The following is a 54,822-nucleotide window of genomic DNA, read 5'->3' as shown; positions in this document are numbered from 1 at the left end:
TTGTGCTCGCAAGCATCGTCGTCGCGTTCATGCTGGTTCGCGGCGCCACGTGGCGGGGGCGGACGCGGTCAGGAAGGCTCCTGGTGATCCTGTGGTGTCTGCCGCCGCTCGCGATGCTCGCCGCGCATGGTGTGTTCGAGGTGCGGAAGCACCGCGTTCTCCAGACTGAGCCGGTCCTCGCGCGGTCGCTGGGGCAGCATTTTATCGTCGGCTATCGGTCGTTCGACGAGGTCGCACCGCTTGTGGAGAAGGGGTTCGTTGCGGGCATCTATGTCACCCGGCGCAACATCGCCGGCAGGACGGCTGACGCCTTGAAGGCGGAGATCGCCACACTGCAGGCGAGGCGGCGGGCCGCGGGGCTGCCGCCGCTGATGGTCGCGACGGATCAGGAGGGCGGCATCGTTTCGCATCTGGCACCGCCGCTCACGAGACTGCCCGCACTGGCCTCCCTGGCCGAGCTGGCGCCGGATGAGCAAAAGGCGAAAGCCGAGGAGTTCGGGCGCACCCATGGGCGCGAGCTGGCATCGCTTGGCATCAACCTGAATTTTGCCCCGGTGCTCGACCTGCGGCCGGCGGCGAAGCACAACCGGCTCGATTTCAATACGCTGATCAATCAGCGCGCGATCTCCGATGATCCGGCCAAGGTGAGCGCGATCGCGGGCGCCTACATCCTTGGCCTCGAGTCCGCGGGCGTCAATGCCACCGTGAAGCACTTTCCGGGATTGGGCCGCGTGCGCGCCGACACGCATCATTTCAACGCCGATCTCGATACGCCGGTCGACGAACTGCAGGCGACGGACTGGCGCCCATTCCGCGATGTGCTGTCGTCGACCGATGCGCGCCTGATGGTTGGGCATGTCGCGGTGAATGCGCTCGACCGAGGGCGGCCGGCGTCGCATTCAAAGGCCGTGGTCGGCGGCCTGATCCGGAAGAGCTGGAACTACCAGGGCATCGTCATGACAGACGATCTGGTGATGGGCGCGATCTATCAGCACGATGTCTGCACCGCAGTCGTTGAGGCGTTGAACGCGGGCGTCGATCTGTTGCTGGTCGCCTATGACGGGTTGCAGTTCTACCGCCTGTTCGCTTGCGCGACGGATGCAGCTGCGCGAGGGGGCGTCGACACCGCCATGCTGCACGACAGTGAGACGCGGCTAAGGCGCGCGCTGCTGGTCGACTAGATCGATGGATTCAGGAATGAGCGCCGACCGCAGATTTGTTATCCTGCTGCTTCGACCACGAGACGTAGTAGGCGACAGCCGTCATCGCCGCGAGACCGGCGAGGCTGACCGCGACCTGCCTTGTCAGTGAGTAAGGGCCGGTGATCAAAATCAGGTGCGCGGCGAAGGAGAGGAACACGCCTGCACAGAACACGGCCAGCCATTCCTCGCCGCACTTGATGATCGGCTGCAGGGCGTAAGATCGCAGATATCCCCAGTCGCGCGGCACCAACCAGGTGAACAGGAATGTCAGGGTCAGGAAATGCAGGATGCGGTGAGGTGCGACATCCTCCCGGTCGTTCTGCAGCAGCATGTCGCTCAGTCCGCTCGGCATCATTTGGGCGAGTGCGGGGATATCGCTACTGGAGACGATCGTCAGCGCGAACAGCAGGTACAGCAACGCCGTGGCGCGCAGCGCGGCAACGGCCTGCATCGCGCGGATCGCGGGTGCATAGCGCGTGCCGATGAGCGCGAGCCAGCCACCCATTACGAACAGCAATTGCCAGCAGAACGGATTAAGGTACCAATCTCCGTACGGATATGAAGTCAGGTTCCAGTCGAACACGCGGGCGGTAGCGTAAAGCGCCACTGACGCGAGAAGTGTTGCATTCGGCACGTAGAGCAATCCGAGTACGACGAACGGCTGGAAGGCCATCAGGGCGATAGTGAGTTGCAGCACGTCGAGATTGAGGGGTTTGGCCTGCAGGAACAAGCCGTAGATCAGCGTCCGGATCGGGTGGTCGATGAATCCGGTGATGTTGAACTCGCTGATGATCTCGGGCGCCGCGGTCCGCGTGGCGACATAGCTGATCAACTCGACATAGATCACGAACAGGACGATATAGGCAGCATAGAGCTGCCATACGCGCTTGAAGATCCGGGTCGCAGCCACCACGAATCCGCGCTCCAGCGCCATCCGGGCGTAAATGAGCGTCACCGCATAGCCGCCGATGAACACAAAAAGGTCGGTCGCGCCGCTAAAGCCGAAATTGCGCATGGTCAGTGCACTGACGACGTTGTGCGGCACGTGATCCAGGAACAGAAACCAGTTTGCGATGCCAAGCAGCAGCGCGATCCTGAGATCGCCATCGGCTCTCGCGATCTCGGCGTTTGTTGTCGAAGTCATCTGAAGGTGAAATCTGCCGGCCCGAGAAAACGAGTTCGCGAATCTAGTGGGAACCCACGCCCGGTCCGAATAGACTCTGCGTGAACCCTATCTAGTCTGTTTCGGGTTCCGGCCAAGTGGCCGGTTCAAGAAAGATCACGTTTTCGCAATCACCGCGTGAGCGCGGTCAGACCGGCTCGTGTTTGCGCAGGTCGCGGGCGTGATCCAGTGTACTGGCTTGCAGGTTCGCGCCGGTCGGGGCGACCTCCGGCAGGGCAGCCTCCGCGAGGATATCGTCCGTGATATCCTCGACCGAGCACTCGGCAACCTCGTGGATGAAGCTGATGTTGGTGTATTCCCCCGACGCGACCCGTGAGATGACCTCGCGCCGCGTCATTTCGGGATCGACGATCGCCTCGCGGCCACGGCGGCCATAGTCGATCATCACAACAAAATACTGCATTGCCTGGCGGTTCGATGCGTTGACTTTCGTTGTCCATTATTTCCGATAATCGGAATTGTGTCAAGGGAAATTGACGATAATCGGAACTCGGGCGCGGTCGCACCAACCGATTCGGGCCGAAGGCACCCGAATCGGTCAGGCCAGCCCCTGAAGCCGGGCGGCTATTTCTCGGACGACCGTCCGCCCTGCGCCCGGGCTGATTTGCGGCCCTTCGCCGCCGTCTTGCCGCGCAGCCTTTCGATCTGGCCGCGGGGCAGGGTGACGCAGATCTCGCCGATCCATTCGAGCTTGACGCCGTTGATCGGCTTGGCATTGAAGCTCTTGAGGTTGACCGTGCCGGACGAACTGCCCCGCTCGATCGTCTTCAGATAGCGCTCGCCGCTCTTCAGCCGGACCGCAGCCTCCTCTCCGTAGAAGCTCGACAGCGGATAGCGCTGCTCGCGATACACCACGATGACATCGCCGTTCTCGTATTTCGGCAGCATCGAATCGCCCGAAACCTCGAAAGCGACGGTTTCCTCCGTCATCGGGAAGGGAAGCTCGATCTCGCCGAGACCCTCCGGCGGGACCTGCTCAAGTTCCGGCTGGATCGAGGCGCCGGCGCCGACCCGGCCCACGATCGGCACCGCGTTCAGCTCCAGATATTCCATGATCGGGGCGATCTCCGATGCCTTGATCAAGCGGATTCCCGACAGGATTTCGGACACCGCCCCGGCCCGAACCCCCATTGCGCGGGCAAGCCCGCCCTTGCTCTTTCCCGTCTTTTCCAGAGCTCGTTCGATAAGTGCCGCGTCCAGCATGTTTCATCCTCTCCAAAGCTGGACATACTCTTACCGTTACGATTATCAGAATTCAAGCTTGACTTTTTCTTCGGAATATCGGAAGGTGTGCGAGGCGCCGGCGGAATGACAAAAATGGGAATTTGGAATGGATATGGTGAACTGGCTGCCGGAGCATTCGGCTGCCTTGCAGGACCTGCGGGCCCGCGGCTTGTCCTATTCGGAAATCGCTGACACGATCAACGCAACCTTCAGCACGGCCTATACACGCAACGCGGCCCTCAGCCGGGCGCAGCGCATGGGGCTGGCGGGCCTCGATCGGCCAGAGCCGTCCCTGCCAGGGCATCTCGATCCACCCAAGCCGGCCTTGCCGGAGCCACCGAGGATCGGGCGCCTGCGTGAAGGGCGGGCCGAGCTCAAGCCCGATCTGCTTCGCTGGCCGAAAAGCTTCACCGAAACGGTGGAGCTGCCCCAACTTCGTTGCGCGGCGGTCGCGCCACGGCACCTTTCACTGTTCGACCTCAAGCGCGGAGACTGCCGCTATCCCTATGGCGGGGATGCCGACGGCGAAACCATGACCTTCTGCGGTCACCCGTGCCGGCCGGGCGCGAGCTATTGCACGCCGCATTTTCACCTGAGCCGCGATCCCGAGGCATCGACGAGGCCGGTACTGAACGACGCCTGGCTTCAAGCCATCGGGGCCATCTGAGGCCGCTCACCTCCCGACCGATCGATGTCGGTCCACACAACCACGGTCGCGCGGACGCCGCCGCGCGCTTTCATCACACATTTCGGAGGTCACCAATGCCGCGCGCAAAACGCCGGAAACCGTACGATCCCGCTGGAACACATGATCGGCGCTCCCAGGATCTGCCCTTCAACGCCGAGGTGGCGACCGTCGAGATCGACGATCCCCTCGCGCTCTAGCCGGGCGAGAAGATCGTTGCCTTTCGCTCGATACGCAACGACCCGCTCGGCCGGTTGCATGCACACCGGCAGATCGACGACACACAGTACCGGAGCGGCCGGGCCTTCCAGAACGATTGGGAGAAGGCCGAGCGCGGCCCTCGCGCGGTGGATACGACGCGTGAATATGTTGACGGCGGTCAGCAACGAGAGCCGATCACGGAGGGACAGCGCCAGGCGACCTTGCGCCTGAATCGTGCCGAGCATGAGCTTGGTGCCGACGGTTCGGCGCTGGTGCACGACGTCCTGATCCTCGGCATGACCATGGAGCAGGTGGGGCAGCGGCGCGGCTTGCGTACGCAGCGCTGGCAGGACTATTTTGCGCGGCGCCTCAAGGAATGCCTGGATCGGCTGGCGCTGATGTACGGGCTTGCCACGCCGAACAAGGTTCCGGTGAAGCACCGTCAATGCTGATCTGAAGTGATGTGCTCGCGTGCCGGGTGCCGCTCAGGCATCTGGCGCGGCAGTGATTCATCATGTTGCGGCACTGTGCTTTGCCTCACACTGAGCTCATCCCTATCTGCGTCGAAGACGGTCGACAGCAGCGCGGACTCTCATGTAACTTCGCTCGCGTCGACGACCTGTCTGCATTGGAGCGCAGCGTGATTGCCTCCCGTGCGAGGAATGGTCTGTACGTCCACAATGGAGTTCGCAGCGGCTATGCCCGCCTTGATCTTATCCTGCATCGTGAACATCACGAGTAACGTGGGTCGATGCCGGCGCGGAGTCTGATCAATTCACCCTCCGATCAATTCACCCAAGGGAGAACCGAGCGATGAATCACACTGGAACCTGCTTTTGCGGCGCCGTCGAACTCAAGGTCACCGGGGAGCCTGAGGCGATGGGCTACTGCCACTGCCGTTCATGCCGTTCCTGGTCCGGCGGCCCAGTGAATGCGTTCAGCCTCTGGAAGCCCGAGGCGGTCGAAGTCACCAAGGGCGCCGATCATGTCGGGACGTTCGAGAAGACCGCGATGAGCCAGCGCAAATACTGCACCAAGTGCGGCGGTCACCTGATGACGAACCACCCGACGCTTGGGCTCGTCGACGTGTTCACGGCAACGATCCCAACGCTGAAGTTCAGCCCCGGCGTTCACGTCAACTATTCCGAGGCAGTGCTGCCGATACGCGATGGCCTGCCGAAGCTGAAGGACTTTCCGGCCGAGTTCGGCGGCTCCGGCGAAATGATCGCCGAATAGTGCGACGGTTCTCGAGCGGGTGGCGACGAAGCGTCGCTACCCGCCGATGTCCATTCTTCCGCTCGCCGGACGCGCTGACGGATCCGGTATCCGGCGGGTTTCCTTGACATTCGAATCGTTTGACCGTGTCGGCACTGCGGGACCCCCTTGCCGGTGACAGCCATGTCAGGCGAAGGTCCCGCCCTGCAAAATCCGGGTTTGGTTCTGGTGACGGGCTTCCGCTAAAAGGCAGGCAGTGTCGGTCCTGGCAAGGGCCGTCGTATTTCGCCTGACAAAATAACAGAGGAAGCGTCAGATCATGACCAAACCAGAGTTGCCAGGGCGCGCGCCGCGCGGGGAGGGAGTTCCGACGGCGCTCGATGGCCTGCTGGTGGTCGACTTCACCCGCGTCGTCGCCGGCCCGGCCTGCACCCAAACGCTGGCCGATTTCGGGGCCGAGGTCATCAAGATCGAGAATCCGGACGGTGGGGACGACACGCGAGCTTACGAGCACGCTGAAATCGGCGGCGAAAGCGCAGCGTATCTGAGCCTCAACCGCAACAAGCGCGGCATTGCGCTCGATTTCAACAATCCGGTCGCGCTCGAAGTCGCGCGCGCGTTGGTTGCCAAGGCAGACGTCGTGGTGGAGAATTTCTCCGGCGGCGTGATGAAGAAATTCGGTCTCGACTATGCGTCGGTGTCGCCGTCCAATCCGCGGCTGATCTATTGCTCGATCTCCGCCTATGGCCGCAAGGGTGATTTCGCGCTGCGCCCGGGCTTCGACCCGATTACGCAGGCCGAAAGCGGCTTCATGTCGCTCAACGGCTTTCCGGATGGCGAACCGGTGCGCACCGGGCCACCGATCGTGGACATGGCAACCGGTATGTCGGCCTGCAACGCCATCCTGCTCGCCTTGATTGCGCGGGATCGGCTCGGTCGCGGGCAGCAGGTCGAGGTCGCGTTGATCGACACCGCAGTGTCGATGACCGGCTTCTACGGCATGGCCTATCTCATCAACGGCAACAACCCCGGCCGTTTCGGCAACTCACCGAACGGTTCGCCGACCGTCGGCGTCTACCGGGCGTCCGATGGTCCGCTCTATATGGCTTGCGCCAACGACCGGCTCTATCGCCGGCTCGTGACCGACGTACTCGATCGCCCGGATCTCATCACCGACCCCGAGTTTGCTCACCGCAAGGCGCGGACCGCCAACAAGGAGAAGCTGCGTGCCATCATCGCCAGCGTGTTTGCAAGCGACACGCTCGAGCACTGGATGGCAAAGATGAAGAAGGCCAATATTCCGGTTGGCTATCTGCGTACGGTCGAGGAAGGCTTCAACGCACCCGAGGTGCGCGATCGTCATCGCCTGAGCAGAATCGCGCATCCGACCGCCGGCTCGGTTCCGAACATCGAGTCGCCGGTCAATATGAGCCTGACACCTACGGTCGATCCCGTTGCGGCTCCGCTGCTCGGTCAGCACACCCGGGATGTGTTGAGCAAGACGCTCGGCTACGACGACCGGCGCATCGCCGCTTTGGCCGAGGCAGGCGCGTTCGGCAAGCCAGGTAACACCGGCTAGCCGTTTGGTCTGAACCAAAGATCAGATACGCGCTAACCACCTGACCTGAGGCGAGAGGGAAGCCTCTCGCCTCGCAAGATGTCGTTCAGACGTCGCGGGCCCCCACCGCGTGCGGGCGGCCTTCGACCCGGAACTGGCCCGTTCAGGACCTCAGTTCGGCTTGCTGCGCAAGTTGTTCCTTGGCATACTTTCAACTTCCTCGGGCTCCGCCCTATCAATCTCGAGACGGGCCATCCGGAGTATGAGGGTTGCCGTGGTCAGGCCAAGGCGTTCGGCCTCTTGCGCTGCGGTGTCGACCTTCTGGGCCAAGCCTTCACGTTTACCTGGGTATGCCATTCGTAATCCTCACTTAAGGTGCGAGATGAAAAATCCCACATACGTTGCAGAGCTGCAGAACAAGCTCGGAGCTCCATCGAGCGAAACACTGGAAAGCCTGCGACTGTTGAAGGCTTTCCTTCGACTTGCGCCCAACCAGCGTTCCGAGGTCATCGAGCTGGTCGAACGTTTGGCGGTTGAGCCGCCGCGCGATCCCTCACTGTCCTGAGGTGTTCGCGTTTTTCCTGGATATCAGTTGTTCATTGACCTAGCGGGCGGCTGTGTCGCGATCACGTAGATTGCACCACCCTCGAGCGCTTCGGATTGATGCCGGGTGCCGGCAGGCAGCAGGATGGTGTCGCCGGCACCGACGACCCGCTCACCGCCGTCCCAGATGAAGTTCAACCGGCCGCTGATGATCATCAGGATTTCATCGACCGGATGGGTATGGAAGTGATGCACCTTGCCGGCTGCATCATGCTGCAGCTCGACGGACCCCTGGGCCGGGAGCAGGTTGAGAATCTCCGGATCGATGGCAAATTCGGTCTTCGTGCCCGCAATGATTTGGGTCATGCTGCCTGTTCCTTGTTCGCGATAGCTGGCGTCTTGTTCTGCGCGAGCTTGGCAAAGGGGCAGCCTCCGCTCGCATTGTTGTCGTCGTGCAGGAAGTACTGCAGATATTCGCGGCCGTCGGTCGCGCCGTAGCGGCCAAGAAGCGGAGAGGGGCTCGCGCTGTCGTACGGGATCAGGCGCTTGCGCACCTCGGCGAACGCGGCAGTCGCGGCCTTTTCCGTCCCGAGGATCTTGTCGAACACCCAGCGCGGCTGGAACGTGAGCATGAAGGCGCTGGATCGGCGGCTCTGGCGCATCACATGAGCGGGCGTCGTGCACACGACGAAAATGGGCTCACCGGCAAACGAGAACTCCCACATCGGGTGGTCGATCTGTTCCGGAATCTCTGATGGCCACGGGTTCTTGTCCAGGCGTGCGAGCTGGTCGAGCGTCAGCCACATCTTGCGATAGTAGGCATCGAGCGTCTGCACGGGGCGGGGACGCGTGAACACGATCAACGAGGTATTGGGGCCGAACGAGCGCGCGTCTGAGACATATTGTGCGAGCTGCTCGCCGAGCACAGCAACGTCATAGGGGTCGAGGAAAAGATAGCGGAGCTGATCCTGGCGATGTCCGGTCACCCCGAACACGCAAGGGAACGGCCTTGCCTCGCTGCTCATCTGCGCTTCAAACTCGGAGAACATCACGCTCTGCCAGCTGCTGACCGGAAAGTTTGACGCGACTTCACCTTTTCTCAAGAACAAGCGCTCCATAACACCCCCTACACTCATAACGACACTAACGGGCTATCAACTTGCTTCTCATCAATAGCGGCCCGGCAATGCCCGGCAGCGACATGAGAAGGAGAATGACGATCAAGGCGCTGTAGCCGCCGTCACCGATCGCGGCCGTGTTGTGCACGGCGTCGGTTCCGGAGGCGTTGCTGGCTGCAAGCATCGCAAAGCCGATGATCGGCTGCGAGACGCCGGCGAATATCCCGGCAGCAGTGGTGTTCACAGAAGCGCCGACACCGATCAGTTCGGAGGTGTAGAGCTTCTTCACGCATTTCAGCACCAGCGGGACGGTGCCGCCGGCGACGAGCCCCAAGGCCGTGAACACGACGGTGACGTAGGCGAGACCAAATGTCCGGGCGACCTGCGGCAGCAGCATCGCGATCAGCAGCATGCGCAACACGCAAATGCCGATCAATGCGCGGTCGAGCGCCGCCGCGGCACGATCGGCGGCGTGACCCAGGAAGATCGAGCCGAGCGCATTGCCGATCATGAAGGCGAGCAGCGGCGTGCCGGCGGCCGTCGGGGAGATATGGAAGAAGTGGGCGACCATCGGAATGCCCCAGACGCCCGACAGCGTCGTCACGACCGCGAAGTGCGACGCAAACGTCATCGCACAGCCCCAGTTCGCGATATGGGCCAGCGATTGCCGCGCAGCGATCACGACGCCCTTCAGCGTCTTGTTGCTGTGCGATGCCGGATCAGGCTTGAGCGCGAGCTTGGCGAAGGCGAGGTTGGCGAGGCCAATGCAGGCGATGAACAGGAAGCAGGCCCGCCAGCCAAACCCCGAGACGGCGGCTGCGAGCGGCGTGGTCGCGATCACGCCTCCGACATAGCCGGAGACCTGCGAGATGCCCGACATCATGCCGAACCGCTCGTCAGCGAAGCTTTGTGCCACGAGCTTGAGGAGTGCCGTGAAGACCAGCGCATCGCCGCAGGCGACAATCAGGCGCGCAGCAAAAACGTCGAGCAGGTTCGGCGCCAGCGCGAACGCTGCGCTGCCGAGCGATGAGGCGATCATGCTGAGGAGGACGACGCGCTTGACGCCGTAGCGGTCGACCAGAAGGCCGGCCGGAATCTGCATCACGGTGTAGCCCCAGAAATAGCTCGAGGCGAGCATCGCAACACCGGCCGCATCGGTGTTGAAGTCGTGCATGAAACTGAGGCTTACCGATTGCGGTGACACGCGCTGCAGGAAGGCAATGGCGTAGGCGATGGCCACCGCCGTCCAGGCGAGATAGGCGCGGTCGGTGAAGCGGGTCGTCCGGGCGTAAACGGCTTGTTGTCCGAGCATCGACATCACACCCTCGCGTAACCCACAGAGAACAGGGCATCCGCTGAATTCGGAATCTTCCGCGACATCGCAGCATCGACCAGCGACGCGGTGCCACGATAGGCCTGCCGATGGTGTTTAATGTGGCCGTAAGCGCCACGCATGATCATGTCGGGCAGTTCGAGCGGCTTGCCCGGATAGAGTGAGGTGCACATCTCGACACAGGCCGCCTGCAACGCAGAGTCCTGCGCATCGTCGAGCAACGATGGAGAAACTTTCTCGCAAATTTTAGCGTTCGCTGCCCAGACGATCGGATTGCGGGTCCGCCAGCCGTAGAGCACGTTGCCGTCGGCCCTCTCGGCGGCGCCGGAGCATTTCAGAACTTCCGCCGTAAAGAAGCCGTAGAGGCCGCGGCCCTGATGCGCCGGGAGTACTTCTGTCCCGCTGCGATAAATTCCAAGTCCGGCCGACATCTGCAGGATGCGGTAGACCGAGAAGGCCACGAGGCCGGAGCCGTCATAGACGAGGATCAGGCTGTACTTCTGGTCGAAGGGTGAGGAGGTTGCCGTCCAATGCGGCTCGGTGGCCTGCCAGTTGACGGCAATGATGCCGTTCATGGCGTCCATCAGCGGCTGGCGGTCGCGGGCTTCGACCCGGGAGGCATTGGGTAGACTGTAGATCGCGTAATCCGCCCAAGGCGATTTGATCGCCTCGTATCCGCTGCCCAGATTTCGCGACATGGCAGAACTCCAGAATTCCATTGCAATCTATACAGGGCAGCCTCGAATGGCTTAAAGGACAATATGCCCTCGAAAACTGCCAAGCCGCCCCGGCCCGAGCCGCGCGACAAGAAAGCGACACGGCGGATCGCGATCGTTGCCTTTCCGGGCGTGACCTTGCTTGACATCTCGGGGCCGGCTCAGGTGTTCGCGGAGCTGGAGGCGATCGAACTGCCCGGGCCGGACTATTCGCTATCCTATCTGTCGACTTCAGGCGGCTTGGTGCCGACCGATGTCGGTATGATGATCGACACGGCGCCGATCGCCAGTGTTGCGCCCGCCCAGGTCGACACGCTGGTAATCCCCGGCGGGCCCGGTATCTGGAAGATCCGCAACGACGCCGAGTTGATGAACTGGATTACGGAGGCGCTGCCGAAGGCGCGCCGTATCGCATCAGTCTGCCTCGGCGCGTTTGCGCTGGCCTGGACCGGGATCCTGGACGGCAAGCGTGCTGCAACGCACTGGCGCTATTGTCCGCGTTTGCAGGACAGCTTTCCCGACATCCGCGTCGAGCCCAACGCGATTTTCGTCAAGGACGGACATGTCTGGTCGTCGGCGGGTGTCAGCGCCGGCATTGATCTGGCGCTCGCAATGATCGAGGAGGATTTCGGCCACACCATCGCGCTCGATGTTGCGCGCAGACTTGTGGTGTTTCTGAAGCGGCCGGGCGGTCAGAGTCAGTTCTCTACCGTCCTTGCGGCCCAGGCGTCGGACGTCGAGGGACGCTTCAGCGCGCTGCATGCCTGGATCATCGAGAACATCACGAGCGACCTCAAGGTCGAGACCCTCGCGGAAAAGGCCGGGATGACGCCACTCACCTTTGCCCGGACCTATGTCAGCCGCACCGGCATGACACCTGCTAGCGGTGTCGAGGCGCTGCGCGTTGAGACCGCGCGCTTGCTGCTCGAAAGCCGCCAGATCGGCGGCGTGGTCGAGGTTGCCAAGCGCGCGGGATTTGGCGACGACGAACGAATGCGGCGGGCCTTCCTGCGCCACCTCGGCGTGTCGCCGACCGAGTACCGAAACCGGTTTTCGGGCAGCTAGCGCGTGTCGGACGGCTCAGTTCGGAGCCGGCCGCTTCGTTTCGAAACTCGATCCATCTCACAAGCGAATAGCTGGCCTTCGCTGGCCGGATTCGTCGGTCAAGGTGGTAGCTTTTCCGGTTTGTCTGCGGCTAATGTGCCGGCCAAATCGGGAGAAGAAACGACCATGAATGACGGGACCCCCATTCAGCAGGCGCGCAATGTCGAACTCGGCGCCAGCGGCGAGGAATTCCAGAATCTGCACGAATTCGCGCAAAAGGCCCGCGCCAGGCTGAATCAGAACGCCTGGGACTATATCGTCGGCGCCTCGGAAACCGAGACCACGATGCGCCGCAACAGAATGGCGCTCGACGAGATCGCGTTCCGGCCGCGCGTGCTGCGCAACGTCATCAATGTGGATCCATCCACCGAGGTATTCGGCCGCAAGCTCCGGCTTCCCGTGATGATCGCGCCGGTCGGCGCGCTCGAGATCTTCGATCCGGATGCCGGCGCAGCCGTCGCGCGCGGAGCGGGAACGTTCGGCGCGGCGCATATGCTGAGCTCGGTGTCGGAGCCGGGGCTGGAGAATACCGCCAAGTCGGCGCCCGACGCCTTGCGCATATTCCAGCTCTATGTGCGCGGCGATGATGCGTTCGTCGAGGATGTGGTCAGCCGGTCCATCGACAACGGCTACGCCGCGTTCTGCCTCACCGTGGACACCGCGCATTACAGCCGGCGCGAGCGCGACATCGCCAAGCGCTATGTCCGCGAAAGCCGCATCCGCGCCACCGGCGGCGATTTCCAGAAGGGGCTGGAATGGCGGACGGTGAAGTTGATCAAGGACAAGTTCAAGATACCGCTCATCCTCAAAGGAATCGCCACCGCGGAAGACGCCAAGATCGCGCTCGATCACGGCGTCGACTGGATCTACGTCTCAAATCATGGCGGACGGCAGCTCGACCACGGCCGCGGGTCCATGCACGTTCTGCCCGAGATCGTTCAGGCCGTCGCAGGCCGCGCCAAGATCATGGTCGATGGCTCGATCTGCCGTGGCACTGATATCGTGAAGGCCATCGTCTCGGGGGCCGATCTCGTCGGGATCGGCCGTCTGCAATGCTGGGCGCTTGCCGCGGCGGGCGAGGCAGGCATCGTCCGGATGCTTGAATTGCTGGAGGACGAGGTGATCCGCTGCCTTGGGCTGCTCGGCGTCACCAGCTTCGCCGAACTGGACAAGTCCTATCTACATCCGGCGACGCCGACCAATCTGCCGAGCGTGTTCAGCGCATTCCCGCTGCTCGATATAGATCCCTACCGCTACTGAGCCGCGCCGCTGCGAAGACACATGGAGTGATGACGCGATCGGGGCGCCGGGTAGCTCGATCGCGCCGGCTCGCCGTCTATCTGTGGTGTCCATGAAGCCGCCGCGGCAAAGACAAAGTCTGATCCAAATGCCGCACTAGTCGAAGCGAATGGCAAACAATCCATTCGCTGAATTTTCACTTGAGCGCGCGATCGCCTTGCGCTGGACCCTCCGTGATATCCAGGCCGGCCGGCTCAAACTGTCACCGGTCAGTGACGAGGACCTGGGCGTCCTCATTGAACTCGGTCTGGTCGAACTGCATGACGACCAGCCCGAGCTGACGGAGGCGGGGGCCGCGGTGCTGAACGACTGAACGGGCCGATAGCCTAGCGCGCGTTCAGGAAGCTTTCGCCGGCATTGCACGGCGCGCACTGATAGGTCAGCACGTCGTAGACTTGGTCGCGCGGCTCGATCAAGGCGAGCCGCATTTGCGTGCCGCACTTCATGCACGGCATCTCTATGCTGGTCTTGAAGCGGGTGCAGGTCGGTGTTGGACGAACGGCGCGCAGCATCGGATCCCCTTATTCCCCCACAAGAGACGCGAACGCGACCAACGACGAGGCCGAATCACTATGCCACAGTGCTGACATGATTGGAATCGGCCTGCGGTGCAGTCCGGTCGCTGCTAGGTAAATTTTCCTCGGCTGCAAGGATGAGTGGGCCTCTCATGGTTTGGCGATACGACGCTGACGCCGTCACAATCTATGCTAACCTTGGCAGACGCTTTTTTCAGGGGGCGCGATCATGATTGAGCCGAAGCTTGAAGTTCCCGCCGAGTTGCGCGATTTGGCGGAAAAGACCATCGACCAGGCCGAACAGGCCTTCAGCCTGTTCTTTGATGCCGCGAGCAAGTCGATGACGGCGATGCCGGGCACCGGGACCGAGATTTCCAAACAGGCGCTGTCGTTCACCGAGCAGAATATGAAGGCGGCGTTCGAGCACGCGCGCAAGCTCGTGCACGCGACCGATCTGCAGGAGGCGATGCGGATCCAGTCGGAATTTCTGCGCAGCCAGTTCACCAATGCCGGCGAACATATGCGCCAGATCAGCGGAAGCGTGATGTCAGCCACCAAGGACGCCACGAAGGGCAAGTTCTAGGGCAGGCGGCCTTCGCGGCGCGTCGGCGTCTAGCGCCGGCGCGCGACCGCGACGCCGAGCAGAAACGCGACGAACAGGCTTGCGAGCGGCGCTTCGCGCGCGGCCGCGCTCACGGTGGCGAGGACGCCGCCCGGCCGGCGCGAGGTTGCGATCGCGTCGCTGAGGCGATCGGCCGCCGCTCGAAGTCCGTCCGACACCTCCGTGATGGTACGCGAGACGTCCGTCGCGGTGTCGATCGCCCGCTCACCGAGTGTGGGCTGAAGCGGAGACTCGGGTGTTTCAGAGCTCATGTGCCGTGCCGCGATTTCACTAAAGGTGGGGTGGCCGTTACCCTGGCTATCCGCGCGTGCGCGTGGTGACGGCCACATATCGGGGAAATTCAGCAGTTGGGGATTGGTTCCACCAACATGCCTCGCTTTCGCATCGGGGAACAGGAAACTTACGCGCCGGTTGCGGCTTGTTTCCGTGGAGGAGACGATGATGACAATGCAGGCGCATGGCATGGCGGATGGCCGTTCGGTCAAGCATCGAAATCGGCACGGCGGAACGCCGCTGCTGATCGCGGCCCTGGTTGCGATCCTCGGCGTGCTGGGCATGCTGATGGTCGACCACGGTCCGTGGAGCAAGCCGAAGGTGCAGCCGGCCGCTTCCGCCAACTACTCAACGACCGGCGAGGCGGCACGCGCGGCGGGCGCAAAGGTGATGCCGACCGAGCCCAAGACACCGATTGAGCCTGATCCGCCCGGCCCAAAGCCCGCTCAGCCGGCAAATCCGAGCACGCCGCAATAGATGCGGGGCGTTCCTGAGATTGCATCCGACGCAAAGTGCAGGAATTGACTCGTCGGGCAAATCAGCGGCACAAAGCTATAGTTGAAATACTGCGGGACGATCAGCGCACGCTGACGAGCATGCCCCACGCCGCGGCGAACCCGGCACCGACGAGAACCAGCACCGGACTGTCGCAGAAGATACCGCCATACTGGCACATGGTGGCACCGATCGAGCCGATCTCATGATGGCCCGCTGCATAGAACAGGCCGGACAGGACCGCGAGCACGGCAGCAACGAAATACATCGGCGCTTCCTCCTTGCAATCTAACTGCGGCGCGGGTCGACCGACGCGAGCCAAAACTGTCCTGATGTCGATCCAAATGTTGTGAGCCGCTTGCCCGCTTGACGCGTCGGGCAACTCAGCGGCACACTGACATCATCGCAACAAGCATACGGCCGATCGGCGCCGGCTCGTGTTGCGATTCCGGATCATGCGCCAACTTTCGGTCAAAGCGGTTTCCCTCCGTCGAAGCCGACGCATCACATTTTACCGATCGCATTCAGCTCGCAAAAACGTTTGACACGTCGGGCAACTCAGGGGCATAATCCGAAAATCAGAAATTGTTGAGCCCGCGCGGAGCAATCCACGGCGGGCTTTTTCTTTGCCATTTCACCAATCGGACGGCGGCCGCAACGTCACGACGCCACATCCTCCCAGCCCGTCGCCTGAGCGTCGCAAGCGAGCCGCCGTCCGAACCCATTGAAACGAGCACGAAATTGGCCGGTGCGCGCGAACGCGCCGGTCCTGCGGCGCGGCGAAAGCCGGCGCCGCCCGCGGCCCCACTCGTCAGGGATAAGGTTCGCGCCCCAAAGATCGCCGCCCGCTGCGCGATCTGCCGCACATTCATTCCATGGCCGCATCGCGCGGACGGCCGATCAACGAGGTTGCATGACCGCCTATCTCATATCGCTCGCGCTCGCGGGCCTGATCACGATTGCATTGTCGGAGTTTGCATGAGCGCAGAGATCATACAGTTCATCCCCCGTCCGCGTTACGAGCACGACCGAACGGATTTTCCCACGATCGCATTTCGCTCGGTAGTGCCCGATCCCGATATCTATGATGTCGATACGGCTCCGAGCGAATATCTCCCGTCCGATTGGGAGGAGAAATAGCTTGGCCAAGACGATCACGCAGATCCGCTCACTTGCGCGGAGCCATACAAGAAGCGCACTCAACGCACTGGTCGGCGTGATGCGATCGACCAGTGCAACTCCGGCTGCCCGCGTCTCGGCTGCCAACGCCATCCTCGATCGCGGCTGGGGCAAAGCGCCGCAGGCGATCGAGAACGGAGATGGAGCGCTCGAACTTGTGCACCGCATCGAACGAGTGATCGTTGAGCCCGCGGAAGTTGAGGGCGAAGATACCTGACAGCCGCGGGCCGTCCGACTTGGGCCGACTTTGTCGACGACCCCGCCAAAACGTTCAATCACGTCGATGCGAAGCCGAACCGCTATCGCGGCCGACTCTCGGCATCGTGGGCCTCGTTCTACGGGACCGCTCTACCAACGCGTTGCCCGGCATGATATCTACCATGGCGTGCCCGAGCGGAACGGTACCATTGTGCGATGATGCGGCCTGGTCCGTCGGTAGCGTCTGATCTCATATCGGTGGATGTCGATGGCCATGGCCGATAGGCGTCTTCGTGCACTCCGGGCGGAGAGTATCACAGTGCTCCTCTCGACCTTTGAATCGATCTGGTGGCTATTGGGTTAAGCCATGGCTCGGCTGATCTTGCCGATCGTCTCATTTGGTAAGGTCCGCGTCGACTCATTCCTCGATTGTCACAAATTCAACTGGCTCGGCTATCGGTATCGCGAAGACGGCCACCTGGAAATCGAAGCTACTTTCGCCACCTTGATCGGGCTCTTGGCCTCTTGCACCGGGCTTATGGTGATTCTGTTCTTCGTTCACTGAGCTGAATCACCGGTCGGATTTTTTCTCACACTCTACCATGACGTGCCCGCATCGGAGCCACTAGGTTGGTGAATGTCGGTAAGGTGACTTCAATGAAGTGTGGATTGATGTTGCGAGGAGGACTTGTCTCGATGCTCTTGTTATTGGTGCGCTGCTTTTGGCCAGTGCCGCCGCGTGCTCGATGATCTGGAAATGCGATCCAACGAACCGGGCATGAGTTGGTGGTAAATCGCTGCAAAAGCGGGGGCAGCCATGCGAAATTTCGTTCTCTTGTTTGCAAGTCTCGTCGTTCTTGTCGATGCGCCCTTGCCGGCGAGTGCCGAGCAATCTTCTGAACAAACAGGTGCGCCGGCGTCGAGAGCCAAAACCCGCAACGAGTCGTTTTCACGCGGAATTCAATGCACGGTGTGTGGCGTTGGCGGGGCCGCTGGCCGCAATGCGAGGCAACACTCTCGTTCTTCGCATGGATAACAGCAGTCGCAAAAATATTCGATAACAAGAACAGATTCGGAAGGAGTGAAGGAGGATTTGGTTACGGCCTTGCCGACTTCTATCCATCGACACGTATTTTCGTCGCTTGTGACCATGGAGCGGACGGTGGTCAATGCATGGCTATCGAGGGAAGAACAGGTCGCGAGCTCGATTTCGGAAATGTGTTTCCTCAATTTTCCCCAGACGGGAATTTAGTGCTCACCGAGGAAGGCGGCGAGGACGAAACAAGCTTTGCGATTCTCGACGTTCGAGGCAAAAAGCAGCGTCTAGTTTGGAAGTCGAAAGAAAGCAAGACTCCCTTACCTGCAAGAGCGACCTTCGTCGCGTGGATCGATGACAAGACGATCAAGCTTGGGAGCCCCGACAAGAAGCCCGTGGTGTTGACCCAAGGTTCGGACGGAACGTGGAGCGTCAACGCTGCGCCAGTCAAATGATCGAATGTCCGCTTCTGACTTATATACGAAAGTCTCCTTGGTCGCTGCAGGGTCGGCTCATTGGAGATGGGCGGACGCTGACCGATCTGGCAGCCATTTGCGGCTTTTGACCCAACGCAGACTTCAAAAGCTCTGCACAGGAAATGCTGAAATCGTGCGCGGCAAATCACCGGCGAAGTTCGGAGAGACTCTGCTACATCTGTCCGTGAGCGTAGTTTATCGCGCTTGCGGACTTGAGCTTGCCTGGCCGGACGAAGGAGAATCAGGTCCGTGCCAATTGCGTGCCGCTGCCTACGATTTCTGCAGAGACGATCGATGGATGCCTGTCAAGTTATCGGACTGACACCTCTGATCAACGACCTTTCTACAATCGCCTCTATTGGGTGCGTGTTACCAACATATTTTCTTCATCTCCGCCCTCAGGCCTACAGAACGATCCTGTCACTGGCTATCGTTTTCGCCCTATCGACGTTGGCATTCGCGTTCACAAGAGAAATCTCCTGTCCGTACTTCAATGGAACCTGCGCGGTCGCAATGTTTGTGCCGCTGAACGTTGTTCTGGTCGCGATCCTGGCTGCGATCCGCCGGATTGCCCGCGTAGGCTTATGGAGTACGGTCGTCTTGGCGTGCGTCATATTCGATTGGGCGGGACTGTCTGTTCTTTCAGGATTGCTTTGTAAGCATCGATCGGCTGATCTGAAATCGCTCATACCCAGCGATGAGACCGTCGAGCCCGTTCAGCGGGCAGCCAATGCGATATTTGCCGCCGTCGGTGTTTGGTGTTCCGGAAGCCTCCAGCACGGCGAAATAGCAATCTGACCGACTGGCTTGCTGGCCTGACCGGAGCGCGCCCTCGCCAATGACAGTTCAAGCCCGATGAGACCCGATTTGCCCTATCGAGAGTAGCCTTGTCGATCCTGAAAATTCCAACCGCAAAAGTGTTCGAGCCGCTGCTTCGGCCGGCGCGCTATAAGGGGGCATTCGGCGGCCGGGGATCGGGAAAGTCCCATTTCTTCGGTGAGCTCCTGGTCGAGATGTGTCAGGCCGAGCGCGGCACGCTGGCGGTTTGCATCCGCGAGGCGCAGCGAACGCTGGCGCAATCATCGAAGCGGCTGATCGAGAGCAAGATTGCATCGCTCGGTGTCGGTCAAGGGTTCAAGAGCTATTCAGACAGGATTGCGACGCCCGGTGACGGCGTGATGATCTTCCGGGGTATGCGCGGTTTTCTACGCCAAATGCGTGATCTGGGACAAGGTTCTCGGCCTGGGGACGACGCCGCAACTCGCGGGAGACGTGAGCACCTGGGCCGGCATGATCATGGGCTTCTACTTCGGAAAGCGTACGTTTGAGAATGTCGCCCGCATCATACGAAGGTGATCCCATGCGCGAAGCCGATGTCAAAGCAATCGTGATGGAAACGCTGATTGAACAGGATCGGGTGCGCAGAAGCGACATCGATGCCGTTGTGGTCAAGACCATCGCGACAGTCTTGACTTCATTTGGATTTGAGGAGGGGGACCGACGAGAATTGCGCGCGGACTTTCAGCACCTCCGGCGATGGCGAAAGAGTGTGGAGCAGGCGCAAAGCTATACTTTCAAGGCGGTGATCACCGTGATCGCTACCGGCTTTCTCGGCGCCGTTTGGTTGGGGATCAAAGCCACGCTCGGAAGGTAATTCGTGTTGCAGCTGGAGTGGGCGCATCTCTCTCCAGACTGGAGAACCAGGTACGTTGGCGGACAATAGAATTTCGAGGTGCGAAGAATGTACAGGATACGCGAGGTTGATCCGCAGGACGAAGAGGTCGCGGATGCGCTCGCCGAGCTTCATCAGCTGACCTTCTGCGATGGGACTCGTGTGCCCGACTTCGAGCAGGGGTATTGGTGGATTGCTTTTCATCGGCTAAAGCCGATTGCATTCGCGGGCGTCGTTCCGTCAACCCATGTTGTCAACGCCGGATATCTGTGCCGCGTTGGGGTCGTGATGCCGCACTGCGGCCACGGCCTGCAAGTGCGGCTTACTCGCGCGCTGGAAGCGCGCGCGCGGCGCTCCGGCTGGAAGGCGATCGTCTCGGATACGACAGACAATCATTTCTCGGCCAACAACTTCATCCGGCAGGGGTATCGGCTCTTCGAACCGGCCTCGCCCTGGGCATGGCAGCACACGCTGTATTGGCGGAAGCAGCTCGTCTAGATCCTGCGAGGTGGATTTGACCGTTGCCGAAAGTTCGACGATGTAGAGCGCCCGGTGGTCGATTGGCCACCGGGCTTTTTGGCGTTTCTGGTTCGTGGGCCGCACCCTTCGGCAAGCCGCCGTCGTTGGCCGGAGCTTGGCCGCGCATCGAATCTTGGACGGGAGAATGCTAGAGTGCCGCGTCCCGCGCGGACGAAACATGGCTGAGAGCGTTCCCGTCACCGGACGCCCGGTGGCGGCAGTTGAGAGTTCTGCGCCTTGAACTCGCCGGACGCAGGCTTGCGCGTCTTGATCTCTGGTGATCGCTCGATAAACTGGGCCGAACGATCCGGTCGCGCGAATGTTTCGGAGATCGAACGAAGGAAGAGACCATGGTTGAGGTTGGCCGCGGGCTCGACACCAAGGTGCCGCCAGGGTCGGATCGGGACCAATATTCGCTCATGGTCGCACGAGCCCGAGCGCTGGCACCGGCTCTGCGTGAACGGGCGGCGCAGACCGAGGAACTGCGCCGTCTGCCGCCCGAGACCGAGCGGGATCTACACGATAGTGGCCTTTTCCGGATTCTGCAGCCCAAGCGCGTCGGAGGCAGTGAGCTCGACTATGTTGCACTGGTCGATTGCGCCGACGCCCTGGGGCAGGGCGACGCCTCGGTCTCCTGGAACTTTGCCAATCTTGCGAGCCACCACTGGATGCTGGGTATGTTCGCGCCCGAGGCGCAGAGCGCCGTGTGGGGCGAGAATCCCGATACGCTGATCGCGTCTTCCTTTGTTTTCCCGGCAGGACGGGCCACGAAGACAAGTGGCGGTTATTTGCTGAGCGGTCATTGGCCGTTCTCGTCTGGGGTGGAGGCGTGCGGGTGGAACATGCTCGCGAGCGTGGTTGCCTCGGATGATGAGGCCGACGGCGTCGAGTATCGGCTCTTCCTGTTGAACAGACGGGACTACAGCATCGACGACACCTGGAATGCGGCAGGCCTGCGCGGAACAGGATCGAACGATGTGCGAGTAACTGACGCATTCGTTCCCGAGCACATGACGGTTGGCGTCAGCGATCTTGCGGGCGGTGCAACGCCAGGCAGCGTCGTCAATCCGAACGCGCTCTACATGCTTCCGGTTTTCTCGTTGTTCCCCTATGTGCTGTCTGGCGTCGGTCTGGGAAATGCCCAGGCTTGCCTTGATGATTACGTCGAGATCGCGCGACACCGTGCCTCGACATACAATCGGGCCAAGCTCGGCGATCTGCAGAGCACACAGATCAAGATCGCCGAGGCCTCCGCGAAGATAGATGCCGCACGGCTGATCATGCGCACGAATTGCGTCGACGTGCTTGCAGAGATTCGGCGTGGTGATGTCCCCAGCATTGCGGCGAAGACGAGGCTCCGGCGCGATGGCGCGTTCGCGGTCAATTTGTGCACCGAAGCCGTTTCTCTTCTGTTTGCAGCAAGCGGGGCGCGCAGCCTGTTCACCTCGGGTGCACTACAGCGCCAATTTCGCGATGCGCATGCAGTGAACGCGCATCTCGCCTTCAATTTCGACGCGGCGGGCACCAACTATGGGCGAGTAGCTCTTGGGTTGCCGTCTGAAAACCTGACACTTTGAGGCGAGCCGCATGCCTCACTCACCCAAACATCCGCCGGATCCAGCCAGTGAACTCTCAAGCGACAGCTCGACGATCGATCCACGTGACTTCCGCAATGCCCTCGGTATGTTTGCGACCGGTGTGACGATCGTCACCGCGATGTCGACCGAAGGACGTCCGTACGGAATCACTTGCAATTCCTTTGCGTCGGTGTCGCTCAACCCCCCGCTCGTGTTGTGGAGCTTGGGGATGTTTTCGCAGGGACTGCCGATCTTCCAGAATGCCAGTCATTTCACGGTCAACGTTCTTGACGCGTCGCAGCAGACGCTGGCGATAAAGTTTGCCAGATCATCGGGTGACAAATTCGCCGGTGTGAGTTGGTCACCAGGCCTCGGGAACGCTCCCGTGCTTGCCGACGTGGTCGCAAATTTCCAATGCCGGGCAGCCAACCGCTACTACGGCGGCGACCATGTCATTTTCCTTGGGGCGGTGGAGGCCTACGCCTACAACCGGAATCATCCGCTGCTGTTCGCGCAGGGAGGTTTTGGCCGGTTTCTGGCCGACGATGACGGCAACGCATCATGAATCGAAAGGCGTCCGTCAAGCGAACTCGTGCCAAGCAGAGACGGCTGTCGGCCGACGATCGTCGCACTGAATTCGTCACCAAGGCGACAGAGCTTTTTGCGGAGGAGGGGTTCGGCAGCGGCACGCGTGCCCTTGCTCGCAGGCTCGGCGTGACGCAACCGTTGCTCTATCGCTACTTTCCGAGCAAGGACGATCTCATCAAGGAGGTCTACCGCAAGGTCTATCTCGAGCCCCTTGAAATCGGCTGGGAAAAGTTGCTCTCCGACCGGTCGCGTCCACTCCGCGTGCGGCTTCAGGAATTTTACGAAGGCTACACGGACGCAATCTTCAACCGAAAATGGCTGCGGATCTATCTCTACTCTGGACTGAAGGGCCTCGATATCAATCGTTGGTATGTTGGCATGGTCAAGGACAAGATCCTGACACGCATTGTCAGGGAATGTCGCCACGACGCCGGTCTTGCCACGCAGAGCAGGCCCAGCCCGGCCGAACTGGAGCTGGCCTGGGTGTTTCACGGCGGCATCTTCTATTACGGCGTACGCAAGTACATCTACGAAGCGCCCGTCCTGGAGGACAAGGCGCAGATGATCAGTGATGCGCTGGATCTCTTTCTGGCGGGATTTGAGAGGATGGCGGAGAGCGCGACCGATCGTCGGGGAGCACCGATTAAGGTCGTCGGCTGAGCCGGATTACTTTGCCGCCATCTGGTCCCGATACCAATCTCCAATCTCGCTCGCCGTCATGAGCGCGACGCCATCATGGCCAATCACGTAATCGAGCAGGGCCTCCAGATACTTGATTCGATGTGGTACGCCCGTGATGTAAGGATGCACCGAAATTGCCATGATCCGCGCGTTCTCTGCGCCTTCGAGATACAGCCGATCGAACTGGTCGGTACAGCGCGTCAGGAACTGTTCCGAGGGCAGGTGCTGTAGCGCGTGAATGACAATGTCGTTGGTCTCGACGGAATAGGGAATCGTCGTCACAGTTCCGTGCGGTGTCGCGATGTCCTGAGGAAGATCGTCGATCACCCAATCGGCCACGTATTCGATCCCGTTGAGGCGCAGCAGATCGAGTGTTTCTTCGGTCTCGGTCAGGCCCGGGCTTTCCCATGATCGCGGTGGCTTGCCCGCAAATGCGGCGATCGTGTCGACAGCACGCTTGATCGCATCCGTCTGGTTCTCGACCTTGTGCATTGGGCCCTGCACGAACCCATGCCCCATGAATTCGAAGCCCGCCTCGCGCGCCGCCGATGCCACGCGCGGATAGCTGTTGCAGACGTTGGCATTCGCGGCCAGCGTCACCGGTATCTTTCGGTCGGTGAGGGCTTTGAATTGCCGCCAGAAGCCGGCGCGCATGCCGTATTCATGCCACGACCAGTTCGGCACGTCAGGCAGCAGCGGCTGGCCCATTGGTGGACTCAGCACGGTGCGTGGCATCGCACTTTCGATACGCCATTCCTCGACATTGAGGATAACCCAGACAGCAAGCTTCTTGCCATCAGGCAACGTCAGTTTCGGTCGGTCGACCTGAGCCTGGTACGGAATGCGGTCAGTGAAAGCCACGTCGAAACTCCCTGGTCACGCGGATGATCCGGCGGCGGTGTTGATCCGCGGCAAGACCCTCTCGGCCATCAGGATCATCGATTGACGGCCAAGCTCGCGATCCTTCCAGTCCTTGCCAGCATAGAGCAAGGTTCCGAAGGTGCCGATCTCTTCCCGGAATGCCAGTAGCTGATCGGCCACGCTTTCGGGCGTGCCGTAGACGATCAGCTTGTCGCAGATCGATTCCAGCGTGACCTCCGTGTCAGGTTGGTCTCGCCCCGTCTTGAACAGTTCGAGCCGGCCGCCGCGCTTCAGCTTCGTGAACAACTGGTGATAATAGTACACGTAGGGGCTATCGGGCGACGTGGCATAGGCCTTCGCGGTTGCTGCGTCCTTTGCAACGAACACGCTCTTCGCAACGCGCCAGTTGGCGGGGTCGGCGACCCGGTTCACACGCTCGCAACCCTCGACGTATTTGGGCCAGTGGCTCTTCACCCAGGCAGGCATCAGGAAATTCGCCGAGATCGGATCCCAGCCGCGCGCAGCAGCTTCCGTAACGCCTTTTGAGAACGGCGCGACCGCGGTCACCACGATCGGCGGGTGAGGGGTTTGCAATGGACGGGCAATCAATCCCTGGCCAATGTCCTCGATCAAGGTTCGCTGGACCGAGACATTCCAGTATCTGCCCCGCAGATCATAAGGCGGCTTGCCTGCCCAGATATCGAGAACCTGATTGATCGCCTCCAGGAACATCGCATTGCGGTCGGCATCGAGATTGCCGAAAACCTCCGCGTCGGACAGCAATCCGCCGGGGCTTATTCCGAGTATGAAGCGGCCATCAAGCATGTGATCGAGCATGGCGACGGATGCGGCGACCGCGGCCGGATGAGTGTTCGGCATGTTGATGGTGCCGGTTCCAAGCTTGATCTGCTTGGTTGCGGCTGCGAGCCAGGCAATGAACGCAATGCTGGAGGTGATATTCTCGGCTTTGTCGGTGACATGCTCGCCGACATACGCCTCCGCGAACCCGAGCTCGTCCGCAAGCAGGAAGGCCTCCCGATCCTCCCGGAGCGATTGCCGCCAATCCTTATCAAGAGGGTGGATCGGCATCGTAAAGAATCCGAGCTTCATGATCCGCCGCCCTGCGCGTTGAACCTTAGTTGGCAAGGAACCTGCGGCCTTCCCAAGGTGAAGACAAGTCCTGCCGCACAAATAATCACTCGATAAACAAGCTTGACCTTTGAAGGGGGCGGCCCTCTAATCGGACAAACCAAAATTGGGCCGGGAGGCCACGCCCACATGAAAGCTGCGGCTTTCGCCTACGCCCGCGCGACGAGCGTCGTGAATGCGCTGGAGTTGCTTGCCGCGCACGGCGACAAGGCGAAGGTTCTGTCGGGTGGCCAGAGCCTGATGCCGGCCATGAACCTGCGGCTCATCTCCCCGGACATTCTGGTCGATATCGGTGGCCTCACTGAGTTGCGTGGCATCGCCGTGAGGGCAGGCGTGCTGGTCGTTGGCGCGCTGACGCGGCATGTCGATCTGCTCAGGTCGTCGGAGATTGCGCTGCACGCGCCGCTGTTGCGGGATGCCGTTGCCCACGTTGCCCATCCCGCTATTCGCAATCGCGGAACGATAGGCGGTAGCCTTGCGCACGCCGATCCGGCGTCGGAGCTGCCGGCCTGTGTTGTCGCACTTGACGCGACGATCGTTGTCCGCGGCCCGACGGGCGAGCGCCGGATTGCTGCGACCGAATTTTTCAGGGGCATCTACGAAACGGCGCTGTCGCCGGACGAATTGCTTGTCGCGATCGAGGTGCCAGTCGTGGGCCAGGGCTCGACATTCTTCTTTCAGGAGTATGCGCGGCGACATGGTGACTACGCCGTCGTTGGTCTCGCCGCGCGTGCTGCTGTTGCAACTGGCAGATTCACGGATCTTCGGCTCGGCTTCTTTGCGATTGGCGACCGGCCTCTGCTAGCGGCCGCCGCAGGTCGGTTGATCAATGCATCCGTGAGCTCTACCTTGCTTGCAGAAGCGGCGACAGCGCTGGCCGATGAACTCGATCCACAGGAGGATCAGCAGGCGACCGCGGCGATGCGCCGACGTCTTGCTACGGTCTTGCTCCGGCGCTGCGTTGCCGCATTGCTGGCGCGGCCCGATCTGGCACGGGAGTGACCGGATGAGCACTCCGGTGTCGGTTTCGCTTCTGGTCAACGGCGAGCCCATTGATGCATTTGTATTGCCGCGTCTCAATCTCGCCGATTTCCTCCGGGAGAATCTGAAGCTGACCGGAACCCATGTCGGTTGCGAGCACGGCGTTTGTGGTGCCTGCACGGTCCGGATCGATGGCGAGATCGTCCGCTCCTGTCTGATGCTGACGGTCCAGGCGCAGGGGGCATCAGTCGAGACAATCGAAGGGTTGTCCGACAGCGGCGAAATCGCCGATCTTCAGGCGGCCTTTCGCGAACGCAATGCATTGCAGTGCGGCTATTGCACGCCTGGGATGCTGATGACGGCGCAAGACTTGCTGAAGCATTTGCCCGTGCCTGATCGCCAAGCAATTCGCGAGCATCTTTCCGGCAATTATTGCCGCTGTACCGGCTATCAAGCCATCGTGGATGCGGTGGAGGCGACAGCCAGGACGCGCGCGGAGCGGCCGGCATGACGGTAACCCGTGCACCAGCAGAGACCCTTTCGGTGCTCGATCGCCCGAACTCCTATATCGGCAAGACGGTGCCACGGCCGAACCTCGACAGGTTGCTGCAAGGGCGTGGACAATACGTCAGCGACCTGGAATTGCCGCGGATGGCGCACGTGGTTTTCTTGCGTTCGCCTCATGCCCACGCCAGAATTGTGGCGATCGATGCCGACGCGGCGCGGCGTATGTCCGGCGTCATTTCCATCGTCACGGGTCGAGAGCTTGAGGCTGTCATCACGCCGTGGGTCGGTGTGCTTTCGCACCTGAAGGGATTGAAGTCGGCGCCGCAGCATGCGATCGCGGTCGATAGGGTCTGCTGGCAGGGTGAGGCAGTCGCGGCGATCGTCGCAACCAGCCGTGCGGTGGCTGAAGATGCAATGGAGCAAATTGCCGTCGACTACGAGGAACTCGAGGCGGTCACGGACATGCGCACCGCGCTCGATCCGGCAACGCCAGTCATTCATGCCTCGCTCGGTGACAACCTCGCCTTTGAACGGACGCTTGATGCCGGCGATGTCGACCAAGCATTGTCGGATTCCGAGGTGGTCGAGGCCGACTTCGTATTCGGGCGCCACACTGGCGTGACGCTTGAACCGCGGGCGGTGGTTGCCGACTGGAATGCAGCCGAGGCACGGCTGACGATCTATCAGGGCACACAGGCGCCCCACATGGTGCAGAACATTGCAGCCCTGCATCTCGGACTAAGGGAAGCGCAGGTCCGGGTGGTCTGCAAGGATGTCGGCGGCTCGTTCGGCATCAAGGTCCACATCTACGCCGACGAGATGGCGACCTATGCACTTTCCAAGCTGCTACGGCGGCCGATCAAATTCGTGGCCGACCGCGTCGAGAGCTTCAACACGGACATTCACGCCCGCGATCATCGTTGCAGGGGCCGGATCGGCGTCAGGCCGGACGGCACCATCACGGCCTTCGAGATCGACGACCTGACGGGGATCGGCCCCTATTCGATGTATCCGCGCACCAGCGCCATCGAGGCCAATCAGGTAGTCAATCTGGTTGGCGGGCCGTATGTCACCCCGAACTATCGGGCGCGAGCGCGGGTCGTCTTCCAGAACAAGAACGTGATGTGTCAGTACCGGGCGGTCGGACACCCGATTGCTTGTTCGGTCACCGAGGGTCTGGTCGACCTTGCCGCAGCGAGGATCGGCATGGACCCCGTCGAGATCCGCCGGCGCAACTTGATTGCCGACGACGCCTATCCTTGTGCATCGCCCTCCGGCATGAAATTCGAGCAGCTTTCGCATCAAGCCTCGCTGGCCAAGCTGCTGCAGATGATGGATTACGACGCATTGCGTGCTGAGCAAGCGACATTGCGCGCCAGAAATATTCGCCGGGGTATCGGCATCGCCAGCTTCATCGAAGTGACCAATCCCAGTGCTGCCTTTTACGGCGTCGGCGGCGCGAAAATCTCGTCGCAGGATGGCGTTGCGGTTCGCCTCGACGCGCAAGGCTCGGTGATCTGCCAGACCAGCATCACGGAGCAGGGGCAAGGGTCGGAATCGCTGACCGCCCAGATCGTGGGCAGCGTGCTGGGCGTTTCGATGGAACGGGTCCGCGTGATCCTGGGCGACACCGACAACACGCCCTATGGCGGCGGCACCTGGGCCTCGCGCGGTGCCGGCATCGGCGGCGAAGCCGCATTGCAGGCCGCCAAGGCCCTGCGTCAGAATATTCTTAGTATCGCGGCGGCCATCCTGCAATCGACGCCGGGCGGGCTCGATATCGTCAACAACAGCATCGTCAATGCCGACGACGGTGCGTCACGGATCGAGCTGAGCGAATTGGCGCGGATCGTCTATTTTCGGCCGGATACCCTCCCGCCGGGCATCCAGCCTGAGTTGATGGCGACCAGACATTTCGTGCCGCGCCGGTATCCCTTCGCATTCACAAACGGGGTTCAGGCCTCCTGGCTTGAGGTCGATACCGAGACCGGGTTCGTGACGCTGCTGAAGCATTGGGTCGTCGAAGACTGCGGCACCATCATCAACCCGCAACTGGTCGACGAGCAGATCCGGGGCGGGGTCGTGCAGGGGCTCGGCGCGGCGCTGTTCGAGAAATGCATCTATGACGAGCGCGGCCAGCTGACCAACGCCAACATGGCGGACTACCTGGTCCCGATGTCCGGCGAGATGCCCGATATCGAGATTGGCCACGTGGTGTCTCCGACGCAGGAATCGGAGCTCGGAGCCAAGGGGGCAGGCGAGGCAGGGACAGCCGGTGCGGCAGCTGCGGTTGCCAACGCGGTCAACGACGCGTTGCGGCCGTTCGGCGTAACAATTACCGAGATTCCGCTCACGCCTCAGGTTATCCTGACGGCCTTGGGACGAATCTGAGGTGGAGACGTTCCGGCAAAGATAACGATAAACAAAACACAGACAGTTCTTGGGGAGGAATAGTCATGACGAACAAGGTCACCAAAGCTGGATCGATATCGCGGCGTCGTCTGCTGATGATGGCAAGCGCCGGCGCCGCTCTCGCCGTCTCGCCTTTTCGGATCAATCTGCTCCAGGCCGAGGAAGCCCCCATCAAGATCGGCTTCCCCGTTCCCTTGACCGGTCCGTATGGCGCCGAGGCCCAGGATCAGGTGCGGGCGGGGCAGCTCGCTGTCGCCCAGTTCAACGATGCCGGCGGTCTCAACGGCCGCAAGGCCGAACTCGTCGTGCGCGACGACAAGCTCAATCCCGGGGAGGCCGCGACGCGGACATTGGAACTGGTCGAGAAGGAGAAGGTGAATTTCGTCGTCGGCAGTCTGTCGGCCGCGGTCCAGCTTGCGATCAACAACGTCACCAAAGAGCGCGGCGTCATCTTCAATTCGATCAGCCAGTCCGACGCCATCAACGAGGCGGCCGACTGCAGCAAATACACATTCCACGAAGCGCTGAACCCGCACATGACGTCAGGCGCGGTCGGCCGCTATGCTTTCGCCAAATTTGGCAAGAAGGTTGCGTTTCTCACGGCGGATTACGCCTACGGTCACGAGATGGTTCGCGGTTTCCTCGAGGTGGGCAAGGAGTTCAACGTCGAGAACCTCGGCGACATCCGCCATCCGCTGGGAACGACCGACTTCTCCACGCTGCTGCCGCGGCTCCAGGCGCTGAAGCCCGATATTCTTTGCATCAGCAATTTCGGCCGGGACCAGCAGATCGCGCTGAAGCAGGCGACTGACTTTGGCATCAAGAAATCGATCCAGATCATCGCGCCGCTGCTTTCACATGCCAGCCGCGTCGCGGCGGGTCCCCAGGCCTTCGAAGGCGTCGTCGGCGGCTGTTCGTTCTACTGGGGTATCGAGGACAAGTTCGCCTCGACCAAGGCGTTCAACGATGCGTTCCGCAAGATGTACGATGGCAAGCTGCCCACCGATTACGGTGCGCTCGGCTATGGCGGTGTTCGGACCGTGCTCGAGGCGGTCAAGGGCGCTGGCAGCGTCGAGACCGACAAGGTCGTCGCGGCATTGGAAGCTCTGAAGTACGACGATTACAAGGGGCCGCAATACTATCGCAAATGCGACCACCAGTCGGTGCAATCGGTGCTCGTGATCAAGTCGAAGTCCAAGGACCTGAGGAACGAGTCCGACGTGTTCGAGGTTCTGTCGACCGAAGAGCCCAACGAGAAGTACCTGCGCACCTGCGAAGCGCTCGGCCACAAGAGCTGAGCTTGTGCGACGGCGCGCGCCACCGGGCGGTGCGCGCCGTGCTGAGGGGGACAAATGGCGGGCCTGAGCTTTGACCTGATTGCGCTGCAACTGTTTGCCGGGTTGGCGCTCGGCGCCATTTATGTGCTGTTTGCCATCGGCCTCTCGCTGATCTTCGGGATGTTAACGGTCGTCAACTTCGCCCATGGCGCGTTCTACATGGTCGGCGCCTATGTCGGGCTCTATCTGATCTCGATCGGGGGCAATTTCTGGATCTGCCTCGTGGCGGTGCCGATCGCAATCGGACTGTTCGGCCTTGCCGTCGAGCGCGTGCTGATCCGGCCGCTTTACGGTCGCGGCATCGACTATCCGCTGCTGCTGACCTTCGGGCTCAGCTACGTGATGGTCGAATGCGTACGCATTGCCTTTGGCAAGACCGGCTATCCTTTCGACACGCCCGAAGTTCTGCAGGGCGCCGTCGACATTGGCGTCGGCTATTTCCCGCTCTACCGGCTGTTCGTGATAGGCGCGACGGCCGTCGTGCTGCTTGCGCTCTGGCTGTTTCTGGAGAAGACCAGCTTCGGGCTGATTATCCGCGCCGGGGCACGCGATCCGCAGATCGTCCGTGTTCTTGGCGTTGACGTTTCCAAGGTGTGGTTGATCGTGTTCGGCATAGGTACTGCGATCGCGGGCTTTGCCGGCCTGCTGGCCGCGCCGCTTCAAGGCGTCATTCCGGAGATGGGCGGCACGATCCTCGCCGAAGCCTTTGTCGTGACCGTGGTAGGAGGGATGGGGTCGATCGGCGGCGCCGTCCTGGCAGGACTGCTGGTCGGTGTGGTGGTCAGCATGACCTCGCTGTTCGCACCCGAGATGGCCAAGGTTTCGATCTTTGCCTTGATGGCGATCGTTCTGATCGTTCGTCCCCAGGGCTTCTTCGGCCGCGCCGGATTGATGAGCTGAGCCCGGCATGACCGAAACCACTCAATCGATCAAACAGCCCGGTGCCACCACGGGCAGTTGGTACGAGTTCGCAACGCGGCATCGTGCCAGCATTGTCGCAGCGGTCATCCTGGTTTTCCCGCTGGTGATGCCTTTCACGGCTCTTGCCGTGAACATCCTGATCTATGGGTTGTACGCCCTCGGCTTCAACCTCGTGTTTGGATATCTGGGTCTGTTGTCGTTCGGTCATGCGGCGCTGTTCGGGACCGGTGCCTACCTCTGTGGTATCGCCATCGTGCACTTCGGCTGGCCATGGTATGCGGCGATCCCCGCCGGGGTTGCCGGCGGATTGTTGATGGCGCTGCTGATTGGCGTGCTCGCGATCAGGACCCGCGGCATCTACTTCGCCATGGTGACCATGGCGCTGTCGCAGTGTGTCTACTACCTTTTCTACCAGGCGGTTGACTTGACCGGCGGCGAGAACGGCCTTCGCGGCATCAACGTCCGCACCATCGATCTGTTCGGCCTGCGGATCGATTTCATCAATCCGATGATCCGCTACTACGTCATCGCGGCTTTCGTGATCGCCGCATTCTTCGTGATGTCGCGCATTCTGGCGTCGCCCTTTGGTGCCGTCATTGAAGCGGTGCGCGAGAACGAGATGCGTGCACGCGCGTCCGGCTACGACGTGACCCTGACGCGATTGCTGACCTTCGTCCTGTCCGGCGGTTTCTGCGGCCTTGCAGGTGCGTTGCAGGCCTTGCACCTGTCGATCGTCCCGATCGAAATCCTGCATTATGAGACCTCGGGCCTGGTCGTGATGATCGCTCTCCTGGGCGGTATGGGGACGTTCTTCGGGCCGATGATCGGCGCTGCGGTCTTCCTGGTCCTGGAGAATGTGGTCTCGGTGTGGACCGTTCACTGGCAACTGATCGTTGGAGCCATTTTCATTGCATGCGTGCTGTTCTTCCCGGCTGGCATCTGGGGCACGCTGATCGCGCGGGGCAGACGATGAGCGCCGCAGAAGGCCAGGCTGGAGAAATCATTCTGCGCACCAGGGGCGTCAGCAAGACGTTCGGGAAGTTTGTCGCCCTCAACAATATCTCGGCCGAGTTTTCCAGAGGAGCGATCACGTCCATTATTGGCCCGAACGGGGCTGGAAAGAGCACCTACTTCAACCTGCTGTGTGGCGCCTTTCCGCCGACGAAGGGCAGCGTTGAGTTCGAGGGCAAGGATGTCACCGGTCTGCCGCAACACCGCTTTGCACATATGGGGATCGCGAAATCCTTTCAGATCACCAGCGTGTTTCCGCAGCTTACGACACGAGAGAACATCCGCGTCGGCCTGCAGGCGCTGGTGTCGCGATACGATATCTGGCGTCCCCGTGCGCGCCTGACCGAACTTGTCGAGCGTGCGGACGAACTGCTGGCGCTCGTCGGGTTGTGGGAATCCCGGGAACGTGCGGCCAAGACGCTGGCCCATGGTGAGCAGCGGGCACTGGAGATCGGCATGGCGCTTGCCAGCCAGCCCCGTTTGCTGCTGCTGGACGAGCCGACGGCCGGCATGAGCCCGGAAGAAACCCGGACCATGATGGACCTGATCGTGAAACTCGCCAGGGAGCGCACGGTCATCCTCGTCGAGCACAAGATGAAGCTGGTGCTCGGGATCAGCGATCGCATCCTCGTGCTGCACCACGGAGAACTGCTGGCCGAAGGAACGCCGCAGGAGGTCCGGCAGAATGAGGCGGTGAAGAGGGTCTATCTCGGCCAGCGGGAGCACTGACGGGATGCTGCAGATCAGCAAGCTCAATGCCTGGTATGGCGCAAGTCACGCGTTACAGGACATCAGTCTCGAGGTGAGCAAGGGCGAAATCGTCTGCCTGATCGGCCGCAATGGGGCCGGCAAGACGACGACGCTCAAATCGATCATGGGGTTGATGGGGCGGGCGCGCGGCTCGGTCACCTTCAAGGGTGAAGAGCTGCTGCGCCAGCCGGCGCATGTGCGCTTCGCGTTGGGACTCGCCTACGTCCCAGAGGAGCGACGGATTGTGCAGGGACTGACCGTGCGGGAGAATTTGCGGCTCGGGCTGGTGGCCTCGAAGGAGAAGAAGCGGGAAGCTGAGCTGATCGACGAGATCGCTGCGATCTTCCCCCGGCTGGCCGAGCGCATGGATCAAGAGGCGGTCACGATGTCCGGCGGCGAGCAGCAGATGCTGGCGATCGCGCGGGCGATGATCGCAAAGCCCGACCTGATCATGCTGGACGAGCCGTCGGAGGGCATCATGCCGGTCCTGGTCGACGAGATGTTCGAGCTGTTCAGCAGCATGAAGGCGCAGGGAACGACGGTTCTGCTGGTCGAGCAGAACGTCGAGCTCGCACTCGGCATCGCCGATCGTGCCTATGTGCTGGACCAGGGGGCGGTGGTGCACCAGGCCTCGGCGCAGGCGCTGCTCGCCGACGACGAGATCAAGGAGCGCTACTGCTCGGTGTGAGCAGGCTCCCGGATCAGCGCGCGCGCCACCGGCACGTACTGAACTTTACTCCGCAGCGCTCGCGATCGCACCGGCTTTCCGATTGGTAACGACAACCTTGATCGCGTCATCGACGCGGTCCCGTGCATATCTGAGCGCCGTCGGCAGGTCCGCCAGCGGAAACGTATGCGTGTGGATCCTGGTCGCGTCGAACCGCTTCGCTGCCATCAATTCCATCGCGCGGTGTGTGGCGCTGCGGCCTTCGCCCCGGATGCCATAGGCATAGATGTTGTTTCGAACGAGGTGCGCAACGTCCAGCGTCGCGGCCTCGTGCGGGAACGCGGCCAGACAGATCTTGCCGCCCCGATTGGTCATGTGAATGGCCTGGTTGAGTGTCGCTTCGGTGCCGGCACATTCGACGACATAGTCCGCGCCGATCCCCCCTGTTAGTTGCTTCACGACATCAACGGCGTCTTCGTCGTTGATGTTGATGACGCGGTCGGCCCCCAGTTCCCGGCCGATCGCCAGCCGCTTGTTGCGCGTGCCGGTCAGGATCACCGGGCTTGCACCAAGCGCCTTGGCCACAGCAACTGCGAGAAGTCCGATCGGCCCTGGGCCGATCACCACGACGCTCTCGCCGGCCACCAATCCCCCCAATTCCGTCAAGCCATACATCGACGTCCCGGCAGTCACCACGAGCGTCGCTTCCGCATCGCTCATGGTATCCGGGACGCGCGCCAGCGTATTGATGTGGTTTACTGCGTATTCGGCGAATCCGCCGTCGGTCGTAAAGCCGTTGGCGCGGTGACCCTTCTCCGGCTTTCCATAGTTGAGGCACGATGTGTACATGCCCTGGCGGCAGCGTTTGCATTGGCCGCAGCCGGCGTGGATCTCCACGCTGACCCGCTCACCGATCCTGAACTCGTCGACATCAGGGCCAAGCGCGGCAACCGTGCCCATGTATTCGTGACCCGGCGTAAAGTTCTTGTTGAAGGGCGCGCCGCCTTGAATGCTTGCCGGCGACCCGGCATGGATGATTTCGAGATCGGTGGCGCAGATCGCAACCGCGTCGATGCGCACCAGCACTTCGGCGCGCGACGGGATCGGCGTCGGCTTCTCGCGAAGCAGGAGCTGGTCGGGGTCACCAAGGACCCAGGCTTTCATCAGGTCGGGGACGGGAAGGTCGGACGATGTCTTGACGCCGGGCGGCTGATACATGGACGCTTCCTCTTTTGGCTCGCAGCCTAGCGCGAAACGACGGTTTGCCGCGAGCCTCCGGTCATTGGCATCCGGACTGCTGCATTTGCTGCACGGCAGCAAGCGCGTCGCAAAACCTTCATGCGCGGCCTATACTTGGTCCCCCGTTGATGTTGAAATCCGCATTGCATCCTCTCCCAGACCGGAGCCTGCCATGAAGATCCGCCTTGTCCTTGCGTTGCTGGCGCTGACACTGATCGCGCCGTGGCAATCCGCCAAGGCGGCCGACGTGATCTGCTACAATTGCCCGCCGGAATGGGCCGATTGGGCGTCGATGCTGAAGGCGATCAAGGCGGACCTCAACTACGATATCCCGCATGACAACAAGAATTCCGGTCAGGCACTGGCCCAGATCCTCGCCGAGAAGAGCAATCCGGTCGGCGATATCGGCTATTTCGGCGTGACCTTCGGCATGAAGGCCAAGGCCCAGGACGCGCTCGAGCCATACAAGCCCGCGCATTGGGATCAGGTGCCCGCCGGTCTCAAGGATCCGGACGGCTACTGGACCACGATCCACTCCGGGACGCTCGGCCTGTTCGTGAACAAGGACGCGCTTGGCGGCAAGCCGGTGCCGGCCTGCTGGAAGGACCTCCTGAAGCCGGACTACAAGGGCATGGTCGGCTATCTCGACCCGTCGTCCGCGGCGGTCGGTTATGTCGGCGCGGTCGCCGTCAATCTCGCGCTGGGCGGCTCGCCCACCAATTTCGATCCGGCGATCACCTTCTTCAAGGAACTGCGCAAGAACGATCCGATCGTGCCCAAGCAGACGTCATATGCCCGTGTCGTCTCGGGAGAGATGCCGATCCTGTTCGACTATGACTTCAACGCCTACCGCGCGAAATATTCGGAGAAGGGCAACTTCGAGTTTGTGATTCCCTGCGAGGGCTCGGTGGTGTTTCCCTATGTCGTCGGTCTCGTGAAGAACGCGCCCGACAAGGAGAAGGCCAAGAAGGTGATGGACTATCTGCTGTCCGACAAGGGGCAGGCGATCTGGACCAATGCCTATCTGCGTCCGGCCCGCCCGATCGAGCTGCCTGCTTCCGTGAAGGGCAAATTCCTCCCCGACAGCGACTATGCCCGCGCGAAGAGCGTCGACTGGGGCGAGATGGAAAACGTGCAAAAAGCCTTCGTCGACCGCTATCTCGCCGAGGTCCGCTGAGGCAATATGGTGCCCTCGCAGGGGCACCAATCTTCCGATGTCGCAAAAATCCTTCGTTTGGCTCTGCCTGCTGCCGCTTGTTCTGGTGACGACGGCGTTCTTCTTGTTGCCGATGGCGCGGCTGGTGGTGGCGGGCGCCGAAGGGCCGCACGGGCTCACCGGATACCTCGCAATCCTGACCGAAGGCCGTTATCGCGCAACGCTGATCAATACCGTGCTGCTGGCGGCGGCAACCACGGTCGTCACGCTGATCGTGGCGACGATCGCCGGAATGTTCCTGCAGCGGCACCGCTTTCCCGGGCGGGCCGTGCTGATCGCGATGCTGACCTTTCCGTTGGCGTTTCCCGGCGTGGTGGTCGGCTTCATGATCATTCTGTTGGCAGGCCGGCAAGGGCTGATCGGCGATCTCTCGAACCGGATCTTCGGCGAGAAGTTCGTTTTCGCCTATTCGATCTACGGGCTCTTCCTCGGCTATCTCTACTTCTCGATCCCGCGCGTGATCCTCACCATCATGGCGGCCGTGCAAAAGCTCGATATCGGGCTGGAGGAGGCCGCGCGTTCGCTCGGCGCAAGCCCGTGGGCAGTGCAGCGTGACGTCGTGTTGCCGGCACTGGCGCCGGCCTTCGTTGCGTCCGGCGCGATCGCATTTGCGACCGCTATGGGCGCCTTCGGCACCGCCTTCACGCTGGCGACGAACATCGACGTGCTGCCGATGCTGATCTACACCGAGTTCACGCTGGCCGCCAATTTCGCGACCTCGGCGGCGCTGTCGGTGGGGCTCGGCTTGATCACCTGGTTCATCCTTGCGCTGGCCCGCACGTTCAGCGGAAGCGCGGTCGCGGCGGCCGGGTGAAAGCATGCGCGATCGCCTGATCTTTGCCGGCCAGTTCATCTTCACACTGCTCGTTGCGGCGTTCCTGGTAGTGCCCGCAGGGCTTTCGATCTCCGCCGGCGTCACCGTGAATTATTTCCGGGGCATTCAGTCCGGCGTGACCCTGCAATGGGTCGTGCAGGTCTGGGAACTCTATGCCGGCACCATCCTGCTCTCCTTCGTGATCGCTTTCGCGACACTCGCCGTCACGTTGCTCGCCGGCGTTCCCGCGGCCTACGCGCTGCACGCGCGGGGAGGCCGCCTTGCCCGCATCGTCGAGGAGATCATCACGCTGCCCTTGGCGATCCCCGGGCTTGCGATCGCGCTTGCGCTGTTGCTCGCCTATGGGAGCTTTGGCGGCTTTCGCCGCTCCTGGTTCTTCATCCTGGTCGGCCACGTGATCTTCACCATGCCGTTCATGGTGCGCTCGGTCATGGCGGTGTTTGCGACCGTGGACATCAAGACGCTCGATGAAGGGGCTGCCTCGCTCGGCGCATCGCCATGGCGACGCTTTTGCGATGTCATCGTGCCGAACGCGCTGCCGGGAATTCTCGCCGGTGCACTGATGGTGGTCACGCTATCGCTCGGCGAGTTCAACCTGACCTGGATGCTGCATACGCCGCTGACGAAGACGCTGCCGATCGGGCTCGCCGACAGCTACGCCTCGATGCGGCTCGAAGTGGCCTCGGCCTATACGCTGATCTTCTTCGTGATGATCATTCCGCTGCTGGTTGCGATGCAGCTGCTGGCCGACCGGAATCACAAGCGATGAATACGACCGGGCACGGTGCAGCAGTGCGGATCGAGGCGTGCGGCAAGACCTTTGCCGATGGGACGCGGGCCCTCGATCCCGCGACCCTCGACATTGCGCGCGGTGAGACGCTGGTGCTGCTCGGACCATCCGGATGCGGCAAGACCACGATGCTGCGCATCATCGCGGGCCTCGAGTTACCCGATGCGGGCGGCAAGGTGCTGTTCGACGGCAAGGATATGACCTCGGTCCCGATCGAGCGGCGCAATGTCGGCATGGTGTTTCAGTCCTACGCCCTGTTTCCCAACATGACGGTCGCGGACAATATCGCCTATGGCCTGAAGATCCGGGGTGTTGCCAGGCACGAGCGTGCCGCGCGCGTCGCCGAGTTGGTTGCTCTTACGAACATCACGGGGTTGGAGAACCGCCGCATCGACCAGCTTTCGGGCGGCCAGCGTCAGCGCGTCGCACTGGCACGTGCCGTCGCGATCCGGCCGGGCATCTTGCTGCTCGACGAGCCGTTGACCGCCCTTGATGCCGCCTTGCGCGATCGGCTGCGAGGCGAGCTCAACCGGTTGCTGCGCGCGCTCGGAATCACGACGATCTACGTCACCCACGATCAGTCCGAAGCCATGGAATTGGGCGACCGCATCGTCGTGATGCGGAAAGGTGCGATCGCCCAGATCGGCACGCCGCGCGAGGTCTACTTCGCACCCAAGGACCGCTTCGTGGCGGAGTTCATCGGAGCGGCGAATATAGTTGAAGCTCCGATTGAGAACGGCGCATTGATCCTGCCCGGCGGACGATTGCCGATCGAGGGTGGCGCGACAGCGTCGAACGCGACCGTCATGATCCGTCCCGAAACCATTCGCGTGACGGACGCCGGGGCAGGGCTGCTCTCGGGAGCAGTTGATTCCGTCAGCTTCATCGGCGACCGGCAACGAATTGTCGTGAGTGGTGCATCGCGCAAGCCACTCAATGTCGACGCGCCTAACACAATCCAGGCCAAGGTTGGCGATCGAATCGGGCTTTCGATCGCGGCCGACGCCGTTCGTCTGCTCCCTTTCGAGCCCTGAGATTGATCGATGCCGCCGAAACCGGTTCTCATCGCACAGATATCCGACCTCCACATCAAGCCGCCGGGAGCGCTGGCCTATGGCCGGGTCGATACCGCGAAGGCGCTTGAGCGCTGTGTGGCGGCGCTCGGCGCGTTCGAGCCGGCGCCCGATTTCGTCGTCATCTCGGGCGACCTTGTCGATACGCCGTCGGTCGAGGAATACGACTATCTCAAGCAGTTGCTCGCGCCGCTGCGCCTGCCGTTTGCCGGCATTCCCGGCAATCACGACTCGCGCCAGTGGATGCGCGAAGCGTTTCCGGCCGCGCCCTATGTTCACGCAACAGGTCCGCTCGACCAGAAGATCGAAGTGAATGGCCTCGATCTGCTGCTGCTTGACTCAAGCGTTGCCGGCAAGCCGCACGGCATGCTCGAAGCGTCCACGCTGCAATGGCTGGACGCGGCGCTGGCGACCGCAGTCGACCGGCCGGCGCTGCTTTTCCTGCACCACCCGCCATTCAAGGGCGGCATCTGGCACATGGACCGGCAAGACCTCTTCAATGCCGACGCATTGGCGGAAATCGTCAGGCGTCACCCGCGTGTGCGGTTGATCGGGTGCGGGCACGTCCATCGCGCGATGCTGACCACCTTCGCCGGGATTGCCGTGACAATATGCCCCGCGCCGAACCACGCGGTCGACCTGGACCTCGGACAGCTCCGCGAACCATCGTTCAAGGTGGAACCGCCCGCATTTCATTTGCACACATGGTTTCCCGGGCAGGATTTTGGACAGCTGGTCACACACCAGATCCCCATCGGTCAGTTCGATGGGCCGCATCCGTTCTTTGGACCGGACGGCAAACTGCTGTGAGCGGGTGGCGTTGACCCGTCACACGGACGGGTCCTGCCAGGCGAGATTGCGGTTGATGGGCGGGTTTTCCAGACCAAGGGCGGCCGTTGCCTACAATTGAGCGTTGCAACTAGCCGCATATTTATTCCAAATTGTACCTTCGATGCCTTCTAGCCCGATCTCACCGGCCCGGACCTTTTGTTGCTGTAGGCCCCCGGTGGGGCTATAGTCCTTTCCGCTTTCATTGATCGATGGCTTGTCGGTGTGTCGCGCTGCTGGCGCGCCGATCGAACGCAACACAATCAGTCTGGATCACAATGACCGGTGCGCTGCCCATAGAACGAACTGCCGGCGCGCCGTTGTTTTCAAACAACAAGCTATCGGTGCTGCGCAAGCATCCGTACTTTGCCGATCTCGAGCCCGAGGCATTCGATCAGCTCTGCCGCTATGCCAAGCACACCACGCTGAAGCGCGGAACGACGATCTTCTCCAAGGGCGATCCGGGCACCAGCCTGATCGCGGTGATCTCGGGCACGGTGAAGATCAGCATCTCGTCGCCGGATGGTCGCAATGCGATCCTAAACCTGATCGAGGCAGGAGAGATATTCGGGGAGATCGCGCTGCTCGACGGCTTGTCGCGGACGGCCGATGCCACCGCCAACACCAATTGCGAGCTGTTCGTCATCGACCGGCGCGAGTTCATTCCGTTCGTGCGCAGCCAGCCGACGCTTGCGATGAAGTTCATCGAGCTGCTTTGCGCAAGGTTGCGCTGGACCAGCGACCAGGTCGAGCAGGTGATCCTGCAGGATTTGCCGGGCCGTCTGGCGAGCGCGCTGCTGCGCCTGAGCGACAAGCACAAGCCGCAGGGGCGCACCATCTCGATCACCCAGCAGGAGATCAGCGAGATGGTCGGGATGACCCGCGAGAGCATCAACAAGCAGCTCCGCGCGTGGGCGACACGCGGTTGGGTCAGGCTCGAACATGGCGCGATCGTCGTGCTGAAGCCCGAGTCGCTGCAGGCGCTGGTCGACGCCGGGGCCGATGACGGCGAGTAGTCGCTGCCGTCTGCGCGGTTAGTCCCGCACTTCACGAAACGGTGAACCGGACAAAGCCTGTGAAACCATTCACATCGGCCGTGCGTGCCCTGCGGTAAGTGACGCTTCGGTGGAGCACACTCGCACTGTGGAGGAATCCATGCAGGGCTCTTTCGACAACCGGCAGCGGGATCCGGAAAGCAACTACCGGAGCTTCAGCATCAAGCTGATCGCTTTGCCGGTGCTCGTGATCGTTGCATTGATCGGGATGCTGGTCAGCCACCCCGCCGCGGTCAAATGGATATCGGATGCGGCGCAAGCGGAGTTCGCGGGAACCGACGTCGTCGATGTCGATCCATTGACCAAGATTGCGCAGCCGGCACCCACTGCGCTGCCGCGCAATGAGATGCGGACGGTGAAGGCCAACTGATCGTTGGCACCGTCGTCACGCGGCAACGCCGAGCAGCTTGGCTGCAGTCCGGCCGAGAATGTTGGCCTTGTCGTCGTCGCTCAGCGATGAGCAGGCGAAGATGTGGTCGGCCGGTGCCATTTGCCATGGATAGGGATAGTCGCTTCCCAGCACAATCTGGCCGGCGCCAACCTGGGCGGCGAGATGCCGGATCGCCTCAGGCGTGAACACCAGCGAGTCGAAGTAGATCTGCTTGAGATATTCGGTCGGCGCCTTCTGGAGCTTGATCTCCGGATTGCATCCCTTGGGTCCGACCAGGCAGGGATGGTCCGAGCGATCGGCATAGGAGGGGAGATAGCCGCCGCCATGTGCGGCGATGATCCTCAATCCCGGGAAGCGGTCGAGCGTGCCCTCGAAGATCAAATGGGACAGTGCGATCGTGGTCTCGAGCGGGTTGCCGATGGTGTTGCCGAGCCAGCCATTGCCGGAGAGCCGCCTGCCGAGCTCGGGCACGCCCTGCGGATGGATGAACAGGGGGACGCCGAGTTCCTCGGCCTTGGCCCACACGGGATGAAACCTGGGATCGGAGAATTCGACGCCATCGACCACACCGCCGATCGCCGCGCCCTTCAGCCCCTGTTTCTTCACGGCCGTCTCCAGCTCCTGCACCGCAAGGTCCGGCGCCTGCAGCGTCAGCGCGGCGAAGGCCGCGAACCGCTCGGGCTTCGAAGCGCAGAGTTCGGCGAGCTTTTCATTCTGGATCTTCACGATCTTCCCGGCAAGCTCGCGATCGCGGTCGTACCAGAACGGATTGATCGAGAGCACCTCCATATCGACGGCCTGCGCGTCCATCGCAGCAAGGCGCTTGTCGATTTCGACGAAGGCCTCAGAGGCGCCGTTGACCGGCGGCAGCTGCAGCTTTCCGGCGTCGGCGCCGAGCAGGGCGCCGGCCTCACGGAAGTGGCAATGCGAGTGAATATCGATCGTCTTGATACGCTTGCCGTCGACGGTGACCGGCAATTTCTGGCGCGATTGCTGCGCATTCGCATTGTGGACGAGCCCGCAGCCGCAGAACACGATGCCCGCCGCCGCTGCTCCCGCTTTCAGGAAATCCCGCCTTGTGGTCATGACGACCGTCTCCCTGGTCTTTTTGTTATGGACGGGGAGCCTAGGGGCGCCGGCGAACGGTCGCAAGGTCACACGCTGTGCGTGTCGCGCAATGTTGATCTGCTCAGACCGGTTTGATCCCGGCCTTGGCGATGATGTCGATGGGTTCCGGTGACGGCCGCAGTTCTGCAAGATGCCCGCTTGCCCTCAGTGCAGCACCTGGAGCTGCCGCGGCAGCCATAGCGAGATCTCCGGCAGATAGGTCACGCACATCAGGACAAAGAACATCACCGCATAGAACGGCCAGATCTTGCGCATGACTTGCTCGATCGTGACCTTGCCGACCGCGCAGCCGACAAAAAGAATTGCTCCGACCGGTGGATGGCACAGGCCGATGCCGAGATTGAGCAGCATGATCATGCCGAAATGGACCGGATCGACGCCGAAGTTCTTCATGACAGGCAACAGGATCGGCGTGGCGATCAGGATCGATGGCGCCATGTCGACGAGCGTGCCGAGCACCAGCAGCAAGACGTTGATCAGGAGCAGGATGACGTACTTGTTATCGGAGATCGACAGGAAGAAGGCGGTCATCTTGGCCGGCATCTGCGTCAGGGCCATGATGTAGCCGACGAACTGGCGCGTTAGGAGACAAAGCCCGCATTGCTGCGGAGCTCCGACGCCGCCGGTGACGTCAGCAGTGCGATCAAACGCTGCGCCTGCGATGCAGCCGAGGCCTGCGTTGCAACGGCAGCCGTATACATGGTCGCGAGCCCGTATCGCGGCGGCAACGTGCCCGATAGCACGACGCCCTGCGTGCTGATGATCTCGGTCGATTGCGTGCAACCAATCGGCCGCCGGTCACTGGACCCGGCTAGATGCCGCATCGCCGTCGCGCCGTTCGGATAGATTCTCAGCCGGTCGGCGACGGCGTCGGCAATATCGAGTTGCGCCAGCACTTTGGCGACGTGAATTCCGGCGGTTGATGTCTTGGTATCGGGCACAAAGATGGCGTCCGCATCGAGCAGCACCGCGCGCAGGCCCGCGGCGTCCTCTGCGCTTGCCGGCGGATCGCCGGCGCGGACGGCGAGGGCGGTTTCAACACGCCCGATGTCGATGATCGAGCTGCGCAGAACCAGTCCCTCGTCGGCAAGCTTCGCGATCAGCGCGGCGGTCAGGATGACGATGTCGGTCGGAATGCCGGCACGCAGTCTGTCGGCCATGACGCCGACCGCGCCAAAATCACCGGCAATGCCGAGGCCGGTTTCGGCTTCAAACGCTGGCGCAAGACTGCAGACCAGTCCCTGCGCTGCGCCGCCGCTCAGGATGTTCAACGTCTTCATTTGCACCTGTTCCGTCACCACGGTCTTGGCCGCTACGTGCCTATTCGGTCTTGTCGAGTTTTTTGACGACATCTGCCCACTTCACGATATCGGCGCGCAGAAATTTGTCGAAGGCTTCCGGCGTCATCGTCATCGGCACCGCGCCCTGCTCGGCCCAAAACTTCTCGACCTCCGGCCGCCTGACCGCGGCATTCACGGCCGCGTTGAGTTTCTCGATGATCGGCTGCGGCGTACCCGCTGGTGCCATCAGGCCGAGCCAGATCGTTGCCTCATAACCGGTAACGCCCGCCTCGGTCACGGTCGGAACGTTTGATAGCACCGCGGAACGGGACTTGCCGGTTGTTGCGAGCGCGCGCACCTGGTTCTCGGCAACATTCGGTGCCATCGCCGGAACGGCGTCGATCATCATCTGGACCTGGCCGCCGATGACGCCGCTGCGGGCCTCACCACTGTTGCGGTATGGCACATGCACGATGTTGACCCCGGCCATGGCTTTGAACAACTCGCCCGCCATGTGATACGGCGTCCCCTGACCCGACGAGGCGTAGTTCAGCTTTCCGGGCTCTGCCTTTGCAAGCGCGATGAACTCCTGCAGCGTCCTGGCCGGCACGGCGGGGTGGACCACGATCACCAGATCTGAAGTGTTCAGGGTTGCGATCGGCGTCAGGTCGCGCATCAGCTCATATTTGCGCTGAGGCACCAGCGATTCATTGGCGGTCTGGGTGTTCGACATCATCAGAAGGGTGTAGCCATCGGCCGGCGCCTTCGCGACCTCGAGAGTGCCGATCACGCCGCCAGCGCCGGTGCGGTTCTCCACCACGAAGGGCTGGCCGAGGTTTTCCTGCAAGATGCTGCCGATCTGGCGCGCAACGACATCGGCCGGACCGCCGGGACCAAACGGAACGATGATCCTGACCGGCCGCGCAGGGTAGCCCTCGGCGTCCGCATGTGAACCGGACATCGACACGCTCAGCAATGCCGCGACACACATCAAGGCGTACCGAAAGCCCGCCATTGATCGTCTCCCCCAACTTTAGTCTTCTTTCTTGACCAGAAGTCTAGCTGCAACCTGAAGCATCTGTCGACGACAGACATCGTCTTCGCGCATCGGAACAAGGGCGGGAGGACGGTGTACTCAAACTTCGCCATTGCGTGCGGGGAATCAAATGAGGAAACATCCTGGGCTATCGCGCCGCGATCTGCTGAAGGGCGCCAGTGCCGTGCTGGCAGGAACCGCCTTTTCAACACGCGTGATGGCCGCCGCGCCAGCTGCGGAACCGGTTACGCCGACGCTGATCGAGGCGGCGAAGAAAGAGGGCCAGGTCGTCTACTACACCTCGACCGATCTGCCGGTCGCCGAGAAACTGGCGAAGGCATTCGAGGCGAAGTATGCGGGGATCACTGTGCGTGTCGAACGCACCGGCGCGGAGCGTGTGTTCCAGCGCGTCGGCCAGGAATATTCCAGCAGCATTCACGCGGTCGACGTTGTCAATTCCTCCGACGCCGCGCATTTCATCGTGTGGAAGCGCGACGGCATTCTGGCGCCCTATGTCCCGGAGGAGGTCGCGAAATACTATCCGGAGGAGCATCGCGACCCGGATGGCCAGTTCGCAAGCTTCCGGGTCTGGCTCTCGATCATTGCCTACAACACCAATCTCGTGAAGGCCGAGGAGGCGCCGAAGAGCTTCGCCGATCTGCTCGATCCGAAATGGAAGGGCAAGATCGTGAAGGGGCACCCCGGCTATAGCGGCACCATCATGACCGCGACCTATCAGATGCAGCGCGATCTTGGCTGGAGCTTCTTCGAGAAGCTCGCGAAGCAGAACATCATGCAGGTGCAGTCCTCGACCGATCCGCCGAAGAAGCTCGATCTCGGCGAGCGCGCGGTGATGGCCGACGGCAACGAGTACAACATCTTTCAGCTGAAGGAGGCCGGCCGCCCGGTTGAGCCGGTTTACGCCACCGAAGGGTCGCCGATCATTGTCGGCCCCAACGGGATCTTCAAGGACTGTCCGCATCCGAATGCGGCAAGGCTGTTTCAATCGTTCGCGCTCGGGCGCGAGGGGCAGCAGCTCAACGTCGAGATCGGCGGCCTCAGGTCGGTCCACGCGCAGGCTCAAGAGAAAGCCGGGCGCAAGCCGTTAAAGGACATCAAGACGATGAAGGACGACCCCGCCGCGGTGGAGAAGGAAGGGGAATCGATCAAGGCGCACTACACCCGCATCTTCCGCGTTTGACGGACGGAGTGGACCGGGAGCCGAGCATTTGGGCGTTTGCCGCATGGCTTATGCGCGGTTTTTGCCCGGACTGGGTCAATAATGCCCCTCGGCGGAGCGGATATTTGATGTTACCAATTTGGCATGAACCAGCATGCCAAGATCGATATCCGCCATTCCACCTGTCCGCACGACTGCCCCTCGGCATGTGCGCTCGACGTCGAGGTGATCGAAGGACGCTCGATCGGCAGGGTGCGCGGCTCGAAACGGCAGACCTATACGGCCGGAGTGGTCTGCGCCAAGGTCGCGCGCTATGCCGAGCGGATTCACCACGCCGAGCGGCTGATGCATCCGCTGCGCCGGACCGGCCCGAAGGGCTCCGGCCAGTTCGCGCGGATTTCCTGGGACGAGGCGTTGGACGAGATCGCGGCGCGATTCGACGCTGCTGAGCGGGAATTCGGCGCCGAGTCGGTCTGGCCCTATTACTACGCCGGCACCATGGGGCTCGTGATGCGCGACGGCCTCAACCGGCTGTCGCATGTGAAGAAGTATTCGCGCTTCTACGGCACGATCTGCTCGACGATCGCGCGCATCGGCTTCGCCGCCGGGACCGGCAAGATCGCCGGCGTCGATCCGCGCGAGATGGGCGTCTCCGACCTCGTCGTGATCTGGGGCACCAATCCGGTGAACACCCAGGTCAACGTGATGACGCATGCAGCGCGCGCGCGGAAGGAGCGCGGCGCCAAGATTGCGGCGGTCGACGTTTACAACAACGAGACCATGAAGCAGGCGGATATCAAGATTCTGCTGCGGCCGGGAACCGATGGCGCCTTCGCCTGCGCCGTGATGCATTTGCTGTTCCGCGAGGGATTTGCCGATCGCGATTATCTCGCGCGCTATACCGATTGCCCGGATGAGCTGGAAGCGCATCTGAAGACCCGCACGCCGGAATGGGCCTCTGCGATCTCGGGCGTGCCGGTCGAGGAGATCGAGGCATTCGCACGGCTGGTCGGGACGACCAAGCGCTCGTTCTTCCGCCTTGGCTACGGTTTCACCCGCAGCCGCAACGGTGCCGCGCAGATGCACGCCGCGCTGTGCATTCCTGCGGTGACCGGCGCCTGGCAACATGAGGGCGGCGGCGCATTCTTCAACAATGCCGGCATCTGGCGCTTCGACGAGTCGATCATCGAGGGCCACGACGCGATCGATCCCTCGACGCGGGTGCTCGACCAATCGAAGATCGGCCGCATCCTGACCGGCGATGCCGAGGCGCTGAAGGGCGGCGGGCCGGTCAAGGCGATGCTGATCCAGAACACCAATCCGATGACGGTGGCGCCCGAGCAGGCGCTGGTGCGCCAGGGCTTTGCCCGCGAGGATCTGTTCGTCGCGGTGCATGAGCAGTTCATGACCGAGACGGCGCAAATGGCCGACATCGTGCTGCCGGCGACGATGTTCATGGAGCACGACGACCTTTATTACGGCGGCGGTCACCAGCACATCTCGGTCGGCCCGAAGCTGATCGATCCGCCCGGCGAGTGCCGCTCCAACCACGAGGTGCTGCAGGGGCTTGGCCGCAGGCTCAATGCTGTGCATCCCGGTTTCGACATGACGCCGCGTCAGCTGATAGACGCAACTTTGAGGAAAAGCGGGCACGGCGATATCGAGACGCTGGAGGCTGACATCTGGCGCGATCTGCAGCCGGATTTCCGCACCTCGCACTATCTCGACGGCTTTGCTCATTCCGACAAGAAGTTCCACTTCAAGGTCGATTGGGGCAAGGTCCCGGTCGGCGCGGGCGGGTTGATGGGCGCGTGGGACAGGATGCCCTCGCTGCCCGACCACTGGACCATCATCGAGGAGGCGGACGCGCAGCATCCGTTCCGGCTCGCGACGTCGCCGTCGCGCAGCTTCCTCAACACCAGCTTCAACGAAACGCCGTCGTCGCAGGCCCGCGAAGGCGCGCCGACCGTGATGATCCACCCTGATGATGCGGCCGCGCTTTCGATCGCCGACGGGGAGGCCGTGACGCTCGGCAACATGCGTGGCGAGACCACGCTGACCGCAAAACTGTTCGATGGCGTTCGCCGCGGCGTGCTGATCGCCGAGTCGATCCATCCGAACAAGTCTCACATCGGCGGCCGCGGCATCAACATGCTGACCGGGGCGGAGGCCGTCGCGCCGCTTGGCGGCGCCGCGTTCCACGACAACAAGGTCTGGATCAGGAAGGCGTCCGCCGCCGCATAAATCCTGCTTGCAGTCGGCGCCGATCCTGCCGCAAATGTGCGCTGACACCAGCGTACAGGCAAGAAACAGGCAGGAAACATGACCGACAACAGCGTTCTTCTCGAAAAGCGCGGGCAGGCGTACTGGATCACCATCAACCGCCCGGACAAGCGCAACGCGCTCAATGCCGGTGTGATCGCGGGCATCGCCAAGGGCTATCGCGAGGCGCATGACGACAAGGACGTGCGCGTCATCGTGCTGACGGGCGCGGGCGACAAGGCGTTCTGCGCCGGCGCCGATCTGCAGAACAGCGGCGCGGCGTTCTCGATGGATTTCTCGCGTCCCAATGTCGACTATGCCGACCTGTTGCGGCTGTCGCAGAACGCGACCAAGCCCGCGATCGCGCGGGTCGGCGGCGTCTGCATGGCGGGCGGCATGGGCCTGCTGTGCATGACCGACATGGCGGTGGCCGCCGACCAGGTGATCTTCGGCCTGCCCGAGGTGAAGGTCGGCGTGTTTCCGATGCAGGTGCTGAGCCTGCTGCAATCGATCGCCCCGACACGCCTCATCAACGAATGGGCGCTGACCGGCGAGCCGTTCGATGCGAAGACCGCACAGGCCGCGGGTCTTCTCAACTACGTCGTGCCGGCAGCCGAGCTCGACGCCAAGGTCGATTGGCTGATCGGCCGCATCGTCGACAAGTCACCGACTGCGATCCGTCGCGGCAAATACGCGATGCGGGCGATCGCGTCGATGTCGTTCGACGAAAGCATCGCCTACACCGAAAGCCAGATCGCGCTGCTCGCGATGACCGAGGACGCCAAGGAAGGCCTCAAGGCCTTCGGCGAGAAGCGCAAGCCGACCTGGACCGGACGCTGAGGCATCACTCTGCCGCTTCGCCTCGCTGCATACGGCCGCTCAGGGTGACGGAATTGGCTTGCTCAGTGTCATCACCCGCGCATGCGGGTGATCCAGTATTCCAGAGACGGTTGTGCTTGAGCCGATAGGCCGCGGCGTACTGGGTCGCCCGGTCCATGTGCGCAATTGCGCACAGGCCGGGCGACGACAACAGTGGATAAGGACAAAGCTTCACGTCCTCTCAGGCGCGCAGTATCAAAATATCGAAAACAACCCCATGCAAAGTAGCTGGGCGGCTGCCGGCGTTCGACGCGGCAGCTTGACACGTCGGGCAAATCAGTGCTCTATTTCCATTATTCCGAAATAGTGCTCCGCTTGCTCGCAACGGCCCGTCTGCGGGGAGAGCCGAAACGCACCGCGCGATGCGTTCCGGTTGAAGAGCCTCCGCGAACGACTGCGATCCGTCGCGGCAAATATGCGATGCGGGCGATCGCGTCGATGCCGTTCGACGAGAGCATCGCTACACCGAAAGCTAGATAGCACTGCTCGCGATGACCGAATACGCCAAGGAAGGCGCCCAAGGCGTTCGGCGAGAAGCGCAAGCCGACCTGGACCGGGCGATAGATAGGGTCATACTCGTCGTTCGAGAGCGGTTACCCGCTCTCGAAATCCCAAGCCAATTGATCAGAACGCTGTGTCGAGCGGCTAAAAAGAGGTGGCTTGGCCAATTATCGCATTCCCGCCGCCGGCCGGCGTCGCTTGAAGGTAGACACCGTCGTTGATAAGCTGAATCGACGAATACACCGAACCGCCGATATTGTTCGGTGGCGATACGCAAGGCGAAAAAGTACTGCCCAGGTTGATCCCGGAGCTCAGGAAGTACTGCGGCGGACTGCCCGTGGGGTTGCCGACTGGATTTCCGGTGCACACCCGTCCGTCAGTCTGCAGGACGTCAAGAGTTTGTTGGCCGACGCCTACGAGCAATTTGCTCAGCTGGCTGTTGATCGGGCCGAACGCGCCGCCAATGGTCGAATGAAGATAGAGGCCATTTGAGCTCCAGTATGCGACGAACTCTCCTTGCCGCAAGCTCGTCACCCCGACAATTCCGGAATAGGAGGCTACCGTCTCCCCGCTGGACGAGACGATCGAGAACAGCCCCGATGAATAGACGACGTAGAGGCCTTGGCCGTTCATCCCCGTCGCAATTGCCTTCACACCGGTGCGCACCTGGGTCCAGCTAGCGGTGGTCGTCAGCACGTACAGGCGACCGTCGGATGTCAGTTCGTAGATGGCGGCGCCACCTTGGCCGCTCGCAATCTGAGCGACTCCGCTACCCGCCGCCAAAACCCAACCTGACGGCGTGCGCTGCCAAAGCGCACCCGCCTTCGTCAGTTGAAACACTGATGATGGTCCTGGCCCCGCTGCAATCGCGGCAACACCGGGGCCAGCCAACGTGATGCCAGTACTATCAACCTGCCATAGCACTCCGGCCCCCGTCTTGTAGTAATAGTCGCCCGATGGTCCTGGCACGACCGTGTCCACGAAGGCAGGCGTTCCAGCGTCGACCACCCATTGAGCTTCCGTCGGATCGCTCGCGAATGCGGTCAGCAGGGAATACATCAGGAATTTCCCGCCCTGATAGTGACCGCCATTCGTACTCGTGAGCGAGCCGACCACCGTCGCAGGAAAGCTCGGGATCGACGACGCTATGGAACGAAGGCTGATGCCATTCACGACCTGATTGGGAGAAACAAGAGTCCCGTTCAAGTGGTTCTTAAGTGTTGTACTAGCGATGACATTAGCAGTGGGGTCGAGGAGCATGTTCGGCCCGACACCCGTCACAAAAAATTGGGCGTGATTGCCGACGGGGTTTGGGGTCGTCGGGTCGGACCGCCATCCCACGGTGTGAATCTTTATCCCGGCGGGTGGGCTCATTCCTGAGGCTTGATAAATCCAGTAGTAAAGACGTATGGCCAGCGACACGTACTGGCTGCAAGACAGCAAATAGTCGCCACTCTGCGACACGTAGCTGTTGTTCAGAAGGTTCGATGCAGAGCCTGCTGCGCGCGAACTGCCGTAGGATGCGGACTCATAAGAGAAGGCGGTCGCCACAATCAGCTTGAGGCCGTCCGGCGCTAGCGAACCGCAAAGGGAGCTGTTGTTGGCCTTCAGGAACATACTGAGCGCGTTCAGGCATTGGGTATTTGAAGCCCCGGGAGCGCCCACCAACTGTGCGAACACGGCGGGGCTCTGCCGTATCGCACTTACCCAAGCCGGATCGAACGACCGGTTCATGGTTCCTGCCGGATCCCAACTCGTCGGACCGGCTCCGGGGAATCTGCATGGATCTGAGCTGAGAGCGTGCGCTGGCCTCGCAACGATGAAGGCAAGCAGCAGGGAAGACAACAGGAAGGCAATTTGAGATCGGGCTCTGGCCAGAGGCGTCATTTTGCGCCGAGTGCGGCGGGCATTCTGGTTCATTTTTGCTGTCCTGTAGATCTCGGATTGATGCACGGAAGTGCGTAGCCGCTTGTCGTATTGTCCAAAGCAGAAGTTGATCAGGATAAAGAACGAGGATTTGAGGGAGGGACTTCAATCGCCAAATACGCGTGCGACACTAGGCTACGCGAGCGTTCGGCTAGTTTACGCAAATGTCAGATCCACGACGCTGGCTTCTCAAGGCTTCGTAGATGATCGAGCCACTTCTCATGTAGACAACCAGCGGCGATCTCTTCTGTCCTGTCATCATACTGTTACAACATTTGGATGATTGTGTGCAGACAATCAATTATAGATAGAATATTTGGATCGAAACAAGAAGAGTTTGAAATCTCTCTAAGCCATCGCGAGGGATCCAATGCTCAGGCTGGTGCTGACGTTTGTGCTTTGCGTATTGAGCTTCTCTGTGAAGGCGTCTGCGCCATCTAGTTCGCAACCAGGTTTGCAACTGCAATTCTTTTCTACGAACCAGCTCAATCAGATCGCGTCGGCTGCGACGCAGACGACGGAAGCTCAGTTTGATGCAGCTCAAGGCCAACTTGCGACCCAGCTGACTCGGTGGGGACGCTTGCTTGCTATGGAGATCCGACCCAGCCCGGAAATCTCTCCATTCAGGCGGCAAATTCAAACGGCTATTCCTACTACAAGCGCTCGGATCGCTGGGTCGACGCGGCGGCGAAAAACGTTGCTTGTCCATGAAGACAGGCCTGCAGGTGCCGTGACACGAAGGCACTAGTCATGAGGTCAACGAGGCAGTTCGCGAGCATTGTTCGTGAGAACAGGCTCTGTCAGCATCATCATCGTCGAGGATGGAAGCCGTAGATGCGTAAATTGATCGTCACGCTTGTCACGTGGCTCGCTTTCGCGCCAGCGTTTGCAGCTCAGACCAACTGGACCAACACCTGCACGACATGGCACTTCAATCCGAACAATGTCCGCGACCCGACCATCGTGTTCAACAATACGAGCTTGCCGAATTGGGGCGTGTGCCCGGGGTATGACGGCACTCCCTATGAATTTCATCCATGCAACTTCGCGCCGAACACAACGCCAGCGACTTGTTCGGATGGAACAGGTCCGAAGGATGCCTGCGCGAACACATGGACACAAATCCCGCTTTGGCCCCAGTTCAACATTCCCGCCACAGCGAAGGAGGTCATCCTGACCGGTAACTCCTACATCACTGGTCCGAACCAGTGGACCGCGACGGTCTACGCCTGGTTTCGCGCTCCGGGTTCGACATGGGCGCTCTCACCGATCTTCGATGGCGGCTACATGTCGACATTGATCGTCCATGCACCGGTCGGTCTAGTGAACGGTGTTCCGAATATTGAGATGGCGTGGAGAGCCGAGGGCGCGACGCTCGCACCGGCGCCAAATCCAGATACGGTCGCGCTCGTGATGATTTTGTCCGGGTGGTGCGAATAGGGAAGCAGCAACGAGACAATTTTCGCTCGGTTCCCCGGAACACCACGATGATGCCAGCTACCGGCATCATCGACAGCATCAGCTCCCCAGGCTCACTGACTCCAAAGACCGCTGGAGCGAAGTGGAGCGGATTAGCCCGCGTTGGCCTTCAGGCCAGCGGCTTCGATGCCGGCTACGGCGCAGATCTCGTCATTGTCTGAGGTGTCGCCGCTGACGCCGACGGCGCCGAGCAGGGTCGAGCCGTCCATGATCAGGACGCCGCCGGGGACCGGCACCAGCCGGCCCTGCGCCAGCGTGTTCACGCTGTCGATGAAATAGGCCTGCTCCTGCGCGCGCTGAAACAGCGCCCGCGATCCCATCCCGAGCGCCAGCGCGCCATAGGCCTTGCCGTGGGCGATCTCCGCCCGCATCAGGCTGGTGCCGTCCTGCGCCGCCGTGACCTTCACGGCGCCGCGGGCGTCGAGGATGGTGACCACCAGCGGCTTGAGCTTCTTCTCGACGCCCTTGGCGAGCGCGGCATCCAGAATCTTGCGGGCGGTTTCGAGAGTGAGCTCAGCCATGGGCCTCTTCCTTTGTCGGCAATGATTGGTCGGATTTCGATGTCGCACGTTTCAGGCTCATCGCCAAGACGCTGGCGACATGCAGCGGCGTGCGTCCGCTGCCGTCCTTGATCTGGTGCCGGCAGGAGGTGCCGTCGGCCACGATCAGCGTGTCCTGATCCGCGCCACGCACCGCAGGCAGCAGCGACAGCTCGGCCATCTCGATCGAGGCCTGATAGGTGTCCGCGCCATAGCCGAACGCGCCGGCCATGCCGCAGCAGCTCGACTCGATGGTCTTGACGTCGAGACCGGGCACCAGGCGCAGCACCTTCTCCACCGGCTTGAACGCGCCGAAAGACTTTTGATGGCAATGACCGTGCACGACCGCCTTGCCCGCGACCGCGCCGAGCGGCAGGGCGAGGCGTCCAGCCTCGGCCTCGCGCACCAGAAATTCCTCGAACAGCAGGGCATGCGCGCTGACGGCCTTCGCGGCGTCATCCGAACGCAGCGACAGCAGCTCGTCGCGCAGGGTCAGCAGGCAGCTCGGCTCGAGACCGATGATCGGCACGCCGCGCGCCGCGAACGGCGCGTAGGTCGCCACCAGCCGGTCGAGCTCGGCTCGGGCCTGCTCCACCAGACCCGCCGACAGGAACGTCCGTCCGCAGCACGGCGGCCGGCGGCCGTCCGACGGTTTGGGCAGATGCACGCGGTAGCCGCCGGCGACCAGCACCTCGATCGCGGCGTCGAGATTTTCCCGCTCATAGCCGCGGTTGAACGTATCGGCGAACAGCACGACTTCGCGCCCTTCAGGCGGACCCAGCACCTCGGCGTCCGGCCGGAAGGTGTCGCGGCGAAACGCCGGCAGCGCGCGCTTGGCGCTGATCCCGGCGAGCTTCTCGAACAGCGTGCGTAGCAGCGGGCTCTTGTTGCGCCAGTTCGCGAGCGGCGCGAAGCGCGAGGCGAGATCGACATAGCGCGGCAGATAGCCGACCAGCCGGTCGCGCAGCGACAGGCCATGCGTCGCGGCGCGGGCGGCCAGCACCTCGATCTTCATCTTGGCCATGTCGACCCCGGTCGGGCATTCATGGCGGCAGGCCTTGCAGGAGACGCAAAGTTTCAGCGTCTCCATCATCTCGTCGGAGGCCAGCGCGTCCGCACCCAACTGGCCCGAGATCGCCAGCCGCAACGTGTTGGCGCGGCCGCGGGTAACGTCCTTCTCGTTGCGCGTCGCGCGATAGGACGGGCACATCACGCCGCCTTCGAGTTTCCGGCAGGCGCCGTTGTTGTTGCACATCTCGACCGCGCCCTGGAAACCGCCGCCGGCGCCGGGATAGGCCGACCAGTCCAGCGCCGTCTTCAATTCGCCGACGCGATAGTCCGGCGAAAAACGAAACAGCGAGCGGTCGTCCATCTTGG

The 54,822-nt window shown here is 61.8% G+C and carries 59 protein-coding genes and 3 pseudogenes (2 of these 62 only partly in view); 42 read left to right on the top strand and 20 right to left on the bottom strand.

Annotated features, from left to right (window positions below):
* Positions 1-1,181, top strand: the 3' portion of a protein-coding gene (locus JQ573_RS13035) for a glycoside hydrolase family 3 N-terminal domain-containing protein (protein ID WP_212310767.1). 124 nt of this gene lie to the left of the window's left edge; the window shows 1,181 of its 1,305 coding nt (coding positions 125-1,305); the start codon falls outside the window, past its left edge; the stop codon is at positions 1,179-1,181.
* A gap of 10 nt (positions 1,182-1,191) precedes the next feature.
* On the opposite strand, the gene JQ573_RS13030 is transcribed toward JQ573_RS13035, so the two are convergent.
* The 3 genes from JQ573_RS13030 to JQ573_RS13020 form a co-directional block, all read right to left on the bottom strand.
* The gene (locus tag JQ573_RS13030) at positions 1,192-2,346 is read right to left on the bottom strand and encodes an OpgC domain-containing protein (protein ID WP_212310258.1); all 1,155 of its coding nucleotides are present in this window, start codon (positions 2,344-2,346) and stop codon (positions 1,192-1,194) included.
* A 166-nt stretch (positions 2,347-2,512) separates the two neighbouring features.
* A complete protein-coding gene (locus JQ573_RS13025) occupies positions 2,513-2,788 on the bottom strand; it encodes a hypothetical protein (RefSeq protein WP_212310257.1) in 276 nt (91 codons plus the stop codon).
* Between the two features lie 161 nt (positions 2,789-2,949).
* Positions 2,950-3,588, bottom strand: a complete 639-nt coding sequence (locus JQ573_RS13020) for an XRE family transcriptional regulator (protein WP_092115615.1) — start codon at positions 3,586-3,588, stop codon at positions 2,950-2,952.
* A 127-nt stretch (positions 3,589-3,715) separates the two neighbouring features.
* On the opposite strand from JQ573_RS13020, the gene JQ573_RS13015 reads away from it, so the two are divergent.
* From JQ573_RS13015 to JQ573_RS12995, 5 genes and pseudogenes are all read left to right on the top strand, one after another.
* Positions 3,716-4,276, top strand: a complete 561-nt coding sequence (locus JQ573_RS13015; RefSeq protein WP_212310256.1) for a GcrA family cell cycle regulator — start codon at positions 3,716-3,718, stop codon at positions 4,274-4,276.
* Between the two features lie 95 nt (positions 4,277-4,371).
* Positions 4,372-4,947: pseudogene (locus tag JQ573_RS13010) on the top strand (DUF6456 domain-containing protein).
* Between the two features lie 361 nt (positions 4,948-5,308).
* Complete coding sequence (locus JQ573_RS13005; protein ID WP_212310255.1) at positions 5,309-5,731, top strand: GFA family protein; 423 nt, start codon at positions 5,309-5,311, stop codon at positions 5,729-5,731.
* A 295-nt stretch (positions 5,732-6,026) separates the two neighbouring features.
* Positions 6,027-7,289 (top strand): CaiB/BaiF CoA-transferase family protein, encoded by a 1,263-nt coding sequence (locus JQ573_RS13000; RefSeq protein ID WP_212310766.1) that lies wholly within the window; start codon positions 6,027-6,029, stop codon positions 7,287-7,289.
* 361 nt (positions 7,290-7,650) lie between these two features.
* The gene (locus JQ573_RS12995) at positions 7,651-7,833 is read left to right on the top strand and encodes a hypothetical protein (RefSeq protein ID WP_212408711.1); all 183 of its coding nucleotides are present in this window, start codon (positions 7,651-7,653) and stop codon (positions 7,831-7,833) included.
* Positions 7,834-7,856: 23 nt separating this feature from the next.
* On the opposite strand, the gene JQ573_RS12990 is transcribed toward JQ573_RS12995, so the two are convergent.
* The 4 genes from JQ573_RS12990 to JQ573_RS12975 are packed head-to-tail and all read right to left on the bottom strand — an operon-like array spanning position 7,857 to position 10,981.
* Positions 7,857-8,177, bottom strand: coding sequence for a cupin domain-containing protein (locus JQ573_RS12990; protein WP_212310254.1), 321 nt, complete (start codon positions 8,175-8,177; stop codon positions 7,857-7,859).
* Complete coding sequence (locus JQ573_RS12985) at positions 8,174-8,929, bottom strand: YqcI/YcgG family protein (RefSeq protein WP_212310253.1); 756 nt, start codon at positions 8,927-8,929, stop codon at positions 8,174-8,176. The genes JQ573_RS12990 and JQ573_RS12985 overlap by 4 nt, the downstream gene beginning before the upstream one ends.
* A 25-nt stretch (positions 8,930-8,954) precedes the next feature.
* The gene (locus tag JQ573_RS12980) at positions 8,955-10,247 is read right to left on the bottom strand and encodes an MFS transporter (protein WP_212310252.1); all 1,293 of its coding nucleotides are present in this window, start codon (positions 10,245-10,247) and stop codon (positions 8,955-8,957) included.
* Complete coding sequence (locus JQ573_RS12975; protein ID WP_249131648.1) at positions 10,247-10,981, bottom strand: hypothetical protein; 735 nt, start codon at positions 10,979-10,981, stop codon at positions 10,247-10,249. Before JQ573_RS12975 ends, JQ573_RS12980 begins: the two co-directional genes overlap by 1 nt.
* A gap of 42 nt (positions 10,982-11,023) precedes the next feature.
* On the opposite strand from JQ573_RS12975, the gene JQ573_RS12970 reads away from it, so the two are divergent.
* The 3 genes from JQ573_RS12970 (at position 11,024) to JQ573_RS12960 (ending at position 13,694) form a co-directional block, all read left to right on the top strand.
* On the top strand, positions 11,024-12,043 hold the full coding sequence (locus JQ573_RS12970) for a GlxA family transcriptional regulator (RefSeq protein ID WP_212310251.1): 1,020 nt from the start codon (positions 11,024-11,026) through the stop codon (positions 12,041-12,043).
* Positions 12,044-12,208: 165 nt separating this feature from the next.
* The gene (locus JQ573_RS12965) at positions 12,209-13,342 is read left to right on the top strand and encodes an alpha-hydroxy acid oxidase (protein WP_212310250.1); all 1,134 of its coding nucleotides are present in this window, start codon (positions 12,209-12,211) and stop codon (positions 13,340-13,342) included.
* Between the two features lie 148 nt (positions 13,343-13,490).
* A complete protein-coding gene (locus tag JQ573_RS12960; protein ID WP_212310249.1) occupies positions 13,491-13,694 on the top strand; it encodes a hypothetical protein in 204 nt (67 codons plus the stop codon).
* A gap of 13 nt (positions 13,695-13,707) precedes the next feature.
* Here JQ573_RS12960 and JQ573_RS12955 read toward each other — a convergent pair whose 3' ends face one another.
* Positions 13,708-13,893 carry a hypothetical protein gene (locus JQ573_RS12955; protein ID WP_212310248.1) on the bottom strand — a complete coding sequence of 62 codons (186 nt, stop codon included), beginning with the start codon at positions 13,891-13,893 and terminating at the stop codon, positions 13,708-13,710.
* A gap of 232 nt (positions 13,894-14,125) precedes the next feature.
* Between JQ573_RS12955 and JQ573_RS12950 the strand changes: the two genes are divergently transcribed.
* Positions 14,126-14,479 (top strand): phasin, encoded by a 354-nt coding sequence (locus tag JQ573_RS12950; protein ID WP_021080362.1) that lies wholly within the window; start codon positions 14,126-14,128, stop codon positions 14,477-14,479.
* A 29-nt stretch (positions 14,480-14,508) separates the two neighbouring features.
* On the opposite strand, the gene JQ573_RS12945 is transcribed toward JQ573_RS12950, so the two are convergent.
* Positions 14,509-14,769 carry a hypothetical protein gene (locus tag JQ573_RS12945; protein WP_212310247.1) on the bottom strand — a complete coding sequence of 87 codons (261 nt, stop codon included), beginning with the start codon at positions 14,767-14,769 and terminating at the stop codon, positions 14,509-14,511.
* 196 nt (positions 14,770-14,965) lie between these two features.
* Here JQ573_RS12945 and JQ573_RS12940 point away from each other — a divergent pair, with 196 nt between their 5' ends.
* Positions 14,966-15,268: a hypothetical protein gene (locus JQ573_RS12940; RefSeq protein ID WP_409334669.1), complete on the top strand. Its 303-nt coding sequence runs from the start codon at positions 14,966-14,968 to the stop codon at positions 15,266-15,268.
* A gap of 100 nt (positions 15,269-15,368) precedes the next feature.
* Here JQ573_RS12940 and JQ573_RS12935 read toward each other — a convergent pair whose 3' ends face one another.
* On the bottom strand, positions 15,369-15,554 hold the full coding sequence (locus JQ573_RS12935; RefSeq protein ID WP_173637755.1) for a hypothetical protein: 186 nt from the start codon (positions 15,552-15,554) through the stop codon (positions 15,369-15,371).
* A gap of 710 nt (positions 15,555-16,264) precedes the next feature.
* Between JQ573_RS12935 and JQ573_RS12930 the strand changes: the two genes are divergently transcribed.
* The 11 genes from JQ573_RS12930 to JQ573_RS12880 all read left to right on the top strand — a co-directional run bounded on the left by JQ573_RS12930 (position 16,265) and on the right by JQ573_RS12880 (position 23,191).
* Positions 16,265-16,426 carry a hypothetical protein gene (locus JQ573_RS12930; RefSeq protein ID WP_212310246.1) on the top strand — a complete coding sequence of 54 codons (162 nt, stop codon included), beginning with the start codon at positions 16,265-16,267 and terminating at the stop codon, positions 16,424-16,426.
* Position 16,427: 1 nt separating this feature from the next.
* The gene (locus tag JQ573_RS12925; RefSeq protein ID WP_212310245.1) at positions 16,428-16,682 is read left to right on the top strand and encodes a hypothetical protein; all 255 of its coding nucleotides are present in this window, start codon (positions 16,428-16,430) and stop codon (positions 16,680-16,682) included.
* A 348-nt stretch (positions 16,683-17,030) separates the two neighbouring features.
* A complete protein-coding gene (locus JQ573_RS12920; protein WP_212310244.1) occupies positions 17,031-17,228 on the top strand; it encodes a hypothetical protein in 198 nt (65 codons plus the stop codon).
* Between the two features lie 608 nt (positions 17,229-17,836).
* The gene (locus JQ573_RS12915; RefSeq protein WP_212310243.1) at positions 17,837-18,154 is read left to right on the top strand and encodes a hypothetical protein; all 318 of its coding nucleotides are present in this window, start codon (positions 17,837-17,839) and stop codon (positions 18,152-18,154) included.
* 315 nt (positions 18,155-18,469) lie between these two features.
* Positions 18,470-18,973 (top strand): hypothetical protein, encoded by a 504-nt coding sequence (locus JQ573_RS12910; protein WP_212310242.1) that lies wholly within the window; start codon positions 18,470-18,472, stop codon positions 18,971-18,973.
* Between the two features lie 89 nt (positions 18,974-19,062).
* On the top strand, positions 19,063-19,503 hold the full coding sequence (locus JQ573_RS12905) for a phage terminase large subunit (RefSeq protein WP_212310241.1): 441 nt from the start codon (positions 19,063-19,065) through the stop codon (positions 19,501-19,503).
* Positions 19,504-19,535: 32 nt separating this feature from the next.
* Positions 19,536-19,829: a hypothetical protein gene (locus JQ573_RS12900; protein ID WP_212310240.1), complete on the top strand. Its 294-nt coding sequence runs from the start codon at positions 19,536-19,538 to the stop codon at positions 19,827-19,829.
* An 87-nt stretch (positions 19,830-19,916) separates the two neighbouring features.
* Positions 19,917-20,345 (top strand): GNAT family N-acetyltransferase, encoded by a 429-nt coding sequence (locus JQ573_RS12895; protein ID WP_212310239.1) that lies wholly within the window; start codon positions 19,917-19,919, stop codon positions 20,343-20,345.
* A gap of 371 nt (positions 20,346-20,716) precedes the next feature.
* Positions 20,717-21,943 carry an acyl-CoA dehydrogenase family protein gene (locus tag JQ573_RS12890; protein WP_212310238.1) on the top strand — a complete coding sequence of 409 codons (1,227 nt, stop codon included), beginning with the start codon at positions 20,717-20,719 and terminating at the stop codon, positions 21,941-21,943.
* 10 nt (positions 21,944-21,953) lie between these two features.
* Positions 21,954-22,508 carry a flavin reductase family protein gene (locus JQ573_RS12885; protein WP_212310237.1) on the top strand — a complete coding sequence of 185 codons (555 nt, stop codon included), beginning with the start codon at positions 21,954-21,956 and terminating at the stop codon, positions 22,506-22,508.
* Positions 22,505-23,191: a TetR/AcrR family transcriptional regulator gene (locus tag JQ573_RS12880; RefSeq protein ID WP_212310236.1), complete on the top strand. Its 687-nt coding sequence runs from the start codon at positions 22,505-22,507 to the stop codon at positions 23,189-23,191. Before JQ573_RS12885 ends, JQ573_RS12880 begins: the two co-directional genes overlap by 4 nt.
* A 6-nt stretch (positions 23,192-23,197) precedes the next feature.
* On the opposite strand, the gene JQ573_RS12875 is transcribed toward JQ573_RS12880, so the two are convergent.
* Both JQ573_RS12875 and JQ573_RS12870 read right to left on the bottom strand, forming a co-directional pair.
* Positions 23,198-24,073, bottom strand: a complete 876-nt coding sequence (locus tag JQ573_RS12875; protein ID WP_212310235.1) for a polysaccharide deacetylase family protein — start codon at positions 24,071-24,073, stop codon at positions 23,198-23,200.
* A 15-nt stretch (positions 24,074-24,088) separates the two neighbouring features.
* Positions 24,089-25,183, bottom strand: a complete 1,095-nt coding sequence (locus JQ573_RS12870; RefSeq protein WP_212310234.1) for an LLM class flavin-dependent oxidoreductase — start codon at positions 25,181-25,183, stop codon at positions 24,089-24,091.
* 168 nt (positions 25,184-25,351) lie between these two features.
* On the opposite strand from JQ573_RS12870, the gene JQ573_RS12865 reads away from it, so the two are divergent.
* From JQ573_RS12865 to JQ573_RS12830, 8 genes are all read left to right on the top strand, one after another.
* Positions 25,352-26,224: a xanthine dehydrogenase family protein subunit M gene (locus JQ573_RS12865; RefSeq protein ID WP_212310233.1), complete on the top strand. Its 873-nt coding sequence runs from the start codon at positions 25,352-25,354 to the stop codon at positions 26,222-26,224.
* A 4-nt stretch (positions 26,225-26,228) separates the two neighbouring features.
* On the top strand, positions 26,229-26,714 hold the full coding sequence (locus JQ573_RS12860) for a (2Fe-2S)-binding protein (protein WP_207831432.1): 486 nt from the start codon (positions 26,229-26,231) through the stop codon (positions 26,712-26,714).
* A complete protein-coding gene (locus tag JQ573_RS12855) occupies positions 26,711-29,101 on the top strand; it encodes a xanthine dehydrogenase family protein molybdopterin-binding subunit (RefSeq protein WP_212310232.1) in 2,391 nt (796 codons plus the stop codon). The genes JQ573_RS12860 and JQ573_RS12855 overlap by 4 nt, the downstream gene beginning before the upstream one ends.
* A 65-nt stretch (positions 29,102-29,166) precedes the next feature.
* Positions 29,167-30,420, top strand: a complete 1,254-nt coding sequence (locus tag JQ573_RS12850) for an ABC transporter substrate-binding protein (RefSeq protein WP_212310231.1) — start codon at positions 29,167-29,169, stop codon at positions 30,418-30,420.
* Positions 30,421-30,474: 54 nt separating this feature from the next.
* The gene (locus JQ573_RS12845) at positions 30,475-31,359 is read left to right on the top strand and encodes a branched-chain amino acid ABC transporter permease (RefSeq protein WP_176530056.1); all 885 of its coding nucleotides are present in this window, start codon (positions 30,475-30,477) and stop codon (positions 31,357-31,359) included.
* A gap of 7 nt (positions 31,360-31,366) precedes the next feature.
* The gene (locus JQ573_RS12840) at positions 31,367-32,353 is read left to right on the top strand and encodes a branched-chain amino acid ABC transporter permease (protein WP_212310230.1); all 987 of its coding nucleotides are present in this window, start codon (positions 31,367-31,369) and stop codon (positions 32,351-32,353) included.
* Complete coding sequence (locus JQ573_RS12835) at positions 32,350-33,120, top strand: ABC transporter ATP-binding protein (RefSeq protein WP_212310229.1); 771 nt, start codon at positions 32,350-32,352, stop codon at positions 33,118-33,120. The genes JQ573_RS12840 and JQ573_RS12835 overlap by 4 nt, the downstream gene beginning before the upstream one ends.
* A gap of 4 nt (positions 33,121-33,124) precedes the next feature.
* On the top strand, positions 33,125-33,829 hold the full coding sequence (locus tag JQ573_RS12830) for an ABC transporter ATP-binding protein (RefSeq protein WP_212310228.1): 705 nt from the start codon (positions 33,125-33,127) through the stop codon (positions 33,827-33,829).
* A 45-nt stretch (positions 33,830-33,874) separates the two neighbouring features.
* Here JQ573_RS12830 and JQ573_RS12825 read toward each other — a convergent pair whose 3' ends face one another.
* Positions 33,875-34,894 carry a zinc-binding dehydrogenase gene (locus JQ573_RS12825; RefSeq protein ID WP_312011460.1) on the bottom strand — a complete coding sequence of 340 codons (1,020 nt, stop codon included), beginning with the start codon at positions 34,892-34,894 and terminating at the stop codon, positions 33,875-33,877.
* A gap of 325 nt (positions 34,895-35,219) precedes the next feature.
* On the opposite strand from JQ573_RS12825, the gene JQ573_RS12820 reads away from it, so the two are divergent.
* The 7 genes from JQ573_RS12820 (at position 35,220) to JQ573_RS12790 (ending at position 41,214) form a co-directional block, all read left to right on the top strand.
* On the top strand, positions 35,220-36,224 hold the full coding sequence (locus tag JQ573_RS12820; protein ID WP_212310226.1) for an ABC transporter substrate-binding protein: 1,005 nt from the start codon (positions 35,220-35,222) through the stop codon (positions 36,222-36,224).
* 37 nt (positions 36,225-36,261) lie between these two features.
* The gene (locus JQ573_RS12815; protein WP_212310225.1) at positions 36,262-37,077 is read left to right on the top strand and encodes an ABC transporter permease; all 816 of its coding nucleotides are present in this window, start codon (positions 36,262-36,264) and stop codon (positions 37,075-37,077) included.
* 4 nt (positions 37,078-37,081) lie between these two features.
* The gene (locus JQ573_RS12810; protein ID WP_212310224.1) at positions 37,082-37,867 is read left to right on the top strand and encodes an ABC transporter permease; all 786 of its coding nucleotides are present in this window, start codon (positions 37,082-37,084) and stop codon (positions 37,865-37,867) included.
* Positions 37,864-38,922, top strand: a complete 1,059-nt coding sequence (locus tag JQ573_RS12805; RefSeq protein ID WP_212310223.1) for an ABC transporter ATP-binding protein — start codon at positions 37,864-37,866, stop codon at positions 38,920-38,922. Before JQ573_RS12810 ends, JQ573_RS12805 begins: the two co-directional genes overlap by 4 nt.
* A gap of 9 nt (positions 38,923-38,931) precedes the next feature.
* Positions 38,932-39,771, top strand: coding sequence for a phosphodiesterase (locus JQ573_RS12800; protein WP_212310222.1), 840 nt, complete (start codon positions 38,932-38,934; stop codon positions 39,769-39,771).
* 296 nt (positions 39,772-40,067) lie between these two features.
* Complete coding sequence (locus JQ573_RS12795) at positions 40,068-40,805, top strand: Crp/Fnr family transcriptional regulator (RefSeq protein ID WP_092115577.1); 738 nt, start codon at positions 40,068-40,070, stop codon at positions 40,803-40,805.
* Between the two features lie 139 nt (positions 40,806-40,944).
* A complete protein-coding gene (locus JQ573_RS12790) occupies positions 40,945-41,214 on the top strand; it encodes a hypothetical protein (RefSeq protein ID WP_212310221.1) in 270 nt (89 codons plus the stop codon).
* Between the two features lie 15 nt (positions 41,215-41,229).
* Here JQ573_RS12790 and JQ573_RS12785 read toward each other — a convergent pair whose 3' ends face one another.
* From JQ573_RS12785 to JQ573_RS12770, 4 genes and pseudogenes are all read right to left on the bottom strand, one after another.
* Complete coding sequence (locus JQ573_RS12785; RefSeq protein ID WP_212310220.1) at positions 41,230-42,321, bottom strand: amidohydrolase family protein; 1,092 nt, start codon at positions 42,319-42,321, stop codon at positions 41,230-41,232.
* A 186-nt stretch (positions 42,322-42,507) separates the two neighbouring features.
* Positions 42,508-42,933, bottom strand: a pseudogene (locus JQ573_RS12780) (TRAP transporter large permease subunit); the annotation flags it as partial.
* An 11-nt stretch (positions 42,934-42,944) separates the two neighbouring features.
* Positions 42,945-43,643 carry a substrate-binding domain-containing protein gene (locus tag JQ573_RS12775; protein WP_212310219.1) on the bottom strand — a complete coding sequence of 233 codons (699 nt, stop codon included), beginning with the start codon at positions 43,641-43,643 and terminating at the stop codon, positions 42,945-42,947.
* Positions 43,644-43,683: 40 nt separating this feature from the next.
* Positions 43,684-44,634 carry a Bug family tripartite tricarboxylate transporter substrate binding protein gene (locus JQ573_RS12770; RefSeq protein ID WP_409334670.1) on the bottom strand — a complete coding sequence of 317 codons (951 nt, stop codon included), beginning with the start codon at positions 44,632-44,634 and terminating at the stop codon, positions 43,684-43,686.
* Positions 44,635-44,809: 175 nt separating this feature from the next.
* Between JQ573_RS12770 and JQ573_RS12765 the strand changes: the two genes are divergently transcribed.
* The 4 genes and pseudogenes from JQ573_RS12765 to JQ573_RS40155 form a co-directional block, all read left to right on the top strand.
* Complete coding sequence (locus tag JQ573_RS12765) at positions 44,810-45,880, top strand: ABC transporter substrate-binding protein (RefSeq protein ID WP_212310217.1); 1,071 nt, start codon at positions 44,810-44,812, stop codon at positions 45,878-45,880.
* Between the two features lie 123 nt (positions 45,881-46,003).
* Positions 46,004-48,103 (top strand): molybdopterin oxidoreductase family protein, encoded by a 2,100-nt coding sequence (locus JQ573_RS12760; RefSeq protein WP_212310216.1) that lies wholly within the window; start codon positions 46,004-46,006, stop codon positions 48,101-48,103.
* 78 nt (positions 48,104-48,181) lie between these two features.
* Positions 48,182-48,961, top strand: coding sequence for an enoyl-CoA hydratase/isomerase family protein (locus JQ573_RS12755; protein ID WP_212310215.1), 780 nt, complete (start codon positions 48,182-48,184; stop codon positions 48,959-48,961).
* 432 nt (positions 48,962-49,393) lie between these two features.
* A pseudogene (locus JQ573_RS40155) lies at positions 49,394-49,564 on the top strand (enoyl-CoA hydratase/isomerase family protein); the annotation flags it as partial.
* An 81-nt stretch (positions 49,565-49,645) separates the two neighbouring features.
* On the opposite strand, the gene JQ573_RS12750 reads toward JQ573_RS40155, so the two are convergent.
* Positions 49,646-51,421, bottom strand: a complete 1,776-nt coding sequence (locus JQ573_RS12750) for a hypothetical protein (RefSeq protein ID WP_212310214.1) — start codon at positions 51,419-51,421, stop codon at positions 49,646-49,648.
* An 840-nt stretch (positions 51,422-52,261) separates the two neighbouring features.
* Here JQ573_RS12750 and JQ573_RS12745 point away from each other — a divergent pair.
* Positions 52,262-52,867, top strand: a complete 606-nt coding sequence (locus JQ573_RS12745; RefSeq protein ID WP_212310213.1) for a hypothetical protein — start codon at positions 52,262-52,264, stop codon at positions 52,865-52,867.
* 131 nt (positions 52,868-52,998) lie between these two features.
* Here the strand turns inward: JQ573_RS12745 and JQ573_RS12740 are convergent, their stop codons facing one another.
* Both JQ573_RS12740 and JQ573_RS12735 read right to left on the bottom strand, forming a co-directional pair.
* Entirely contained in the window at positions 52,999-53,427 is a 429-nt protein-coding gene (locus JQ573_RS12740) for a heme-binding protein (protein ID WP_212310212.1), read from the bottom strand.
* A protein-coding gene (locus JQ573_RS12735; protein WP_212310211.1) for an FAD-binding and (Fe-S)-binding domain-containing protein crosses the window boundary here: on the bottom strand, positions 53,420-54,822 show its 3' portion. Its footprint extends 1,576 nt past the window's final position; 1,403 of the gene's 2,979 nt are visible here — the last part of the coding sequence; its start codon lies off the right edge, out of view; the stop codon is at positions 53,420-53,422. The genes JQ573_RS12740 and JQ573_RS12735 overlap by 8 nt, the downstream gene beginning before the upstream one ends.

Source organism: Bradyrhizobium sp. AUGA SZCCT0105 (assembly GCF_018129565.1).
Lineage (GTDB): Bacteria > Pseudomonadota > Alphaproteobacteria > Rhizobiales > Xanthobacteraceae > Bradyrhizobium.
The sequence above is the reverse complement of the archived record's forward strand: the minus strand, read 5'-3'. Positions and strand labels throughout refer to the sequence as shown.

Excerpts from the sequence above, each read along its gene's own strand:
- JQ573_RS12805 (WP_212310223.1), top strand. The coding sequence starts at position 37,864 with ATGAATACGACCGGGCACGGTGCAGCAGTGCGGATCGAGGCGTGCGGC.
- JQ573_RS12990 (WP_212310254.1), bottom strand. The coding sequence starts at position 8,177 with ATGACCCAAATCATTGCGGGCACGAAGACCGAATTTGCCATCGATCCG.
- JQ573_RS13020 (WP_092115615.1), bottom strand. The coding sequence starts at position 3,588 with ATGCTGGACGCGGCACTTATCGAACGAGCTCTGGAAAAGACGGGAAAG.
- JQ573_RS12915 (WP_212310243.1), top strand. The coding sequence starts at position 17,837 with ATGGCTATCGAGGGAAGAACAGGTCGCGAGCTCGATTTCGGAAATGTG.
- JQ573_RS12755 (WP_212310215.1), top strand. The coding sequence starts at position 48,182 with ATGACCGACAACAGCGTTCTTCTCGAAAAGCGCGGGCAGGCGTACTGG.
- JQ573_RS12785 (WP_212310220.1), bottom strand. The coding sequence starts at position 42,321 with ATGACCACAAGGCGGGATTTCCTGAAAGCGGGAGCAGCGGCGGCGGGC.
- JQ573_RS12935 (WP_173637755.1), bottom strand. The coding sequence starts at position 15,554 with ATGTATTTCGTTGCTGCCGTGCTCGCGGTCCTGTCCGGCCTGTTCTAT.
- JQ573_RS12985 (WP_212310253.1), bottom strand. The coding sequence starts at position 8,929 with ATGGAGCGCTTGTTCTTGAGAAAAGGTGAAGTCGCGTCAAACTTTCCG.
- JQ573_RS13005 (WP_212310255.1), top strand. The coding sequence starts at position 5,309 with ATGAATCACACTGGAACCTGCTTTTGCGGCGCCGTCGAACTCAAGGTC.
- JQ573_RS12765 (WP_212310217.1), top strand. The coding sequence starts at position 44,810 with ATGAGGAAACATCCTGGGCTATCGCGCCGCGATCTGCTGAAGGGCGCC.
- JQ573_RS12770 (WP_409334670.1), bottom strand. The coding sequence starts at position 44,634 with ATGTGTGTCGCGGCATTGCTGAGCGTGTCGATGTCCGGTTCACATGCG.
- JQ573_RS13025 (WP_212310257.1), bottom strand. The coding sequence starts at position 2,788 with ATGCAGTATTTTGTTGTGATGATCGACTATGGCCGCCGTGGCCGCGAG.
- JQ573_RS12820 (WP_212310226.1), top strand. The coding sequence starts at position 35,220 with ATGAAGATCCGCCTTGTCCTTGCGTTGCTGGCGCTGACACTGATCGCG.
- JQ573_RS12850 (WP_212310231.1), top strand. The coding sequence starts at position 29,167 with ATGACGAACAAGGTCACCAAAGCTGGATCGATATCGCGGCGTCGTCTG.
- JQ573_RS12840 (WP_212310230.1), top strand. The coding sequence starts at position 31,367 with ATGACCGAAACCACTCAATCGATCAAACAGCCCGGTGCCACCACGGGC.
- JQ573_RS12955 (WP_212310248.1), bottom strand. The coding sequence starts at position 13,893 with ATGCTGCGCGCCGTTCGTCCAACACCGACCTGCACCCGCTTCAAGACC.
- JQ573_RS12910 (WP_212310242.1), top strand. The coding sequence starts at position 18,470 with ATGGATGCCTGTCAAGTTATCGGACTGACACCTCTGATCAACGACCTT.
- JQ573_RS12740 (WP_212310212.1), bottom strand. The coding sequence starts at position 53,427 with ATGGCTGAGCTCACTCTCGAAACCGCCCGCAAGATTCTGGATGCCGCG.
- JQ573_RS12950 (WP_021080362.1), top strand. The coding sequence starts at position 14,126 with ATGATTGAGCCGAAGCTTGAAGTTCCCGCCGAGTTGCGCGATTTGGCG.
- JQ573_RS12790 (WP_212310221.1), top strand. The coding sequence starts at position 40,945 with ATGCAGGGCTCTTTCGACAACCGGCAGCGGGATCCGGAAAGCAACTAC.
- JQ573_RS12750 (WP_212310214.1), bottom strand. The coding sequence starts at position 51,421 with ATGAACCAGAATGCCCGCCGCACTCGGCGCAAAATGACGCCTCTGGCC.
- JQ573_RS12845 (WP_176530056.1), top strand. The coding sequence starts at position 30,475 with ATGGCGGGCCTGAGCTTTGACCTGATTGCGCTGCAACTGTTTGCCGGG.
- JQ573_RS12965 (WP_212310250.1), top strand. The coding sequence starts at position 12,209 with ATGAATGACGGGACCCCCATTCAGCAGGCGCGCAATGTCGAACTCGGC.
- JQ573_RS12800 (WP_212310222.1), top strand. The coding sequence starts at position 38,932 with ATGCCGCCGAAACCGGTTCTCATCGCACAGATATCCGACCTCCACATC.
- JQ573_RS12920 (WP_212310244.1), top strand. The coding sequence starts at position 17,031 with ATGGCTCGGCTGATCTTGCCGATCGTCTCATTTGGTAAGGTCCGCGTC.
- JQ573_RS12960 (WP_212310249.1), top strand. The coding sequence starts at position 13,491 with ATGGCAAACAATCCATTCGCTGAATTTTCACTTGAGCGCGCGATCGCC.
- JQ573_RS12995 (WP_212408711.1), top strand. The coding sequence starts at position 7,651 with ATGAAAAATCCCACATACGTTGCAGAGCTGCAGAACAAGCTCGGAGCT.
- JQ573_RS12940 (WP_409334669.1), top strand. The coding sequence starts at position 14,966 with ATGCAGGCGCATGGCATGGCGGATGGCCGTTCGGTCAAGCATCGAAAT.
- JQ573_RS12865 (WP_212310233.1), top strand. The coding sequence starts at position 25,352 with ATGAAAGCTGCGGCTTTCGCCTACGCCCGCGCGACGAGCGTCGTGAAT.
- JQ573_RS12975 (WP_249131648.1), bottom strand. The coding sequence starts at position 10,981 with ATGGAATTCTGGAGTTCTGCCATGTCGCGAAATCTGGGCAGCGGATAC.
- JQ573_RS12815 (WP_212310225.1), top strand. The coding sequence starts at position 36,262 with ATGTCGCAAAAATCCTTCGTTTGGCTCTGCCTGCTGCCGCTTGTTCTG.
- JQ573_RS12880 (WP_212310236.1), top strand. The coding sequence starts at position 22,505 with ATGAATCGAAAGGCGTCCGTCAAGCGAACTCGTGCCAAGCAGAGACGG.
- JQ573_RS12890 (WP_212310238.1), top strand. The coding sequence starts at position 20,717 with ATGGTTGAGGTTGGCCGCGGGCTCGACACCAAGGTGCCGCCAGGGTCG.
- JQ573_RS12885 (WP_212310237.1), top strand. The coding sequence starts at position 21,954 with ATGCCTCACTCACCCAAACATCCGCCGGATCCAGCCAGTGAACTCTCA.
- JQ573_RS13015 (WP_212310256.1), top strand. The coding sequence starts at position 3,716 with ATGGATATGGTGAACTGGCTGCCGGAGCATTCGGCTGCCTTGCAGGAC.
- JQ573_RS12870 (WP_212310234.1), bottom strand. The coding sequence starts at position 25,183 with ATGAAGCTCGGATTCTTTACGATGCCGATCCACCCTCTTGATAAGGAT.
- JQ573_RS12895 (WP_212310239.1), top strand. The coding sequence starts at position 19,917 with ATGTACAGGATACGCGAGGTTGATCCGCAGGACGAAGAGGTCGCGGAT.
- JQ573_RS13030 (WP_212310258.1), bottom strand. The coding sequence starts at position 2,346 with ATGACTTCGACAACAAACGCCGAGATCGCGAGAGCCGATGGCGATCTC.
- JQ573_RS12900 (WP_212310240.1), top strand. The coding sequence starts at position 19,536 with ATGCGCGAAGCCGATGTCAAAGCAATCGTGATGGAAACGCTGATTGAA.
- JQ573_RS12810 (WP_212310224.1), top strand. The coding sequence starts at position 37,082 with ATGCGCGATCGCCTGATCTTTGCCGGCCAGTTCATCTTCACACTGCTC.
- JQ573_RS12980 (WP_212310252.1), bottom strand. The coding sequence starts at position 10,247 with ATGTCGATGCTCGGACAACAAGCCGTTTACGCCCGGACGACCCGCTTC.
- JQ573_RS12930 (WP_212310246.1), top strand. The coding sequence starts at position 16,265 with ATGAGCGCAGAGATCATACAGTTCATCCCCCGTCCGCGTTACGAGCAC.
- JQ573_RS12970 (WP_212310251.1), top strand. The coding sequence starts at position 11,024 with ATGCCCTCGAAAACTGCCAAGCCGCCCCGGCCCGAGCCGCGCGACAAG.
- JQ573_RS12835 (WP_212310229.1), top strand. The coding sequence starts at position 32,350 with ATGAGCGCCGCAGAAGGCCAGGCTGGAGAAATCATTCTGCGCACCAGG.
- JQ573_RS12745 (WP_212310213.1), top strand. The coding sequence starts at position 52,262 with ATGCGTAAATTGATCGTCACGCTTGTCACGTGGCTCGCTTTCGCGCCA.
- JQ573_RS12795 (WP_092115577.1), top strand. The coding sequence starts at position 40,068 with ATGACCGGTGCGCTGCCCATAGAACGAACTGCCGGCGCGCCGTTGTTT.
- JQ573_RS12775 (WP_212310219.1), bottom strand. The coding sequence starts at position 43,643 with ATGAAGACGTTGAACATCCTGAGCGGCGGCGCAGCGCAGGGACTGGTC.
- JQ573_RS12830 (WP_212310228.1), top strand. The coding sequence starts at position 33,125 with ATGCTGCAGATCAGCAAGCTCAATGCCTGGTATGGCGCAAGTCACGCG.
- JQ573_RS12945 (WP_212310247.1), bottom strand. The coding sequence starts at position 14,769 with ATGAGCTCTGAAACACCCGAGTCTCCGCTTCAGCCCACACTCGGTGAG.
- JQ573_RS12855 (WP_212310232.1), top strand. The coding sequence starts at position 26,711 with ATGACGGTAACCCGTGCACCAGCAGAGACCCTTTCGGTGCTCGATCGC.
- JQ573_RS12860 (WP_207831432.1), top strand. The coding sequence starts at position 26,229 with ATGAGCACTCCGGTGTCGGTTTCGCTTCTGGTCAACGGCGAGCCCATT.
- JQ573_RS12760 (WP_212310216.1), top strand. The coding sequence starts at position 46,004 with ATGAACCAGCATGCCAAGATCGATATCCGCCATTCCACCTGTCCGCAC.